The following is a 47,021-nucleotide window of genomic DNA, read 5'->3' on the forward strand; positions in this document are numbered from 1 at the left end:
ACCACCGCCCGCCCGGCCGCCACTCCTCCACCCCCTCTCTCGTCACCGTCCGTACAAGGAAACGGAGAACAACGATGAGCACCGATGCCCGGCCGACGGCGCGACGGCGCTGCGACGGCCCGGACACCGGCCCGGCGTCCCGGCGCGCGGCACTGCCGCCCACCCCGCGGCGGAACCGCACGGGCTTGTCCGAAGTCGGCCCGCGTCGCCGGTACCTGGGTGGCCGGCGGCGCCCGATCCTGTCGGCCCGACCCGGGGACGTCGTCCCCTCCGTGGGCCGTTGACCGCCCCGGTACCGGGCTCGGCCCGAGCACCCGGACCCGCCCCGGACGCTCCCGCGCTGGCCGAACGGGCGGTGGAGCTTCCCGCTCAGGCATGGGACGCCCTGGTGGGAGCGGACGACTTCTACCTGACCTCCCGTTGGCTGCGGGTCATCGAGGAGACCTCCGGAGCCGCCATGGGCTACCTCACGGCGGGGCCGCCACACCTTCCCCGCGCTGCCCTCGCGACCGCCCACGCACAGACGTCCGCGCCCTGGCTCTCCGGTCGCCCCGACACCCTTCTGCAACGCTGCGTCAAAGAGGAGCAGCCCGGCGCGGCCGAGTTCGCGGCCACCCTGACCGGCGACGCCACCGAGGCGCTCATGCCCGCCCTGGTCTGCGGCGGACGCCATCTGGGCCGCAACCGCGTACTGGTTCCGGCGGGCCACGTCGGGGAGCAGGACGCGGCCCGTCTGGTGCGCGCGGCCGAGGACCGTGCCCGCACGCTCGGCGCGCGCAGCGTCGCCTTCCTGTACGTCGACGAACGTGACACCGCGCTGCGGGAGCTGCTGGCGACCCGCGGCTACCGCTGCTTCCGGTCCGGCCGGTACAGCTGGCTCCCGCTGCCCGAGGGCGGGCTGGACGGCTATCTGGCGACACTGTCGGGTCATCGGCGCCGCCGCATCCTGGCCGAGCGCAGGCAACTGCGGGCCGTCGACGTCCGGGTGGAGATCGAGCCGCTGCACAGCGGGTCCATTGCGCGGTTGGCCGCGCTGGAGGCGGAACTGCTGACCAAGTACGGCATGCGCTGGCTGCCGCGGCAGTCCGAGGAGATCTTCGGCCAGGTGCTGACCCACGTCGGTGAGCACGCCCAGGTCTCCGTCGCCCGCCGGGACGGCGACGTACTCGGCTTCGCCCTGCTGCTGCGCCACCGGGACCAGTGGTTCGCCCACCGCGCCGGGTTCGACTACGAGGCCCAGGGCAACCTCCCGGTCTACTTCGAGACCCTGTTCTACCGTCCGGCCGAACTCGCGGCGGAGTTCGGGGTGACCGCCGTCCACTACGGGACCGGCAGCGTCGCGGCCAAGCAGTCACGCGGCTGCGCGGCGGTGGACCAGCACGCTTTCGTCCTGCCACTCGAGGACACACCCGCGCAGGCGGGGCCGCGGTCGCAGGGGGCAGGCGGATGAGCCGCGCGGACGGGCGGCGGGCCGGCACTTCGGCCGCCGCGCGGACGCCGTCGGCGCCGGTACGCCGGATGTGGCTGCCGCGTGGGCGCGGTGTCGGCTGGTTCGCGACCGCCGGGCTGGTCAACGCGCTCGGCACCGGCTTCTTCTACCCCTACCAACTGCTGTTCTTCCCGGCCGTCACCGGGCTGCCGCTCACCACCGTCGGCACCTGTCTGACACTGGCCGTACTCGCCGTGCTGCCGCTGGTCTTCCAGACCGGCCGCCTGGTCGACCGCTTCGGCACCCGCCCCGTCCTGGTCGCGGCCGCACTGCTGCGCGCCGGAGCGTTCGTCGGCTACCTGCAGGTGCATGACGCGGTGACCTTCACCGCGCTGGCGATGCTCGTCGCGCTGTGCCAGCGCGCCGAACAGACGTCGATGCCCGTCCTGGCTGCCGGCGTGGCGCCCGAGGAGCAGGTCGGCCGCTGGCTCGCGCTCACCAAGGTGACCTTCAACGCGGGCATCGGCCTGGGCGGACTGGCCGCGGGAGCCGTGCTGGCCGGGGTGCACAGCCGCACCGGGTTCGTCGCCGTCGGCCTGGTCAACGCGGCCAGCTTCGCCGTCACCACGCTGCTCTACCTCCCGCTGCCCACATCCCGCAGGGCCGGGGGCCACACGCGGCAGGCCCGCCGCGGACGTCCCTGGCGCGACCGCCTCTTCCTGCGCGCGGTGGTGGCCAACTTCGTCCTGCTCACCGTCATCGTCTCCGTCGAGGCGGCCCTGCCCGTCTACCTCACCGTCACCCTGCACGCCCGGTCCTGGCTGATCGGAGTGCTCTTCGCTGTCAACACCACAATGATCGTGCTGCTGCAACTACCGGTCGCGGCCCGGATCCAGGGACGTTCCCCGCTCCCGGTGATCGCCGTCGGTGTCGCGCTGCACACCGCGCTGCTGGTCGCCCTCGGTATCGCGGGACACCTGCCACGCGGACCCCAACTGGCCCTCCTCATAGCCGGCATGGCGGTCTACACCTTCGGTGAACTGCTGGCGACGCAGTGCCTCGCCGTTGTCATCCTCGCCCTGTCTCCCCAGTCCGAACGCGGCGCCTACCAGGCGTTCAACCAGGTCCTCGCGGGTTCGTCCCTCGCCCTGGTGCCGGCCCTCGCCGCGTTCTTCCTCGCCCATGCCCCGCAGGCGCTGTGGTGGGTGCTCACCGCGGTGACCGTGTTCGTGGCCGCCGACATGCTCACGCTCCACCGCCGCAGCGGAGCGGCGATCAACCAGGCCCTCACCTGACCGGAAGGCGACAACGTGACCGACGAGCGGTTCAACGCGGCCTGCGCCCGGGTCGTCCGGCCCTCGACCCGCCAAGGCGGCGTCCTGCGCCTGGTGACCTCGGCGGACGTCGACTCCCTCGACCCCGCCCGCACCTACTACGTGTGGTGCTGGCTGCTGCAGCGCGCCCTCCAGCGCACCGTGATGGCCTTCGCCGCCGCCCCCGGGCCCGAGGGCCGCCGCGCGGTCCCCGATCTCGCCCTGGCGCCCGGCCGTCCCGGCGACGGCGGCCGTACCTGGACCTACCGGCTGCGCCGCGGCGTGCGCTTCGAGGACGGCACTCCCGTCACCGCCCGCGAGGTCAAGTACGCCGTCCAGCGTGCCTTCGCCCAGGACGTCCTCCCCGGCGGACCCACGTACCTGGTGAGCCTGCTCGACGACCCCGCCGAACCGTACCCGGGCCCGTACCGCGACACCCATCCGGAACGGCTCGGTCTGCGCGCCGTCGAGACGCCCGACCCCTACACCCTCGTCTTCCGGCTGCAACGGCCCTTCGCCGACTTCGACTACCTCATGGCCCAGCCAGGCACGGCCCCCGTGCCACCTCAGGCCGACACCGGCCCCGGCTACGGTCGCCGCCCACTGGCCAGCGGTCCCTACCGGATCGCCGACCACCAGCCGGGCAAACGTCTGCTGCTCGTGCGCAATCCGGCCTGGGACCGGGCCACCGACCCGATCCGCGCCGCGCTGCCCGACACCCTCGACGTGACCATCGGGGTGCCGCCGCACGAGGTCGACGACCGGGTTCTGTCCGGCGAGTTCGACATCAACCTCGAAGGACGCGGCGTCCAGCTCGCGGCCCAGCAGCGCATCGCAGGCGATCCCGCACTGCTCGCCCGCTGCGACAACCCGGTCACCAACTTCCTGCAGTACATCGCGATCCAGCCGCAGGTCCCACCGTTCGACAACATCCACTGCCGCCGCGCCGTGCACTACGCCGCCGACCGCAAGGCACTGCTGGAGGCCCGCGGCGGCACGCTCGGCGGTGAGCAGGCGACCGGCCTCCTCGTCCCCGGCATGCCCGGCCACCGCCCCCACCGCAGGTACGGTGCGGGATCCGACGGGCACGGCGACCTCGACCTCGCACGCAAGGAGCTGGCAGCCGCCGGACTGCCCGACGGCTTCGACACCGTCATCGCCACCCAGCGCGGCAAGTTCCGCGTGGTCGCCGACACGCTCGCGGCCTCGCTGTCCCGCGTCGGCATCCGCGCCCGGGTGGCCGAACTGGACGTGGCCAGTTACTACCGCACCGGGCTCGGTCTGCCCGCCACCGTCCGGGCCCAGGGCCTGGGGCTGGCCGTCACCGACTGGGGGGCCGACTACCCCACCCCCTACGGATTTCTCGCCCCCCTCGTGGACGGACGCATGATCAAACGCGAAGGCGGCAACCACAACTTCGCCGAACTCGACGACCCGCGCGTCAACGCACTGATCGACGCCGCCCAGGAGTCCACCGACCCCGAGACCGTGTCCGACCTGTGGGCCCGGATCGACGACGCGGTCATGGAACACGCCGTGATCCTGCCGATGGTCTACGACCGCACGCTGCACATCCGCAACCCCCGGGTGACCAATGTCTTCGTCCACCCGGCGTTCGGCCTCTACGACATCCAGGCGATGGGAGTTGCCCCGTGACCCAGTCCGAGCCCGGCGGTACCGTCGGCGGCTTCAACGCCGCGCTGACCTCCACCGTGAACCCCGCCCGGGAAACCGGCGGAACCCTCAGGTTCGCCCGTACCTCCGGCTTCGACTCCCTCGACGCGGGCAACACCTACTACGCCTTCGCCTGGAACTTCCTTCGGCTGTACGGCCGCAGCCTGGTCACCTTCGACCTCGCACCCGGCCGCGCAGGCCAGCGCCTGGTCCCCGACCTCGCGCAGACGCTCGGCGTCACCGACGACGGCGGCCGCACCTGGACCTACCGGCTGCGCCGCGACGTGCGCTTCGAGGACGGCACTCCCGTCACCGCCTATGACGTACGCCACGCGATCGAGCGCAGCAACTTCCGGCCCGACGTCCTCGGCAAGGGGCCGACCTATTTCCACCACCACCTGCGGACCATCGACGCCGTCACGACGCCGGACCCGTACACCCTGGTGTTCCGGCCGGCGGAGCCCTTCGCCGCCTTCGACCACCTGGCCACCCTGCCCAGCACCGTCCCCGTTCCGCGCCACCGCGACACCGGTGCCGACTACCACCTCCGCCCCGTCGCGACGGGCCCCTACCGGGTCGCCGACTACGTCCCCGGCGAACGGCTCGTGCTGCTCCCCAACCCCTGCTGGGACCCGGCCACCGATCCGGTCCGCTCCCGGCGAGCGGCACGCATCGAGGTCGCCCTCGGCGTCGACGGCCAGACCGTCGACGACCTGCTGCTGTCCGGCGAGACCGACATCGACCTGGCCGGGGTGGGCGTGCAGCCCGCCACCCTGGAGAAGATCATGGCCGACCCGGTGCTGCGCGGCCGGGCCGACAACCCCCACATGGGGTTCACCTGGATGTACGCCATCAACCCCAACGTCCAGCCGTTCGACAACATCCATTGCCGCCGCGCCGTGCAGTACGGCACCGACAAGGCCGCCATGCAGCAGGCCTACGGGGGTCCCCTGGCCGGCGACATCGCGGGCACCGTCCTGCCCCCCACCCTCGCGGGTCACGAGCCCTCCGACCGCTACCCGTGCGGTCCGGACCACCACGGCGACTTCGCCCGGGCCCGCGCCGAACTGGCGGCCGCCGGGCGCCCGGACGGCTTCCGCACCCGCATCGCGGCGCGGGTCGACCGGCTCAAGGAGTACGCCGCCGCCCAGGCACTGAGCACGTCCCTGGCCCGCGTCGGCATCGATGCGGAGGTCGTGCCCTTCCAGTCCGGCGACTACTTCGAGAAGTACGCGGGAGTCCCCGCCTACGTGCACGAACAGGGCCTGGGCATCATCATGTTCGGCTGGGGAGCGGACTTCCCCGACGGCTTCGGCTTCTTCGACCAGATCCTCCACGGCCGCTCGATCAAGCAGTCCGGCAACCACAACTTCGCCGAACTCGACCTGCCCGAGATCAACGCCCTCCTGGAATCCGGAGCGCGTACCACCGACGGCGAGGCCCGTACCCGCACCTGGACCGCGGTCGACCGCGCCGTCATGGAGACCGCGACGATCTGCCCCTACCTGCACGCGCGTTCCCTGCTCTACCGAGGGCCCCGGGCAACACACGCACACGTCAGCGGCGCCTACGGCATGTACGACTACGCGGCTCTGGGAGCCCTTCCGGAACCCGCGGCCCCGAAGGACCGGCCGGTACCCGGACGACCGCGGCCTACCGGGCCGTCACTATGACGTAACCCTGCTTCTTCACACGGCCGTGATGGGCTGAAATGACCACCGGGTAGCGGCCCGGCCGGACATCGGCACGGATGGTCGCCGTGTTGAAGTAGCGCGGGTCGTCGCCGTCCCCGGACTTGCTGTCGTCCCGGTGGAGGCGCAGGACGTGGGTGAACGCGGGGGAGGAGGCGGTCAGCCGGGTCTCCTCGCCCGGGTCGGGGTGGACGTCGTGCCACATGACACCGACCTGCCCTCCGGCGCGAACCCGGAGGACGTGCCCGTGAGAGCTGTCGGCGTAGCCGATGCGCGGGTCGTAGAGGGCGGGGCCGTACGCCTTGCCGAGGTAGTCGGGGTCTCCCGGGCGGGACGCGCGGACGTTCAGATGCTTCCTTGCGATGTGGTGGCCCTGCGGACCGTACAGGTCGAAGGTGTACGTGCCGTCCGCCAGGCCGGGGCGCAGCGCCGGCTGGGCCAGGAACGCCCGGGGGTTGTAGAAGTCGTACTGTGCGTCGTGGACGAGACGCGCGGGCCGGGGCAGCGCCGCGGACCGCACCGTGAAGTCGGTGCCCCGCTCGCCGGGGTACAGGTCGTCGAAGTTCAGCCACACCGGCTCTCCGGGGCGGGCCACGTCCGACGACACGGTGAAGGACGGTCGTTTGGAACGTACGACCTGGATCCTGTCGTGCGCCACGACGTGTCCTGCGACGGTGACCGAGAGCGGGAACGAGCCGGGCTTGTCCGTCATCGCCAGGGGCGCCACGGCCTCGTAGGCGCCGGAGTCCCGCTGCCAGCGCAGCCGCACCGGCGCGCTGAACGCCGCCGACTGGGCGGTCACCGCGTCATGCCCCAGGGACTGGCCGACGCCGTACAGGAGGATGGAGACGAGCTGCCCGGGGCGGGCTCCGAGCTGTCCGTTCAGGATCAGCTGGGGCTTGGCGGGCGCGGGGCCGGCGGTGCTCGTGGTGGTGGGTGTGCTCGTGGCCTTGTGCCCGGACGTGCTCGGGCTCGGCGCGGCTCCGGGCGTTTTCGCCGAGGTGGAGCACCCACACAGCACGAGTCCGGCCACCGCCACGCTCAGAGGCCTGGACCAATTCATCGTAATCCCCCAGTTGTTGGTCATACCTAAAGATGCCGGGACGGGGGCATTGGTTGTCTGCGGGGCAGCGGGAGATGACGGGCCGGGTCGGTTCACACGCCCGGAGCCGTCGACATGGAGCACCAACGGTCACCGAATGCGACCTGATCCTACACAGGGTCACTGGCGTCGCTCGGACTCCCCCTCCTCGGGGAATCGGACCGGCGTGCGCGGACGTTCTACCACCATGACCGAACAATCCGGAAAGCGGGGTTTCTCCGCTGCGGACCGTGACCTTCTGCGCGAGCTCCTGGAACGCGACCGCATCTCCACGCTGGCGCAGATCGCGGCGCTGGGCCGGGAGTACGACGGGATCGTGGCGGCGAACGCGCTTGTCGCGGTCGACGACGAGCACGACCCGGAGGGGTCGAGCACGGCCTTCGAGCGCGCACACGTCGGCGCCCTGCTGGCGCAGACGCGTGAGCACCTGGCCGACCTCGACCGGGCACTGGAGCGCTGGGAACGGGGTGACTACGGGCAGTGCACGGTGTGTGGTGAGCCGATCCCGAGCGAGCGCCTCGAAGTCCGCCCGGCGGCGACCACGTGCGTGCGCTGCGCCTCGGCGACGTCCCGTCGAACGTGACCGATCAGGCCCGGCGAGTTTCAACAACGCTCGTGATCAATACGTCCGGTATCCGCTAGTATCCGCTGCCCGAGGACGAGGTGCCGCCTCCGCCCGCACCGCCGACGTTGATCTCCGTCTTCATCCCCAGGGACTTGTGACTGTCCACCGGGCAGTACAGCTCGTAGGAGCCGTTCTTGAGCGTGACCTTGAGCTGCGCCGACTGGCCCGGCTGAAGGGCGTGGGGCAGCCGTGCCTCGGTGCCCTTGCCCTCGATCTCCAGCGAGTGCAGAGTGTGACCGTCGTTCTTCACGGCGAAGGTGTAGGCGCCGGCCTTGAACGTCTTCGACGACAGAGCCAGCTGGTACTCGGTCATCTTCACGGTCACGGTCTGGCCTCCCTTCGACGAAGTGGACGCCGCCGCCCCGCCGGTGCCGCTCGAGGCCGGGTTTCCGCACGCCGTGAGCACGGCGGCCAACGCCACCGCGCCCGCTCCCACCATCGCCCCGCCACGACTGAACCTTCGACTCATGGCCGGTCCTCCTCGCCGCATCGCCCCACTCACGAATACGGCCCAGGACGGGCGATGGATTGCCTCAGCGCCCTGCCGAAGTCCGCAGCTCGTCCACCGGCCAGGGGTCGCCCTGGATCCGTGCGTGCAGATGCTCGTCGTGCCAGCCGTCGGCGTGCAGCAGCGCGCTGCGCATGGTCCCCTCCAGAGCGAACCCCGCCTTCTCGGCGACCCGGCACGAGGCGGTGTTGGCCACGGAATGCGTGATGCGCAGCCGGTGCAGGCCCAGCTCCTCCAGAGCCCACCGGCTCACCCGGACCGTCGCGTCGACCATGGCCCCGCTGCCGCGACCGCCGGGGAGCAACCAGTACACCAACTCGCCGCTGCCGCCCGCGAGGTCGATGTCACCGACGCCGATCATGCCCATGGGCCGCTGCTCCGTGAATCGGTGGATGGCCCATACGGCCGCCTCTTCACTCTGCCAGCGCCCGCGCCAGCGCGCGATCCGCGCCCGCGCCTCCTCGACGGACAGACGCCCTGGCCGGTTCCAGCGCTGGATGGCCGGATCGAGGCAGGAGTCCGCGAGCACCTGGGCATCCTCCGGTTCCCACGGCCGCAGGAGCAGGCCCGGTCCGCCGGCCGGCCGGAACACCGGCTGCTCATCCTGACTCATCCGCCCGGCAGGCACCACGGGAGGTATCGGAACGATCATCTGCGCAGGATGACAGATTCCCGCCGTGCGGCGCGGGGGGCGGGGGCGGTTCAGGGTGCGACGAACAGGGTGGGAAAGCGGGGCGCGAGCCAGGGCTTGCGTCCCCAGGTGAGCACCCGTCCCTGGGCGATGGACCGCCACGGACCGCGACGGCCCAGCGCTGTCAGGAGGAACGTGACGGGCTCGATGAGGATGGTGCAGTCCGAACGGTCCAAAGACCCCTGGGTCACGCCGACCGCGCCGTCGGCCACGAAGACACCGAACGCCGGGCCGCCCCGCAGCCGGATGGTGTACCTGGCCGTCAGGCCGGCCATGGCCGCCGGGTCGGCGACGCGGGGCATGACCGAGAGCAGGAACGGCATGCACAGCAGCACACGGTCGCGGTCGATCATGTGTGGGCGGCGCAGCGCGCGAGCGAGGTCGTAACCGTGGCCCAGCATGTGGGTGAGCAGGTAAGACGCGAGTACATCCCTGTTCATGGACCCGAGCGGCGTGACAAGTGCCCGGGCTGCGGCTTCGTCGGCCGGTGCCTGGGCCGCGGCGGCCAGGAACGCGTCGGCCTGCTCCACGATCATGGCTGCAAGCGGCTCCGCCCGGCGCTCGCCGAACGCGTCGAGGGCCTGTGCATTCGCCGCGGCCAGAGCCTGCGGTGTGCCGTCCCCGTACTGGCGTTCCTGCCCACGGGCAAGGTCGGCCATCAGCTCGTTGGCCAGCGCCAGATGGGCGGCCGCCTCGCCGACCGACCACTCGGAGTCCGGTACGGGAAAAGCAGTGTCGGGCAGGCCGTGCAACAACGCGGCGATGTCAGCGGCGGTTTCACCTATCGCCGGTCCCAGTCCCTCGGGCAGAACCCCGCTGATGTGCTCCTGCACCGTCGGATCCACGCCGCCCGCTCCCCTTCCGCGCCCGCGCCGATTGCGCGGGTGACCAGCGGTACCCAACCAGAATCGGAGGCGGACGCCAAGCCCTCCCGCACCCGCCGCCCCTTTCCGGCAGGCTTGGAGGTCCCGCGTCACGCGGCGGGGCTCGGCCGGAACCCGGGCCGCGGCCGCTGCGTTGCGGTGACCGTCAGGTGGCGGTGAGCACCAGTGCGGCCCGGTCGTCGACGGTGGCCGTGCCTGCGAACGCGATGACCGCGGCGGTCACGGACTCGAGGAGATCGGCTGCGGTGGGCAGCGGGGTGTCGACGGCGGCGACCGCGTCGGCCAGGCGCTCGTCGCCGAAGAACTCGCCGTCGGCCGAACGTGCCTCGGTGACGCCGTCGGTGACCAGGACAAGGCTGTCACCGGAGTACAGGTCGGTGCCGTACGGGCAGCATTCGGGGTGGGGGGCGATGCCCAGCAGGAGACCCGGCTGGGCGAGTTCTTCGACGGTGCCGCCGACCCGGCGGACGAGGGGCGGCACATGGCCTGCGCGGATCAGGTCGAGCGTGAGGCGGGAGCGGGTGTGCCGCAGCTCGCCGTAGGCGAGCGAGACGAACTGGTCCTCGTAGACGGCGCTCTCCAGCAGCGCGTCGTTGATGGCGGTGACCACTGCCGCCGGGTCGTTCAGGAGACGGGCGGCGGCGCGCGTGGTGTGCCGCACCATACCGGTGGTCGTCGCGGCCAGCGCTCCGCGTCCGGACACGTCGCCGATGATGAACGCCCACCGTTCGCCGGGCAGCGGAAAGACGTCGTAGAAGTCGCCGCCGACGTCGAGCCCTTCACCGGCCGGGTGGTAGGACGCCGCCAAGGTGGCGCCGGGAATCCTGGGCAGCCGGGGAGGCAGCAGGCCCGCCTGCAGATCGCGCGCCAGCTGGACGCGGTCGGTGAACTGGCGGGCGTTGTCCGCGCTCGAAGCGGCCCGGCGGGCGAGTTCCTCGGCGAGGGCGATCGTGTGGCCGTCCAGGGCAAGATCGGTGGCCAGGAGGGTCAGCGCTCCGAAGGTACGGCCCCGGGCGGTCAGCGGCACGCACACGTACCCGGTGACCCCCAGGTGGGCGCCGAGGCTTCCCCCGTGGGCGGTCTCGGTGGTGCCCGAGGCCAGTACGCGCGACACGGCCGGCTCCACCTGGTCGCGCACGGCGGGGGAGTCCAGGAGCTCCTGCCCGGCCGGGGAGGAGGCGGCCACGGCGACGCGCTGGGTGCGGCCGCCCTCGAACACATGGACGGCGCACAGCGGCGCCAGGGCCGGCACGGTCAGCCGGGCCATGCACTGCAGACAGTCGGAGTAGTGCGGTTCGCAGGTGATGGTGGTACTGGCTTCCAGCACGAAGGCCAGGTCGTCGTGGGCCGTCTTCTCGCGTTTCTGGGCAGACCGGCTCGCCTGTACCGTCCGGTCGCGTTCGATGGCCAGCGCGGCTATGCGGGCGAAGGCGGCGCTGAGCGCCAGGTCCGTCTCCTCGGGAGCCTTCGGGGTGCGGTGGTACATCGCGAAGGTGCCCAGAAGACGGCCCTCCGCGTCCTGGATCGGCGTGGACCAGCACGCCGCCACCCCGGCCCGCCGGGCCATGTCGCGGTAGTGCGTCCAGACCGGGTCGGTGGCGATGTCGGTGACGATCACCGGTTCACACCGGTAGGCGGCCGTACCGCATGAGCCGACGCCCTCGCCGATGGGTAGCCCGTCGACCGCCTCGTTGTAGAAATGGGGCAGACTCGGGGCGGTGCCGTGCCGGAGATGCCGTCCGTCGGCATCGGCCAGCAGCACCGAGACGATCAGGTCCGGGGAGAGCTCCTCGATGGCCCTGGCCATGCCGTACAGGATGTCGTCCAGCGGTGCGTCACGCGCGATCTGCTCCAGCAGCGCGCGCTGCTCGGCGGCCAGGAGATGCGCGTGGTGGTACGCGGTGGTCTCGACCGCGATGACCACGACCCCGTCCACCTGGCCGGCCGCGTCGCGGCGGGGCTCGTAGGTGAAGTCGAAGAATCCCTCCCGCTGCCTGCCCGGACCGCCGAGCAACACCCGTCGGTCCCGGGCCCGGTAGGCGCTGCCGGTGTGGTACACCGTGTCGAGCCAGTCGAGGACGCCCTGGGCGGCCAGCTCCGGGATCAGCTCACCGAGCGGCTTGCCCAGGTGTACCCGGTCGGTTCCGACGGCGTCGAAGAACGCCGAGTTCGCCGCCTGCAGCAGGTGTTCGGGGCCGCTCAGCGCAGCGAAGATGGCCGGGGCCTGCCGGAACAGGCTCTCGTACTCCTCGTTCCGCCGGTCGGCGGAGAGGGAAGGGGCCGCGCCCGGGCTGTGATGATCGAAATGTCTGGGCATGACAGGCCGCCTCTCCTGCCTCCCGTTCGCCGTGCGTTGCGACTCCACTGTGACACACGTCTCCGTCATTCCAAGCCAATCCGTTACAACGTGACTTTCTGGAATAAGTCATGAAAAGTGATGCCATCAAAAGACTTGACCGGTTTCAGCAAGTGGGTAGCCTCGTAGGAAGGACAAGAAAAACCGTCCCCAAGGCGGGGGATACGAGCCCGGCCCCCTCGGCAGGAGCGTGTGGTTCGAGCTCAGCACGGACGTGGACGACAGGGAGAGCCAGGCGGCATGACGGCCCGGGCATCCGAGGAAGAACCCATGGCGCTGGCCGCGGCACAGCTGCGCGAGGCGAGCATGCGAGTCACCGCCCCGCGCATGGCCATGCTGGTGGCCGTCGCCCACTCGCCCGGCCACCTGGACGCCGAAGCCCTGCGTGAGCGCGCCCAGCGCATCACCGGCCGCCTCTCCCTGCAGGCCACCTACAACGTGCTACGCGCTCTCACGGACGCCGGTCTGGTCCGCTGCACCCAGATTCCCGGCCACCCGGCTCGCTACGAGATCGAGCGCCACGACAACCACCATCACTTCGTGTGCCGCCGCTGCGCTGCCGTCCGTGATGTCGAGTGCATGATCGGTGCGGCTCCCTGCATGGAGCCGGGGCTGCCGGAGGAGTACGACACCCAGGAGGCGGCGGTGACCTTCTGGGGCCTGTGTCCCGGCTGCCGGACCGGGGCAGCCCCGGCGCCCTGACGGCGCCGACCGACCGCCGGACGATCACCGGCGATTGTCGCGATCACCCGTGTCGATGTCGTCCCGCTCGCCCTCCGCCTGGGACGGCTGGCTCCTGAGGACGTCCGGGTGCTCCTCCATCGCCGCGCGCTCGCTCACCTCGTCGCGCTCGCCTTCGGCCTGCGACGGCGTCTGTGAGTACCACATGTCGTAATCCGAGGCTCCGGATTTCATGACGGGCCTCCTTCGTCGCTCACTTCCATACTCCACTCCCACGGGCGGCACGGCGAGAGCGGTGGCCGGGACGAGAGCGGTGGCCGGGATCCGGTGCCGTCCCCGGCCGGCGAACGGCACACGGCCGGTCCCGTCGCCGGCGCCGGGCTCATTCCACCGGCCACGTGTGGGCCGGGGCGTTGAGGTGCATGTAGTCGATGTACAGCTGCGTCATCCGCCGCGCCGCCTCGTGACGGCCGGCATGGGCGGAGGCGTCGATGTGGTGGAACATCTCCTTCTGCCACAGCGCTCCGTTGCGGCCGGCCACACACCGCTGCTCGATGATGCCGAGCAGCGGCTCCCGCCAGGCCTCGTCCATGCCGGAGCGCTCCAGCCCCCGGTGCGCCAGCGGCAGCAGACGCCGCAGGACGAGTTCGGACGCCGGTACCTCGCCCACACCGGGCCAGTAGAGCCGTGCCTCGATGCCGTGCCGTGCCGCAGTGTGCAGGTTCTCCTCGGCGGCCGAGAAGGACATCCGGGACCACACCGGCCGGTCCTCCTCCGCCAGGGCACGGGTGAGCCCGTAGTAGAAGGCGCCGTTGGCGAGGGTGTCGGCCACGGTCGGACCCGCGGGCAGCACACGGTTCTCCACCCTCACATGCGGCTTGTCGTGGGCGATGGCGTAAACCGGCCGGTTCCAGCGGTAGATGGTGCCGTTGTGCAGGGTGAGCTCGGACAGCCCGGGGATGTCGCCGCGGTCCAGCATCTCCGCGGGGTCCTGCTCGTCGCACAGGGGCAGCAGCGCCGGGAAGTAGCGCAGGTTCTCCTCGAAGAGGTCGAAGACACTGTTGATCCACCGTTCTCCGAACCACACCCGGGGACGCACCCCCTGCACCTTGATCTCCTCCGGGCGGGTGTCGGTGGCCTGTTCGAACAGGGGGATCCGGGTCTCGTGCCACAGTTCCTTGCCGAACAGGAAGGGCGAATTCGCCGCCAGCGCCACCTGGACCCCCGCGATCGCCTGCGCCGCGTTCCAGTAGTCGGCGAATTCCTCCGGGGACACCTGGAGGTGGAACTGGGTGCTGGTGCACGCGGCCTCCGGAGTGATCGTGTCCGCGTAGGTCCGCAGCCGGTCGACGCCGTCGATCTCGATGCGCAGGTCCTCGCCCCGGGCCGCGAAGACCTGGTCGTTGAGCAGCCGGTAGCGCGGGTTCTCCGACAGCGCCCCCTCGCCGATCTCCTCCTCCCGCAGCGTGGGAAGGATGCCGATCATGATCAGGTGTACGCCGACCGACCTGGCGCGCTGCTCCGCGTGGTTCAGCGCGGCACGGATCTCGGACTCCCAGGCGTCGGGACCACCTTCCGTCAGACGACGGGGGGGAATGTTGATCTCAAGGTTGAACCGGCCCAGCTCGGTGGACCAGGCGGGATCAGCGATCGCCTCGAGCACGTCGCTGTTGCGCATCGCCGGCTCTGCCTCGTCGTCCACCAGGTTCAGTTCGATCTCCAGCCCCACCTGGGGCCGCTCGGACTCGAACCGTGACTCGCGCAGCATCTGCGCGAACGTGTCGAGGCACTTCTGCATCTTGATCCGGTACCGGCGGCGGTCCTCGCGGGTGAAGACCAGCGCCGGGACGTCCCGTCCCATCGGCCCTCCCGGCTTCCCCCCTCGGACACCTCTCCACCCCAGCGTCGCACCGCCGGGCGACGCTGACCAGGCGGGACGCGGGGGACTCCGCCGCGACCGCTCCGGCTCCGGCCGCCCACGGCGGGAGCCGCCGCCGACGCCCGCCCGGCCGACGTACCGCACGCACGACCCGAGCGCCGGGCTGCACCGCGAAACCGCCGGCTTCCCCTGGTCGTCGGGCTGTTGGAGGTGGTGCGTGGAGCCGGCCACCTGGTAGTGATGGGGCGTGCGCTTCGAGATGGTTCCCATGCCGCGGGCTGTTGAGGCCAGACCCCGCGACACCCGCGGCTACCCCGTTCCGGCAATCACTCCCTGGGAGGGCGAGCAGCCGCAGTTCGCCCTCACCGACTACCACCGCAGCGCCGAGTGCGCCCGCAAGCGGCTCTGCTCGGTGTGCAACGAGGCGATGCCGCAGGGACCGGTCTGGCGCGTGGTGGGGGCGGCCGAGAGCTCCGCGATCGGCGAGGCGCTGGCCGCCGGTCGCCCCTACCGCAATCTCGCGCCGACCCTGGAGGGGCCGGGGCACCGCGCGTGCATGCTCTACGCCTCGATGGTGTGCCCGTACCTGGCCCGTCCCAACGCGCGGCGCGGCCTGGCGGCGGCACAGCCGGACGAGATGACGGAGCATGTCGTCCGGGGCGCCGTCCGCGGGGCGATGGGCGCGGTGGTGGGATTCGGGGAGTACGAGTTCGCGATCACCAAGAGCCAGGTCATGTTCCGCTTCCTGGACGTGGTCGAGTTCCTCCCGCACGACACCGCCGACGCACACCTGGAGGAGCTGCGGGCCGAGCTCGCGCGGGCCGGGCGGTGACAACGCCACCAGGGTGAGCCCGGCGTCCCGACGGAGTCAGGGACGGTAGGCGGCCAGGCCGACTACGGAGGTGACCTTGGCCGGACGGCCCGAGCCGTTGGCCGGCATGGTCACGGTGCCCGCGGGGGTCCGCACCGCGAGGGTGGTGCCGTCAGGGGACCAGGCGGGCTCGGTGTAGTCGGTGGTGGCGTGCGGGGTGAGGTCCTTGACCCGGCGAGAGCTGAAGTCCTCCACCAGGACGTGGTCGTGGCCGGCGACGGAACGCACGAACACGACCTCCTCCTCGTTGGGCGACAGAGCCGGCTGCGAGCCCTTGGTCAGCGCATCGCCCTGCTGCCGGATGTAGTCGTCACGGATGTAGACTTCGCCGCTGTTGGTGTTCGCGTAGACCGAAGTGCCGTGTCGGCCCGCCGCGTTGGGCCACACATTGCCGGTCTTCGGCAGCGCCGGTACGCCCGGACCGGCCTCGCTCGCGAGAGACAGCGTCCGCGGAGTGCCGTGAACCGCGGTGGCGGCCACGTACTCCAGCCTGGACACGCCCTGGGCGCGGGCGGCGAAGATCAGGTTGTTCTTCGCGGGGATGCCGTACCGGGTGTCGGCCCTGGCCACCTGCCAGGTGGGGTGGGACCAGTTCTGGTTGCCGGGGTTCCTGGCGGCGACGACGCGATGGCTGCCGTCGGCGTTGGCGACGTCCAGGTTCCCCGCGCCGTCGATGAACGCGGCCTTGGCGCCGTTCGGGGACCAGGCGAGGTCCCTGACGGCCACCCCGAAGTCCACCCGGTGGCCGTTGACCCAGACGTACTTGGTGCCGTTGCTGATCGTCAGGGTTCCGTGCGAGCTGCCCTGCGCGGCCGGGGCGGCGGCGAGAGCGGAGCCGCCTCCGAGGAGCACTGCGGTGCCGGTGACGGCGGCGGCGAGAGCGATGGCGGCAGCGGTGCTGCGGATACGGGCGGACATGCCTGATTCCCCCAGGGGCGTCGACAGATGGTCATACTGCGGCGAGTCGGCGTCAGAGCAGCGCCGTCGTCCCGGGTTGTTCGTCCCTCGACCGCCTGCCGCTCTGTTCGATGGGAGAAGCGTGCCCGCGGGCTGTCCTTGAACAGTTCTCCCTCTGTCACAGTGCTGCAACAAGGGCCCGAAGGGGCCCGTGATGCCGGCCGGGACGGACGGGGCGTGGTGAGCACCCACGCCGCTGCCGGAACGGACCGACGTCCTCGCCTCGGTGCCATCGGTCGAGGCGCGGGGCAGGCGGGTGGCTTCGCGTACCGGGCGGGTTCGAAGATCCCGCTGCGGGGCAGGCGCATGGACAGGCTCCCGTAGGCAGCCGGCCAGGCATCGGAGGAGGACCGATCACGTGACCACCTACATCATCACCATTCCGGGTACCTTCCGCAGCGGACTGGACGACGATGCGCGGGCCGACCTGGCACGGCGGCTGCGGTCGGCCGACCCGCACCGCACGGCCCTCGGCCGGGAGGAGGATCTCGACCTGCTCACCGTGAACGACGACAACACCTTCAGCATCCGCCTGGAAGTGACGGCCGGAGACCGCGCCACCGCCGAACGCAAGGCCAAGCAGACGGCCGCTTCCGCACTGCGCGAAGCGGGGTTCGGCGACGACGACGTGCCGCTCGGCCCGACCACGGTCACCGGCATCGACAACCCGTCCTGACGGAGCCCGGCACATCTCCTGTCCGGGTGACCGGAACGATTCGCCCGCCAGGCGGTGGAGGTTAAGGTCGACGGACGGTCGGGCGCTGATCCGGAAGGGGGCGGACCCGTGCGGAGGCACGGACTCATGGCGTCCGGCGAGGAGTTGGCCGGCAGCGCCCGTCCTCGCGCCGGGACTGTCGCCCCTACCAGTGAGGTGGTAGCCGCATGAGCATCGTCGACCTGGCAGCGCTCGGTGAGTCCTTCACCCGCGATCCCTACCCCGTGTACGCCCGCCTACGGTCCCAAGGCCCGGTACACCGCATCCGGATGCCGGAAGGCGGCGCGGAGGCCTGGCTCGTCGTCGGATACGAGGCCGGGCGTGCAACGCTCGCGGACACGAGGCTCTCCAAGGACTGGAGCAAGGCATCCCCGTCCCTGCCGCTGGGTTCCGTCTCCGCCGGCCCGCACATGCTCAGGTCCGACCCGCCGAACCACACGCGGCTGCGCAAACTGGTCGCACGCGAGTTCACCGCGCGCCGGGTGGAGGCACTCGCCCCGCGCATCCAGAAGACCACCGACGCGCTCCTGGACCGGATGCTCACCGCCCCCGACGGGCGCGCCGACCTCGTCGAGGCGCTGTCCTTCCCGCTGCCCATCTCCGTGATCTGCGAGCTCCTCGGCGTTCCCGATCTGGACCGCGAGTCCTTCAGAACCTGGTCGAACAGCGCGCTCGGGGCCACCGACCCCGAGGACCGCAGCCTTGCGGCCGCCTCGATGGCGCGGTACCTGCGCGAGTTGCTGGAGGACAAGCGCCGGCGGCCCGGTGAGGACCTCATGAGCGCACTCATCCACGGCTCGGACGAGGACGGCGACAGACTCTCCCACGAGGAACTCGTCGGCATGGCCTGGCTGCTGCTCGTCGCCGGCCACGAGACCACCGTGAATCTCATCTCCAACGGCGTTCTGGCCCTGCTCAACCATCCGGAGCAGTTGGCCGCCCTGCGCGCGGACCTCTCCCTCATCGACGACGCGGTCGAGGAGATGCTGCGCTACGACGGTCCCGTGGAGACCCCCACGTTCCGCTTCACCACCGAGCCGGTGACCATCGGTGACACGCTCATCCCCGGCGGCGGCGAACTCGTCCTCGTCGCCATGGCCGACGCCCATCGTGACTCCGCGCGTTTCCCCTCGCCCGACCGCTTCGACATCGCGCGTGGCGCCCGCGGCCATGTGGCGTTCGGCCACGGCATCCACTACTGCCTGGGCGCGCCACTGGCCCGCCTGGAGGCCCGCATCGCGATCAGGACGCTCCTGGAACGCTGCACCGACCTGGTTCTGGACGTCCACCCGGCAGCGATCGCCTGGCGCCCGGGGATGATGATCCGCGGTCCGCGGAGCCTGCCCGTACGGTTCACCCGGTAGACCGGCGACAGGCACACGAATCCCGTGGGTTCACAGCGGGCACCCGCAGCACACCGTGCGCATCGGGCGCTCGCGACCCAGCAGGATGTCGGACGGCTTGACGTCCCGGTGCGCAACTGAGCAGGCGTGTACGGCAGCCAGTGCAGCAGCGAGTTCGCCCGTTCCACCGCCCGGCGCCGACCCCGTGCCATCCCGCAGACGCTTGCCGCGCACCCCGTGGATCGTCGGCGCCGCGGTCGCCGCCGCCGCGCCGGCGGTGGCGCTGTGCGCCCGTTGGGCGGCGGCCACGGCGACGAGGCGGGAGCGGGCAAGGGTGGGGGTACGAGGACCTCGCCGTCCGCCTCCTCTACGGCCGGCACCCTCTCGAAGAAGTGGGCGGGGGTCTGGACCGGGACGGGCCCGGGCAATCCCGGGGCCGACGGGCAACCACAGCCCCGCACCGACTCCTTCAAGGTCACCCTGACCCTGCACACAGCCGCCCCGGGAGAGCTCGCCGGCAAACAGGTCAGCAATGTCACCGAGGTCGGAACCCGACGCGAGGTGGGTTGCACCGAAGCGCTCGAACTGCGGGGAGTCCGCGGAGCCGCGGCAACCTTCGAGGCGGTCACCAGCCATCCCCACCGACCGTTCGGCTCCCTCACTGACCTGCGAGAAGGGCCATATATACGTGGTGGAGCTGACGGACGACGACACCATCGCGCTCGGCGAGGAGGGCGCTCAGTCCGCCGGTGCGCCCTCCCGTCTGCACCGCGGCCCGGGCGGGGTCTCATGACGTCCTCCGCCGCGGCGTCCGCACCACTTCGGTGATGCGGTGGGGGCTCGGGCTAGTAAATGGTGAAGGACGTTCCGGTCACCAAGGAGCCGTTGAACGTGATGTAGGTGTTCGGACCGAACCGGTTCTGGCTGCATGCGCCTACCCAGCACGCCGAGGCCGTGTACCCGCCCGTGTCCCACGCGGACCGGTAGGGCCATGAGCCGCTGGCGGTGCCCGCGCTGCCGTAGAAACCCTGGTTCGCGTAGGGGATTCGGCCCGAGTAGTAGCAGCCGTCCCCGGAATTGCAGATGTTGTGCACGGAAATGGCCGGACGTACTATCCCGGCCGATACGGATAACACCGCACCGTTGGCCGGGTCCATGACCACTGTCTTGGGCTGACTGGACTGCAGGCCAGGCGCCTGCGGCGCCATGGCGGCCTTCGCGTCGGCTCCCAGAAACGTCAGACAGGACAGTGCCACGGAGGCCGCGAGCACCACAGCATTTCTGGCCACTGAGCGCATCGAATTCATCTCACTCCTCTACAGGTTGACTTCGGTCGGAAATTACCGGAGCTGCCCGTGCACTGCCGACGCCCGTTTCGGCCACTCCTGCGGAGCCGACCGATCAGGACACCGGACCTGCGGGCGGGGCGCCGGTGATCGCGGCGAGGTAGAGCGCCCGGGTGGCGGCGCCGAAGTAGGCGCTGTAGGAGACCTGGGGAGTGTTGCCGCCGGTGTGGTAGCCGCCGATCACCCCGATCACCGCCCAGCCGCCCAGCCACGGCACCAGCATGGGCCCGCCGCTGGTCCCGCCCACGAAGGCGTCACAGGCGATGCGCGGGAAGGTACCCGGGTCCGCCGGGTCGTCGCTGGCCCACTTGGTGGTCCAGCTCCAGCACTCCAGCGGCTTTTCGGCCCCCGACGGATAGCCGATCATCCGCACCGGGGCGTGGTAGTACCCCGTCCCCGTGAGCAACTGCACCCCTCCGACCGCGTCCTGGAGCAGCGTCCCGTCCTGGTTGGGCTCGGTGACCCCGAAGGCGAAGTCGTACTCGGCCCCCGCATGCTCGCCCAGGTCGTAGTACTGCTGCGAGACGTAGACGCCGTTGTTCCGGACCGGGAAGAGGCCGAAGGGCTTCATCCCGTCGTGGTACTGCGGTACGAAGCCCAGATTGCGCTTGGGAGAGGTGCCGGAATAGCCCTTCAGGCAGTGCCCGGCGCTGAGCACCAGGTCGCGACCGGGGCTGCGCACCACGGAACCGCTGCAGGTGCGCCCGGTGCCGTGGGCGTCGGTCCAGAAGAAGGTGCCGGCCTGCGGCATGCCGTCGAAGCTTCTGCTCGGCGGGATGTACTCGCCCGGCTGCGGTCCGTCCACCGCGGGGGAGACGGCTGAGGCCCCGGCCTCGGCCACCTTGCCGTCGTCGCCGGGCAGGGCGGCGGCCATCCGGGCGGGGGTCCAGTAGGCGTTGAGCTCGACGGCCGTCGGGTTGGGCCGGACCGGGGCGCCGTCGGCGGAAGCAGCCGGGGCGAGCCCGGCGGAGAGCAGCAGGGCCGCCGCACACGCGGCGGCGCACTGGCCGATCCTCGTCCTACGCACCATCAGTTCCCCTCTGTCGCACAGGAATGTGACGGCTCACCATAAGTCAGTGACGGGCCGACGGCGACGAGGCCGGCAGCTCGGTCCGAAGGGTGGCGGCCCTCGCCGGTGTGAACGCCGACTACTACGCGCGACGGGAACAGGGCGCCGGCGCCACCCCTCGTCCCAGGTCCTCGACGCCCTGGGCCGGGCTCCGCGGCTCGGCACCGACGCCCGACCACCTGCACCGCTTGGCCGGTGCCGTGCCGAACAACCAGAGCGTCCCGGCCATGGACATGGTCAGCCCGGCCCTGCGGCAGCCGCTCGACGGTTACCCGCTCGGCGTCGCGTTCGTCGTCAACCGTGCGCTGGACATCCTCGCCTGTGATGTCCTGACCGAGGCCCTGTACGTCCCAAGGAACGCCTGGCTCGTACGACACCCGGCGGCCGCGCTGCCGGCCGGGGCCTCCGGTGTCGGCGACCCTGGCTCAGTTTCCGTTCCGGTGCTGGTGAAGTTCGGCTCGCAGGGAGTGGGCGACCCGGTCCGCCTGGTCGGTTGTCACTCGCTCCCGCTCCGGGCGTCGGAGCAGCCCGAAGACGCCCGGTCCACGGTGTTCCGCGGGCAGGTCCGCCATGCGCGGCACGATGTGGAAGTGCACGTGGGCGAAGCCTTCGGCTTCGGCGAACTGCACCACATAGGTCTTCCGGCAACCGGTGACAGCGTGCAGAGCCCGGGAGAGTTCGACCTGCCATGCTCCAAGGCCGGCGGTTTCGGCGTCGGTGAGTTCATGGACGGCCGTGACGTGGCGTCGAGGCAGCAGCACCAGCCAGCCGGGGACCGCGGTGTTGAAGTCGTGGGCCACGCGCCAGTGTTCGTCGTACGCGACGCGCTCGCGCGGTGGCAGTGCGTCGAACTCCGCTTCCTTGCTGCACGCGTAGCAGTCGGGGGTCGTCATGAACGGAGATCGTGGCATCCTCATCCACCCGATGTGCAAGCGTTTCTGGTCATCTTCGTGCGACCGTCGGCCGCTTGGTCAATGCAGCGCGTCCTTCAGGTGAACGAAGTGGTGTCCGCGAGCCAGGAGGCGGGGGACGGCGGCGATGATGCCTCGCGCGGTACCGCCCCGGGGATGGTTCATGTGACACAGGACGATGGACCCGGCTTGGGCGGATGCGACGGTGCTGCGCACCTGTTCCGGAGTGAAGGTGGCGCCGCCGTCGCCGTTGACGGAGAAGCTGACGAAACGCTCTCCCAGGTCGGTGACGATCCGTGCCGCGACGTCGTCGCAGAAGGCGGTGCCGGAGCGGAAGAAGCGCGGCGCAACGCCCAGTGACCGAGTCAGCTTGGCGTGGTTGCCCGCTATCTCGTCGTACACCTCGGCCGCGCTGCGGGTGCCGGGGATGCCGTAGGCGGAGCGGCCGGTGACCGACAGCGGGCGGTGGTTGGTGCCGTGGTTGGCGATCTCGAACAGCGGCTCGGCGGCGAGTCGGCGGAAGGACGCGGGATTGGCGGCGATCCAGCGGGAGTTGAGGAAGAGGGTTGCCGGTATGTCCCGTTTCCTGAGGAAGTTGATCAGCGCGCTGTCGTATCCGCTGCCGCCGGGGCCGCCGCAGGCGTCGAAGGTGAGCGCGATGTCGCGGTCTGTGGCGGGCAGCTTGTGTATCACTCCGGGAGCGTCGAAGCCCCAGGTGCGCGGTACGGCGTGCGCGTAGCGGGCCACGATCTCCGCGCGGGTGACCGCGACGGCCGGGTCGGCTGCGACGGTCGACGGGGCCGCGGTCGAGGTGCCGGCGTCGGACGTGGCGGGTACGGATGCCGAGGGGGATGCGGCCGTACGGCCCCTGTCCGGTGCCGTGCAGCCGGCCAGCAGGGCTCCCGCTGTGGCAGCCAGCACCGCGCGGCGAGTGGGTATCACGCATTCCCTCCGGGAAGGACTCTCGGCGGTCCGACTGCCGCCTGGCCCGGCAACCCTATGGGAGGGGAGTTCAGAGCCGGGAAGGAGTTGGTAAGGGGAGGCCAAGGATCCCTTGCCGACGCGGTCGGCGCGCGCGTCACCGCCGCCCCCTGACCAAACTTGTATGAATTTGACCGCGGTTCTTCCGCGTAACAGCGGCGACCGGTACCTGTGTCCCGTTCCTGGCGCACAGCCAGGGCGTGAACGCCATTCCCCTCACGGCACCCTCACCAACGGGACGAGGTACACGAATGCAACTGCGCTGGAGATCCCTCGGCGGACTGTTTCCCCTCCTCGGCGCACTGATCGTCTGTGCTCCCGCCCCCGCCCAGGCGGCGGGGAGCAGTGGCAACCCGATCGTCAACGGCGACGCGGAGGTCGCACCGCCCGCGTCGAAGGTGCCCGGCTACGACCACGCGTTCATGGTCATGATGGAGAACACCGACTACTCCGAGGTCATGAACGATCCGTACGAACAGGGAATGGGCACGCCCTGCAACACCAACACGAACCACGACAAGTACTACGAGCCCGACGACGCACCGTTCATCAACTACACCGACATCAGCGGCAACGCGTCCCGCTGCGCCGCACGCCTGTTCGGCACCTCGCAGCTGACCACCGACCTGCAGTCGGCCGCGACCACCCCGAACTTCTCCTGGATCGCCGCCGACGACTACTACGACGGCGAAGCCTCCGGCAACGGCAACCCCACCAGCCTCAAGACGCAGGACGGCTGGCTGAAGCAGACCCTCGCCCCGGTGCTGGCCTCCCCGGCCTGGACCCAGCAGCGGTCGCTGCTCATCCTGACCTGGGACGAGAGTGACAAGGAGGCGTACGCCCACGTGGGCACCGTGGTCCTCGGCTCGCAGGGCACCGTCCCCGGCGGGACCAGCAGCCCGAGCCACTACGACCACTACGGCATCGCCCGCACCATCGAGTCGGCTCACGGCCTGCCCGGTCTGACGGCCAACGACACCTATGCGACGCCTCTGAACGCCGCCTTCGCGCCGTCCACCGCGACGACGCCGACACTCACCCGGCGGCCTCAACGCGGTCACGAGCGGCGGCAACGTCACCTTCCGCTACACGGTGCCGTCCGCCGCGCAGGTGAGTGCGAAGAACTGGATCGGCATCTACCCGGCGGGCGTCACCCCGGGCCGGCAGTCCTCGCTGACCTGGGCTGACCTGGAGCTATGCCCCCAATGCCAGCGGGGCGCCGACCTTCTCGACCGGCAAGCTGGGCGGCGCGGGCACCTATGACGTGTACTACCTCGCCAACGACGGCTACTCGGTGCTGGCCGGGCCGATCTCACTGACCGTCGGCTGATCCGCCGGGACCGGTTGCGGGTCCGCCTGCTTCGGTCCATTCCACGAGCCCCCGAGGACTGGCGCCTTGGGGGCTCGTCCACGACGACCACATGTTCGTCCGTCTCGGCCCGCGCCCACCCGTCGCCGAATCTTGCAATTCCGCTCCAATCTGCTCCAATTCCGGTCCAAGGTGAGGTCTGGATCAGTCGCTGGACGGCGGGAAAGTGGCATCAAAAGAAACCTTGGTGCAGTCGGGTGAATTCCGCTCATCCCCCGTGCTAGCGTCGCAGCGCGAGTCGGCGTTCGGGGGGAAAGTTGTTGCGCCACGGAATAACTCTTGCTTTGGCGTGTGTCGCCGTTCTGATTTTCCCGTCGAGTGTCGCTCTGACCGCCCTCCTTCTTCTCACCGTACTCCTTTGCGGCATGGGCATGACGATAGAGCGCTTGGACGTCGGGCGGATCAAGGAAGTTCTGGCAGTCGAGGGGATGAAGGACTCGGCCGTCGTGTCGGCCGCCGACAACCGTGCTTCTTCCTCCGCCCAACCGGGCTCAGCCGCCTACCACGTGGTCCCCGCACGAGCCGTCGCCCCGTCCGAGAGCGACGCGGCGGCACCCCGCCACCGCCCAGCCAGGACCATCGCCCTGCCCGCGGAGCACACCGCCCGCCTGCGGCCCGAACAGCGCCGTAGCGAGCCGCCGCACCACGAGCCCGCGTACGAGCATCCGCGGCCACCCGTGTTCGGAGGACGCCATACCGCCGCCTACCGCAGCCCCTGGAAACTCCCGGCACGACCGGTCCAGACGGCGGTGGCGGCGGACGACGCCAACCTCGGCGACCTCGGCGTGCTCGCCGCCTCCGTGGTCGGTACCGGTCACCGTTGCGCGGAACCCGCGGAACCCCGCCAGGACGCCTACCGGATAGCCCGCGACGAGGCCGGACGCCACCTCGTCGTCGCGGTGGCCGACGGCATCTCCGCCTGCCGTTTCTCGGACCTGGGCGCGCAGGTGGCGGCGACCACCGCGGTGAACGCCGTGCGCAGCGCGCTGGGAGACCTGGGCCCGCGGGATCCACTGGAACTCCTGGACGCCCGGCACATCTTCCAGCAAGTGGCGCAGCAGATGCAGGCGACGGCCAAGCAGCGCGGTGTGTCGATCAGAGACGTGGGTGTCGTGCTGATCACCGCCGTGGTCCCCACCCAGGGCACCGCCGCCGACGGCTCCCGGGCCGTGTGGGTGGCGCGCGTGGGGGACGTCTCCGCGTGGCACCTGCAGAACAAGCTCTGGCAGCCGTTCGTCGGAGGGCACAAGAGGCAGCACGGAGGTGTGGAGTCCGGCGAGGTGGACGCCGCGCTGCCCTGGGCGCCGCAGGCGGTCGAGGCACGCTCCTACACCGTCACCGCCGGCAGCACGCTGGCCTTCGTCACGGACGGCATCGGAGACGCGCTGCACGACAACCCGGCCCTCAACAGTCATTTCGCCCAGCACTGGGCCGGGAAGCCACCGGTCACCTCCTTCCTGACCGACATGCACTTCGATGCGCCGAGCTGCCAGGACGACCGGACGGCGGTCGTCGTCTGGACCGACCGGTAGCCATCACCCTGGAACGGGAAACCTCATGACTTCTCCAGTGGGGGACTGGCCGCTGCCCTCGGTTGTCCCGCTCGGCACTCTGGGACCGCTCGGCACCCCGCTGAGCAAGGGGGACGGACAGTCGAAGTCGGTCAGTCCGCTGACACAGCATCAGGGCTGGCTCGCCAAGCTCTACAACGGCCCGCTGGACACCGCTGCCACCACCCGGCTGGACACCCTGGTCGCGCTGCCGGGTGCCGCGTCGGACACGGACTGCGCGCTGCTGCGCTCGAGCACGTCGTGGCCGGTGGCGCGGATCACCGACCAGGGCGCCACCGTCGGCTGCGTCATTCCCACGGCGCCACCCAACTTCCGCGTCACCATTCAGGCCTCGGCCACCAGCAGCCTGGACAAGCACCTGGAGATCGACTGGCTCGCCATGCCCGACGCCACGCTCGTCGGACGCGGTGTGCGGGCACCGTCACCGCAGGAGCGGCTGAAGGTGTGCCGTTCGGTGGTGGCGGTGGCCGCGTGCCTGGAGCGCCACCGGATCGTCTACTCGGACTGGTCGTACTCCAACGCGTTCTGGGATCCGCTGACCCACGCGGCCTACGTCATCGACGTCGACGGCTGTGGGCAGGGCACCATGCCCAACATCTTCCAGCCCAACTGGGAGGACCCACTGACGCCCCGCGGCACCGCGGCCGACGGCGGTGCGGACCGTTTCCGGGTCGCGCTGCTCACCGCCCGGTGCCTGACCGGTGTGCGTGAGGCGTGGGACGCCGTGCACGTGCTGCCCACCGCCTGCGACCGCGCCGGTGCCCCCGGCCTGAGCGATGTCCTGCTCGACATGTTGCTCGCGGCCGACCGCCGCCACCGCCCGACCCTGGACACGCTGCACTCGGTGATGCTCGGACGGCCCTACTTCCGGCTCAAGGTCGACCGGGTGTCCGTCGCGTCACCCGCCGCGGCACCGCCGCAGGCGGACGCCGCCCCGGCCCACCAGAACGCGGCCGCCGGCCCGCCCGTGACCGTTCCTCCCACCTCAGGCGTCCCCGCGGCCCAGCCGACCGGCACCGCGCACTCGCCCTCTGCCCCCGCGGGCGGGCAGCAACCCACGACCGGCGGTCCGGGCGGGTCCCCCGCGGGCACCGCGACCGTCGTCGCCCTCCTGCTCCTGGTGCTCTTCGTCGTCGTCTTCATCACGTTGACCTGACGGCGACGCGCCCCGTCCCACGTCACGAAAGGACGAGTAACACCGTGTCCGACGCATGGTTCTCCACCGGCGGCAACGGCCCCGACCACGACATGAACTTCCGTCAGAAGTGCCTCCCCACCTACCTGGTGGTCGACGTCTCGTCGTCGATGTCGCCGTACCAGGACACCTTGAACCGCACCCTGGAGGACCTTCACCTCACCCTGTCCACCAACCCCCGGGTTTCCGAGTTCGCCCACATGTCGGTCCTGGTCTTCTCGCACGAGCCGATCCTGGTTCTGGAGATGACCGATCTCGCCTACGTGCCCTCGATGCCCACCGTGGTCTGCGGTGGTGGCACCCACTACGGGAAGGTCTTCGACCTGGTCCGGCAGCGCATCGACCTCGATGTGCCGGCGCTCAGCGCACAGCGCAAGGCCGTGCTGCGGCCCGCCGTGTTCTTCCTGACCGACGGCGAGCCCATGGACTCCGGCTGGGAACGCAACTTCCAGGCTCTGGTCGCCCCGGGATCCAGACGCCACCCGCACGTCATCACCTACGGCTTCGGCTCGGCCGACCCCAACGTCCTCAGCAAGGTCGCCACGAAGGCCGCGTTCATAGCCACCGGGAACAGCGACCAGAACGAAGCCCTCTCGAAAGCGATCAGCAGCCTGGTCAACACCCTCGTGGCATCCGCGGCGTCAGCCGAAATGCGCATCCCCGCAGAGGCCGAGGGCTACCGCTCCATTCCCGTCGAGTACGTCGACTGAACCGGGAACCCCATGTCGCAACGACAACTGACGCACCGCCGCCGTGCCAACCTGCTCTGGGCCGCCGGCATCGTGTCCGTGGCCTGCGCCTGGTCGGTGGGCCTCGGCTCCTCCTGGGGCCGTACCGACGACGCGAACACCTCCCGCGACGACGCGGGACCCCTGTTCGGTGTCCGTCATTCCACGGTTCACTACTCGGACCGGCAGATCGGCCTCAGCAGTACGGTCACGGTCACGCCCCTCGGCAAGAGCCGAGGACTCACCACGGCCGACGCCCAGATCACCTTCAACCTGGTGCCGGGCAGCGCCGGCGGGCAGAACTGGTCCTGCTCTGCCGTCCCGGAGCGATCCGGGGCTGCACAGTGCCAGATCAACACCCAAGTGGCGAACTCCGGACGCGCGTTGGAGGACTACCGGCTCAAGGTCGTCGCGGGTCCGGCGCCGCAGGCCGTCGAGGATCTGGCCGTCGGTCCGGTGCTGTCCGGGCTCCCTCCCGAACAGACATCGCCCGAGCCTCCCGGGGGCGGTGGCCGGAATCCGGCCGACGGCCGCACCGGCCGCACCGGCGACGACCGCGCCGGACAAGGCACCTCGGCCGTCACCAACGGCAAGAGACGGAACTGACCTGCGGGCCGGCCCACGCCGTCAGGGGTGCAGACTCTGCCCGGGGCCGGCCCCGCTGGCGGCGTCCAGCGCGTAGAGGTGCTTGTCCTGGCTGGTGGTGAAGACATACCCGGCGGCCACCGTTGGCGAGGTCGTCAGCCAACTGCCGGTGCGGTAGCGCCAGTGCAACGCACCAGTGACGGCGTCCAGCGCGTAGAGATGCCCGTCCAGGCTCCCCGCGTACAGCACTCCGCCGGTGATCGCCGCGGTGCAGCGGATGGCCCCGCCGGTGCGATAGCGCCAGCGGACCCCGCCCTGCGCCGCATCCAGTGCGTACACCCCGCCGTCGGTGCTGCCCACATAGACGGTGTCGTGAGACACGGTCGGCGCGGACCTGACCGGCCCGCCGGTGTGGTGCTGCCACAGCGGTGTGCCGGTGCGCCCGTCGACCGCGTGGACACACGCGTCCCCGCTGCCCGCGAAGACGACGCCGTCGGCCACCGCGGGCGACGCTTCCACGGCGCCGCCCAGGGTGATCCGCCACAGCCGCTCGCCGGTCGCGGCCCGCAGCGCGTGCAGCCGACCGGACTGGTCGCCCAGGAACAGCATTCCCGCGGCGGCGCAGCACTCCGAGGCGGTTCCGCCGCCGGTGTCGTAGCACCACCGGGATTCGCCGGTCCTGGCGTCCAGCCGCACCACTCGGCCGTCCCGGCCACTGACCAGCACGGCGTCACCGGTGACGGTGGGCCGGGCCGAGACGGGCTGTCTCGTCGTCGACCGCCAGAGCACGTCCCCACGGGCCGCGCCCAGTGCTGTCACCGAGTCCCGCCCGCCGACCACGACCAGGCCCGGGCGGCCGCCGGGCGGCGACACCGCTCCGCGGCCCACGCTGCGGCGCCAGGTCTCCCTGCCGGTCGCGAGGTCGTGTGCGTACAGCTTGCCGCCACTGTCCGACACGTACACCGTGCGGTCGAGCACCAGCGGAGAGGTCGGCAGCAGACCGAGTGCGCCGCTGCGCCAGGGACGGCCGAGCCGCCGGGTGGGCATCGCGTGCGGCATCCGACGGGTGCCGTTCGGCCCGAAGTGCGCGGCGGGGGACGGTGTCACCGCGCGTGCGTAACGGTTGATGTACGCCAATGCCGGGTCCGGGAGGACCCGCCGGGCGGCGCGCGACGGGTCCGAGCCCGCGGGACCGTGTGCCGTGCGGCGCGCGGTGCCCAGCACCTGCGCGGCGGACAACCGGCTCCCGGGCGCCGGCAGCAGGCACCGGCGGACCAGGTCGCCGAACTCCGCGGGCAGCCCGGTCAGATCAGGGGCCGCGTGACTGATCAGCTTTCTGAACACCTGGTGCCAGGACGTGCCGGTGTACGGCGCGTGCCCGGTGGCCGCGTACAGCAGTGTGGCGGCCAGCGCGTACACGTCGCCGGGGGCTTCCACCGCCCCCAGGTCGACCTGTTCGGGCGGCATGAAACCCGGCGTTCCGGCGGAGATTCCGGTCCGGGTGAAACGGCCACCGTCCATGATCTTGGCGATACCGAAGTCGATCACCCGTACACCGTCGGCTTCGATCAGCACATTGCCCGGCTTCAGGTCCCGGTGCAGCAGGCCCGCGCGATGGATGGAGACCAGCGCCTCGGCGATGCCGCGCGTGACCCACCACACCGCCGACGGCGGCAGCGGACCGCAGACGGCGACCAGATCGTGGAGTGTCGGTGCCGGGACGAATTCGGTGGCCAGCCACGGTTGCGGAGTTTCGGTGTCCGCGGCGATCAGAGCGGCGGTGAACCAGCCGCTGACCCGGCGAATGGCCGCCACCTCACGGCGAAACCGCTCCCGGAAATCCCGGTCCTGCCCATGGTGTCCGTGGGCGACCTTCACCGCCGCCAGTGAACCCGCGGGACTGCGACCGAGGAATACCCGCCCGAATCCGCCCTGCCCGAGACAACCGAGCAGTTCGAATTCTCCTGCTTTCCTGGGATCGTTGTTCCCCAGCTCTTGCACCTGTATCCCCCCGAACGTGCTGCTGGTGCGTCAGCCAGGAGAACAAGATATGCGACGAAAATGCCGCGCGGGCGCGAGTCGGAAGAACTCGGCAGAGACTGCCACTGCGGGTCCCGCCGCTCTGCTGTGCCGCAGGCTTTCCCGAGGGCGGTTTGCGGGCGGTGCGGCCTGGCCTGACCGCCCCGAGGTGTACGGTCCGTGTCCTGGCACGACAATGGACGTGTGGCACGTGAGGCCGGCTCCCGGAGCCCTCAGGGATCCGAGGGCCCCGGACGTTACGGCGAGCGGGTGTTCCGCCCGCAGGACGAGGGTGAGGCGGAGCGGATCGACCTTGCGGCGCTCGTGTACGACGCCACGACGATCGCGCGGCTGCGGCAGCTGGGTGCCGGTCCGGGCTGGCGTTGTCTGGACGTGGGCGCCGGAACCGGGACGGTGGCACGCCTGCTGCTGCGCGAAGCGGGCGTCGCCGAGGTCGTCGCCGCGGACCGGGACATCCGGTTCCTCAGGTCCGAGCCCGTCGCGGGACTGACCGCCCTCGAGACCGATGTGACCTCCGACCGCTTCGCGCCCGGTCTTTTCGATCTCGTCCACGCCAGGTTCGTGCTGATGCATCTGCCGGACCCCGCTCGGATGGTGCGGCAACTGGCCCGGCTGCTCGTGCCGGGAGGTGTACTCGTGCTGAGTGACGCGGTGGACGTGACGACCGACGACGCCCCGGACACGCCGTACATCCTCGCCATGCGGGCGATGTGGCGGGGACTGCGCGAGACGATCGGCACCGACATCTCGTGGGTGCCGCACTGTCCTCGGCTGATGCTCGCGGCGGGGCTGGCACCCGTGGCTGCCGAAATCCATGTGCCGCCCCTGGAGCCGGGCAGCCCCATCAGCCGCTTCTGGGCGGGAACTTGGGCCCGGGCACGTGTCGCGATGGTGGGGACGGGCCTGGTGGACGACGCCGGGATCGACGAAGCCGTGATCTGGCTGGACTCGCCCACATGCGCCGGACTGTCGCCCGGCATGCTGACCGCTTGGGGGTGGAAACCGGCGGGGACGGGGTGAACGGGCCATCGGACGGGCGACGATGTCTGACGCCCTCCCATGGGCTCGGCGCCGGTTACCGGATGATCAACGGGAATCCTGCGGGGACGCGAACCGGGCGAGGCGTTGCGCGAAGTCGGATACGAGGTCCCGTAGTTGGCTCGGCTGCTCGATGACGAACGGGCGGTCCAGCGCCGCGAGCAGAGGCGGGATCCAGTCGAGCCGCTCGGCGCGCAGGCGGACGCGGACCCAGCTCTCCCGCGGCGCCGGCTCGGCACCGTCCTCTGGTCGCACGGGCGTGTGCGACGCCGGAGGGGTGTCGTCGAGGACGGCGATTCCTTCGGGGAACTGTGAGCGGATGCGGGCGCGCGTTGCTTGAACGCGCAGTCTCACGTCGTACGTCCACGGATTCCGAGCGAGACCGTCCAGGACCTGCGCTCGGGCGTCGAAGCCGGCCGGCTCGTCGAAGGAACCGGGCAGTACCTCCAGGTGATCGATGCGGTCCGCCCGGAACGTGCGGATCTCCCCGCCGGCCGTGTCCGCGCCGGTGACGTACCACCGGCCCGAGTGGGCCACGAGACCGTAGGGGTGGAGAACCCGTTGGCTGCGTCTGCCGTCACGGGTGCAGTAGTGGATGCGGACCTGGTGCCGGTCCCAGGCGGCTTCCGCGAGGCTCAGCAGGATGCGGCCACCCGGCCCGGTGCCGGCGTCCTCGCTCGCCGTGGTGAACTCCGTCATCGCCAGCAGCGCTTCGAGGCGTCGGCCGAGCGGTCGAGGCAGCACCCGACGGAGCTTGGCGGCCGCGATGTCGGCGGCCGTGGCGGGCGTGGCGGCGAGCCCGGCCCGCCGCACGGTCATCAAGCCGAGCAACGTGGCCAGTGCTTCGTCGTCGGTCAGCATCAGCGGGGGAATCCGGTACCCGCGGGCGAGACGATAGCCCCCGTACCGTCCCCGCACCGACTCGACCGGCACATCGAGGTCGGCGAGGTGGTCGACGTACCGGCGGACCGTACGCGCATCCACGCCCAGCCGTTCGGCGATGTCGGCAACGGGGTGGACACCGCCGGCCTGGAGGATTTCCAGCAGGGCGAGCACCCGAGCAGTAGGACGACTCATGTCGGCAACTCTCCTCTGAATACCGGGCGGTTTCTGTCCGGTATCGGCCATACAGTCTGCCGCACGGCACATCACATCTCACGGGAGGTTGCCATGCGGTTTGCTTCGATCCGCGTCATCACGGAGGACGTCGGCCGACTGGTCGAGTTCTACGAGAGCGCCACGGGTCTGGCGGCGAAGAGGTCCACGGACGACTTCGCGGAGATCATCACGGCCGGCGGGACCCTCGCCCTTGCCGGCACCCGCACGGTGCAGGGGCTCGGTGCGCAGGCACCCCGGCCGGCCGCCAACCAGAGCGTGATCGTCGAGTTCCGCGTGGCCGATGTGGACCGCGCCTACGAAAGCCTCAGGAACCGCAACGACTTGGGTGCGGAGATCGTGAGCGGGCCGACCACGCAGCCGTGGGGCAACCGTTCACTGCTGTTCAGGGACCCGGACGGCAACCTGGTCAACTTCTTCGCGCCCGTCACCCCGGAGGCCGTCGGGCGATACGAGCAGCAGGAGCAGTAAGTGCTCGATCGAGACGGGCGGGGGCGGCAACGGGGCTGTGCGCACCTGGTTCCCCTAGCTTTGCTAGCCAATCGAGCGGCGTTCGGCCAGCATTGAATCAGATGCTAGCAGCGCTGGATGGCGTGTCGAGCCTCGGAGGGGAACATGCAGGACGCACTGGCCGTCGTCACGGTCGTGGTCGTCGGCCTGCTGGTGGGCGTGGAGTTCGCGGTGGCGGTCTTCGTCAATCCGATCCTCGACCGGCTGCCGAACGACGGCGGCCTCGCGGCTCGCAGCGACGGAGCCCGGGTTCTGGGCAGGGTGATGCCGTTCTGGTACATCGGCTCAGTGGTGCTCGGCATCCTCTGGGCGGTCGTGGCGTGGGGCGATACGGGGGCGGGACTCGTCGTCGCGGCCACCGCCCTGCTCGTCGTGAGCGTGCTGATGTCGATCGCCCTGCTCGTCCCGATCAACTCACGCGTGGCCCGGTGGACGCGGGACAGTGTCCCGGCGGACTGGAGGCAGCAGGTCGGCCGCTGGGACCGGTTCCATTATGTGCGCGTCGGCCTCATCGTCACGGCATTCGTCCTGCTGGTCGTCGGCAAAGCGTGACGCCCGGCGCCCTTGGAGTCGAGGCTCAACTCGCACCGGCGCGAGCGTCGTGGACGGCTGGGCTTCGGCGGACGGATCCGCCCCGGCGGACGCCATGCGCGGTCTCACGGCCACGCATGTGCCGTCCGCCGGGGCGAAGGCCGCCTTACAGGGTGGCGACGGTGTCCTGGTTGGCGTAGCTGAACCCGTCGTTGTCGAAGTAGAAGACTGTGACCTTGACCTTGTCCCCCTTTTCGAACTGCGAGCCGACGGCCGTGCGCATCGTGATCTGCGCGACGTGGTCGTTGTAGTCGCAGACGAGCTTGTCCTTCTTGATGGTGCCCGCTGCGATCGCCTGGAGGTGGGTGTTCTTCCTGAGCGTGGTCGCGTTGGCCACGAGCTCGTGGTCCATGCCCGGGTCGCAGGAGTAGGTGACCTGCACCTGCACGCTCGGGGCGTGGAACGACACCTTGTCGATGGCGATCAGGTTGGCCTTGGCCGCCGCCGAAGGCGCGGTCGCCAGGACCCCCGCACCGGCCAGAAGAGCAGCGGCCGCGGCACCGGCGAGACCTCGCCGCAGGCTGGATGACTTCATCGGTTTCTTCCTTCCCCCTGAGCCGTCACCCTTGGTCAAGGTGTGGAGGTTTCTCCAACTAAGCGGGTGACTGCAACAGTTGATCGATTTTCGATAGGGATCGTACGTGATCTTCGAAGATTTCGGGAACGAACACCGAGCGATGTGTGCCGCGCCCGTCGGCCGGTGAACGGCGTGGGGGAGACCTGGCTGGTGGTGGCGACACCAGGCTCGGCACACACTGCCAGGGCCGCACCACGCCTGCAAAGATCACAGCCATGAACCAACGCACGACTCTGATCACCGGAGCGACCCAGGGACTGGGCCGAGGTATCGCACTCGACCTGGCCGCACGCGGCGACACCGTGCTGCTGCACGGCCGCGACCGCACCCGCCTCGACGCGGTGGCGGACGAGATCCGCGCCACCGCCCCGGCCGCCACGGTCCGTACCTATCTCGCGGACCTGGCCGACCTCGACCAGGTACACGCGATGGCCGCCCAGGTGCGTGCGGCGGAGCCCCGGCTCGACGCGCTGGTCAACAACGCGGTTGCCGGTGGCGGTTCCGAGCCCTTGAGGCGGGAGCTGAGCAGACAGGGGTACGAGCTGCGGTTCGCCGTCAACCACCTCGCCCCGTACGCCCTCATCCGCGACCTGCTGCCGCTGCTCACCGCATCGGCCCCGGCCCGCGTGGTGAACGTGGCCTCGATCGGCCAGGACGCCATCGACTTCGACGACGTCATGCTGGAGCACGACTACGAGGGGCTGCGCGCCTACTGCCGGAGCAAGCTCGCGATGATCATGGCGACGTTCGAGCTGGCCGCGGAACTGGACGGCACCGGCGTCACCGTGAACACCCTCCACCCGGCCCATCTGATGGACACCAGAGGCGTACGCGAATACGGCCTCACCCCGGCGACGAGCATCGACGAGGGCGTACGGCCGACCGTGCGGCTGATCACCGACCCGGATCTGGAATCCACCACCGGCCGCTACTTCGACCAGTTCACGGAGGCTCGCGCGCACGAGCAGGCGTACGACGGCGAGGCACGCCGACGCCTCATGGAGCTGACGCACCGTCTGATCGGGCAGTACGGGGGCTGAGACTGCTCAGCCGAGGCACCTCTGGGCCGCCGCGGTGGCCACACGTTGCACGGTCGCCTGCCAGTGGTCCACCCCGGGCACACGCAGACCGACGACTCTGTGCCGCGTCATCGGCGCGGCGCAGAGCCACCGCCGCCGCGAAGTCGGGGTCGGCCTCGAACGCGGCGACCTCCTCCGGTGTCATGGCTCCGCCCTGGCGGCCGAGGGTGCGTGCGCTCTCCGGTTGGAGCTCCTCGTCGTCCGGGTGCCGCTCGGCGGTGCGGACGGTACGCCGATGATGCGGCCGGACATCCTGGTGGACACCGCGATCGCCGAGGTCTTGGAAACCCACCGGATCAATCTGCTCAGTGAGGAGCTGGGCGGCATCGACAACGGCTCCGCGGTGACACTCGTCACCGACCCGGTGGACGGCACGGCGAATGCCGTCTCGGGCGTCCCGCTGCCCGCCTTCGCGGGCGTGGCCGCGGTGGACGGCGTGCCGACGGAGGCGTTGACCTGCTGGCTGGACACCGGGCGTTGCAGGCACACGGTGGCGGGGCGGCCTTCGTCGTACCGGACCAGTGGCCGAACGGAGCTCGACGGCGCCGCCGTGAGTCTGCTGCGGCCGCAGCCTCACATCGCCGACGCATGGTGGCGGGTGGCGACGCGGGCCTCCAGGATCCGCATCCTGTCGACGAGTTGCCTGGAAGCGATGCTGGTGGCCGAGGGGTCGACGGACGCGTTCGCCGACGCCGGATCCGACACCCACCGGATCGTGGACCTGGCGGCCGCGATGGTGACCGTACCCGCAGCGGGCGGCGCGGTGATCGATGTGCACGGCCGGCCGCTGGAGATCGACCCCGACCTCACCCGCCGCTGGTCGGGCGTGGTCACGGCGAGCCCGCGGCTCGCCGAGGAACTGGCGGGCACCATCCGTGGAACGGAGGGCCGATGACCACTCGTGTTCCCTCGTGACCCCCTCGGGCGCGAGCGGCGCACGAGCGAGCGGTTCACCGGCGAGCACCCCGCGACCCTGTCAATTCTCAGGTTCACACCGTAGCGCCGGTGGTCTTCACTGATCGAGCAAGCTCAGACAACGGGAACCACCTCACGGGGGAACACGTGAACCGAAAGAAGATCCTCACCACCGGACTCGCGACGACGCTCTCCGCCCTGGCCCTGTCTCTCGGCGGCATCGCCCTTCCGGCCCAGGCCGCCCAGGTCGCCCAGGCCGCGCGGGACGGCGTCGACTGCGACGGCTGGGTGCACAACAACGACCCGAACGAGGGCATCGCGGGCTGCACCAACAACACCGGACGCACCATCACCTTCCGCGCCGAAATCGTCTGCGGCTGGGCACCGGACGTCTCCGGCCAGTGGGTGACGCTGGCCCCGGGGCAGTACGGCGAGTCCACGGGCGTGTGCGCGTTCTACAGCACGGGCGTCGGCAGCGTGGGCTGGACCATCCAGTAAGGGCGACGACGGCCGAGCCCGCCAGAGGCCGGGACCTCCACGAGGTCCCGGCCCCGCCGTGCGGCAGGTCCCTGCAGGCAGCGTCACCAGAGCTTGTCGATCTCTCCGGGATACAGCTCGATACGACTGTCCCGGAATGCCTCCTCGGCCTTCTGGCCCTCGGGCGAGAAGAAGTCGGCCATGGTGACCTTGTGGAAGCCGGGCGAGTCGCTGGGAAAGGGATCCTCGGGAGTCCCGCCGATCAGCACGGAACCCGGAAGCACCCGCCAGCCCGCACTCTCGTAGAACGCCCGCAGTGGGCTGTCGCAGGTGAACAACCCCAGATCCAGGTTCAGCGCGATCATCGTCTCCCGGGCCGCCGTCACCAGGTGTCGGCCGTGCCCGCGGCCACGGGCCTCCCGCCGCGTCACCACCGTGCTGAGCCCGCCGGCGGCATAGCGCCCACCTGCGTGGACGATCTCCTTGGACAGGACGTCCAGCGCCGCGAGGACCACTCCGTCGTCCACGAGCAGCAGCGACAAGGGCCGCAGCGCAAGATCGTGGACCGGAGCGTCGGCAGGAACGACCGACCCGGGGGAAGACGGCCACGCCTGCTCCTGGAGCTCCCGCACCTGCGCACGCAACTCGAACGGCGTGGCCTCTTCAGCGAACGACAGAATCTGCACGCGCTGATTCTGGCCACTCTCCGTGAAGGAGCAAAGTGTTTTCCTCGTGCCCGGGATCCGGGAACCTCCCCCGGAAGATGCGCCAGGCCGGGCAACGCGGACCGCCGTTGGACGGGACGGCAGTTGACGCCGCCCGGTCGTGTTTGCCGTCGGCCTGACGGGCAACGCGCTGGACATGAGCGAACCGAACAACAACACCCACCAAAAGACCGAACGCCAGCGCGCGACCGCGGCCAAGGCCCGGCGCACCGCCGACAAGGCGACCGCGCCGGCCACGCGCGCCGCCACGGGCGCCGCGGCGAAGGCCGATGACGCCGCGACAGCGGCCAAGTCCGGCGCCGCCGAGGCCGTCGATGCGGCGAACGGGGTCGTGCACAGTGCGGCGAAGAACGTGGAAGCCGGCCGCCAGGCGATCGTCGCGGCCTCCGGACGCGCTGCGGCCACCGCGAAGACGGCCTGGGCGGTCATCGCCCGGCGCAAGCTCGTCGCCGCCGGACTGGGCGGCGGTCTGGCCGCTCTCAGCGCCGCGTCCTACACGGTGGGCCGCCGTGCGGGTCGCCGCACACAGGGGCCCATCACCCGCTTCACCGGCGGACGTATCTGACGCGGTTTCTCCGGCCGTCGGCCCGCGCGCCGGTCGCTCCCAACGTCCCCGGCCGACCGACGACGAGCCCGCCGATCGAGTCCCTGTCACTGAAAGTCCTGCAGGCGATGGGGGTCGCATTCGAGCCATGCGCGGTCCCACCGTCCACGTTCGGCTGCCGCCTCATAGGTGCTCTGAAGGAATGCGATGAGCACGTCATCCGGGTCACTGGCGGTGCGAACGTCCTCGTACGGCAGGAGGAACTGGCCGTTTTCCCTGCTGTAGAAGGCAGCGGCCGGAGTGACAGGGTGATCGGCGAAGCCGTCGGGCTCCGGGTAGGCATAGGCGTAGAAGGCGCCTTCCTCGCCGCCGCCGGGCCAGAAGCCGCAGCTGCTCAGCTCGCGGGAGTAGCCTTCCACCATCACCCAGTCACCGCAGTGGGGTGCGCCGCCCGGGTGTTGTGGGGCGGAGCGGCCGGAGAACCTCGTGCAGGCCAGGTCCATGGCCCCCCAGAAGTAGTGCACGGGGCTGACCTTGCCCGTGAAGCGTGAGCGGAAATCGCCCATGACGCGACGGGCCTGCATCAGTTGCTGCCAGAAGAGGCGGGCCGCGGCGGCGTCGTAGGAAGCGTGGCGGTCATCCTCGGCGAACGGGATCGCCGGTTCCACTTCGTTCGGATGCGCCTGTATCCGCGCCTCGATCCCCACCTCGCCCAGGGCGCGCATCGTCTCGGCGTAGAACCGGGCCACGGGCTTGGGCTCCAGGGCCACTCTGCGGACGGCGCCATCGCTGGTGCGGATGCACAGCTGGTGGTCGATGAAGTCGAACTCGATATCGAAGGCTCCGGATCCGTACGGGATGACCGAAGTGGTCAGCCCGCGTGGACTGACGTACAGCGTGACCTGCCACCAGTGGTTTATCAGTGGTGCGTGGGCCAGGCGCACTTTGCCGACGATCTGGGTCCACATGTGCAGGGTGTCTCTGGTTTCGACCCAGTCGGCCACCCGGAGCCGCGGCCATGCCGCACTCGTGTGCGTTGTCTGCTGTGTCACCGTTGTGCCTTCCGGATGGGCGTCATCGGTGTTCGGGGCGGGCCCGGCCGGTGGGAAGGGCCGAGCCGCTGCACAGGTTCCCCGGGACAGCTGGGTTCCCAGTGCCGGCCGGGGGCGGGTTCCTCCTTAAGCAGGTTCGCTTCCGCGCGCCGCATGGGCAACTCGAACGGGTGCAGGCCACCGGTGTCGGACGACTCGGAAGATTTCGGTGGCCAAGGCCCTGGCGGCTGCCCTATGTCCGGCCGACCATGGCGGCGGGTTTGACGATGCGGTCGAAGTCCTTGGCACTGATGTAGCCGGAGGCCACCGCTGCCGCGCGCAGGGTGGTGTCCTCGTCGTTGGCCTTGTGGGCGATCGCGGAGGCCCTGTCGTAGCCGATCACGGGCGAGAGGGCGGTGACCAGCATGAGGGACCGGTCGACGTAGGCGTCGATCTGGTCCCGGTTGAGCTGGGCGCCGTCGATGCAGTATTCGCGCATCTTGGTACAGGCGTCGGCGAGGATGGTCGCTGCGTGCAGAAAGTTGTTGATGATGACCGGACGCATGGCGTTGAGTTCGAAGTTGCCCTGTGTGCCGGCGAAGGCGATGGCCTCGTCCTCGGACAGCACCTGGATGCAGACCATGACCATCGCCTCGCACTGGGTCGGGTTGACCTTGCCGGGCATGATCGAGGAGCCGGGCTCGTTCGCCGGGAGGATGAGTTCGTCGAGGCCGCAGCGGGGCCCGGAGGCCAGCCAGCGGATGTCGTTGGCGATCTTCATCAGGGGCACGGCCAGGGCCCGCAGCCCCGCGGAGGCGCCGGCCATGGCGTCCAGGCCGCCCTGGGCGGCGAATTTGTTCTGCGCGGTGGTGAACGGGTAACCCGTCGCCTCGGCGATCTCCGCCGCGACCTGCTTACCGAATCCGGGTGGTGCGTTGAGTCCCGTCCCCACCGCGGTGCCGCCCATGGCGAGCTCGTAGAGCCCCTCGGCGGCGCTGGTCACCCGGTCGATGGCTTGTTGCAGTTGGTGGGCGTAGCCGGACCATTCCTGCCCCACGGTGAGGGGAACGGCGTCCTCCAGGTGGGTGCGGCCGATCTTCACCACGTCGTGCCACTGCCGAGCCTTGTTCTCGATGGCGTGCTGCAGTGCCTGCACGCTGGGCAACAGGTGCTCGTGGATCTCCTTGACCGCGGCGATGTGCATGGCGGTGGGGAAGGTGTCGTTGGAAGACTGCCCCATGTTGACGTGGTCGTTGGGATGGACCGGGGACTTGCTGCCCAGTTCCCCGCCGGCCAGTTGGATGGCGCGGTTGCTGATCACCTCGTTGGTATTCATGTTGGACTGCGTCCCGGAGCCCGTCTGCCACACGTACAGCGGGAAGTGATCGTCCAGTTCACCCGCGATGACTTCGTCGGCCACTCGTTGGATCAGGTCGGCCTTCCAGTGGGGGAGACGTCCGGCGCGCCCGTTGACGATGGCGGCGGCCTTCTTGACGTAGCCGTAGGCGTGGTAGACCGCCTTGGGCATCCGGTCGTCCCCGATGGAGAAGTGGATCAGGGAGCGTTGGGTCTGGGCGCCCCAGTAGCGGTCCGCGGGGACGTCGATGGCCCCCATGGAGTCGGTCTCCCGCCGGGTGCCGGTCGCGTGAACTCCGATGGGGATGTCGCGGATCTTCGGGGCTTCGTCCCGGCCGGACGACCCGGACCGGTCGGCAGCGGAGTGTTGGGTGTTCATGCTGCGGCTCCCTCGGTGTAGACCGGCTGCCACATGGCCTCCCTGACGGCCTCTGCGGTGTCGACCGGCTTGGAGGTGGCCACGCCGTCGTCGAGCGCCGCCTTGACTACGGCGGTCGCAGTGATCGCGGACGACTCCCGGAGGTTGTCCACAGGCGGCAGCAGGGAGGCGCCCGGCCCCGATGGGTCGACCTGGTTCGCGACGGCCTGCGCGGCCGCCAGCAGCATGCCCGCGGTCACCTGGGACGCCTCGGAGACGATCGTGCCCAGACCCAGTCCCGGATACAGCAGCGCGTTGTTGGCCTGTCCGATCTGGTAGGTCACGCCGTCGTACTCCACGGGCGCGACGGGGATGCCGGTCGCGACGAGCGCCTTGCCCCTGGACCAGACGAGGACGTCGGCGGGCATGGCCTCGATCCTGGAGGTGGGGTTGGAGATCGGGAAGATGATCGGCCGCTCGGTCCCCTCGGACATGGCCTCGACGACCTCGCGGGTGAACGCGCCGTGCACCGTGGAAGTGCCCAGCAGGATCGTCGGCTTGACCCTGCGAACCGCTTCCAGCAGTGAGATCGCGCCATCGCTCCGGGCCCAGTCCGCGACCTCCGACGGTTCGCGCGCGTAGGTCTGCTGGAAGTCGCGCAGATCGGTCATGTCACGGGTGAGCAGGCCCTGTTTGTCGATCAGCCATACCTGGGCGGCGGCCTGCTCCGGATCCGCGCCGTCGCGGATCATCGCGTCCCGCAGCTGGTCGGCGATGCCCACCCCGGCGGTTCCGGCGCCGAAGACGACCAGCTTCTGGTCCCGCATCCGCACGCCACTGACCCTGACGGCGGACAGGGCGGCGGCCAGCGTGATGGCTCCGGTGCCCTGCATGTCGTCGTTGAAGATCCGGTACCGGCCGCCGTACTGCTCCAGGATCCGCCGTGCGTTGCTGGGACCGAAGTCCTCGAAGTGCAGCAGCGCATTGGGAAACGTGGACGATGCCGTCTCCAGGTACTTCTCGATGAACGCGTCGTAGTCGGCGCCGTGGACGCGAGGGTGCCGGTTGCCCAGATACAGCGGGTCCTCCAGCAGCGATGTGCGGTCCGTGCCCACATCCAGCGACACAGCAACGACGCGGCGAGGGTCGATGCCGGCGGCGGCCGTGTACACCGCGAGCTTCCCGACCGAGATCTGGATCCCTCCCACGCCCCAGTCGCCGATGCCCAGGATCTCCTCCGCGTCGGTGCACACGATCAAGTCCACGTTCTCGGGCCCGAGTTGCAGCGTGGCAAAGGCCTTTTCCATGTCGTCGGGCCGGTCGATGGACAGGAAAATGCCCCGTGGGCGCCGGTACTCGTGTGAGTACTTCTCGATCGCCTCTCCCACAGTGGGGTCGTACACGATCGGCAACAGCTCGGCGAGGTGGTCGCCGAGTACCTTGAAGTACAGGGTTTCGTTGCGATCATGCAGCTGTTCCAGATACACGTTCTTGGCGAGATCGCTGTCCTGAACCTGCATCTGCTGGTAGGCACGTTGTGCCTGCCGCTCGAGCGTGAGCACTCCAGAGGGCAGGCGCCCGGTGAGGCCGAGCGCGTCCCTCTCCTCGGGCGTGAAGGCCACGCCACGATTGCGAAGCGGATCGACGAGGATGCTCGGCGTCGCCGGGGTCTGCGCGTGGCTCTCGGTCATGGGAATCTCCCTGTGTGCGCATGCCGAGTCGGTTCTGACCGGGGTGACTGCGTGGACACACTCCATGCCACGGCCACCGGCGGGTCGAAGGGGAGCCGGGGACGCGGACGTGCGATGCCCGTCACCCAGACAGCAGGTGCGGCCATCGCCGCGAAAGTCGGGCGAGAGCGTGCCTCGATCGGAACCAGCGGAGGCCTGCGTGGCTCCGGGGCCCGGCGGAATATGGAGGTCTGAGGCTGGTGTCCCCACGCGGGCGGCGCTGGCACCTACGCCGCCCGGCGGGCCAGCCACGCACATCGCGATGGACGCCTCGTCGGTGCCACGGTCTGAGTTCAGGCTAACTACCGGCTGACGGGCTGCGCGACCTCACTTGGCGACGCGGCGGATGACCAGCACGGCTATGTCGTCGAGGTGATCCACCGCGACCGCGGCGCCAAGGATGCGGTCTGCGGTTGCCTCTGCGTTCAGCCCGTCCTGAAGAGCAGCGTCGGCCGCGCGGGTCGACGTGCAGCATGGCGCAGCCGGCGAAGCGCATGCTGACGGTGAACCTGCAGGGCCTGCTGCATGTCACCCACGCGGCGCTGCCGCATCTGCTGCGCGCCGCCGAGGACTCCCCCCGCCGCGTCGCGGACCTGGTCAACATCAGATCGACCGCCGGGCGTGTGGCCCGGCCGGGCACGGCGGTCCACAGCATGACGAAGTTCGGCGTGAACGGGTTCACCGAGGCCCTGCGCCAGGAGGTCATGCGACAGCGAGTGCGCGTGAGCGTGGTCGAACCGGGGACGGTGAACACCGAGTTCGTCACACACTCGCGGGACGAGATCAGGGCGTCACCGGACCAGCAACTGGCCGGGATGGAGATGCTGCGTCCCGAGGACATCGCCGACGCGGTTGCCTTCGTCGTCACGCGCGACCGCCGGGTGTCGTCAACGAGGTCCTCGTCCGCGCCGCCGATCAGACCTGGTGAAACCCGTTACGGCACAGACCCGCCGGCGGCAGATCTCCATCGGCGTGCCCGCGATCGCCGCGACAGCCGTCTGACGGCGCCCCCCACCGAAGCACCCGGTGACCTGCCGCCCTGAGGAGATCGGGACGGCCCGCCGGAAGGAGCACGCAGACATATGGAACAGCAATTCGGAGGCGCTACGGCACTGGTCACCGGCGGCGGCACCGGCATCGGCCGGGCCTGCGCACTGGCCCTGGCCACAGCCGGCTGCACCGTGACCGTCGCAGGACGTACCGAGGACGTACCGTGGCGACACTCGAAGTAACCCGTACGCAGGATCAACGAGCCGGCGGTGCGGCCCGCTATGTCCAGTGCGACGTCGACGAGGATTCGGTCGCACACGCCGTCCAAGTGGCCGCACCGCTGATCGCCGAGGGCCGATCACCGGACGTGATGGCGGCCGGGGTGGCGGCACACCCCATCGGCAGGATCGCGGAGGACAAGCGACTTGCCTGTGCGCTCCTTCCACCACATCGCCCTCTCCGTCGCGGATCTCGACCGGCAACGCCACTTCAGGTCAGAATCCATCGACTTCTACGACAGCCTCTGCGAAGGCCTGCGGAGCCTCCTGCGGAACGTTGTGTCCTACGGCCAGGGTCCGGTGTGCGTATTTTCCCGTGAATTTCTTACGATAAGCCGATCCGTTTCCCGGCGGGGTGAACGGATCGTGGGCTCCGTCAATGGTGATCGTCGGTACCCCGATGACAGGCGCCGTGGCGAGACGCTTTTCCAGGGCGTCGTACCGGGGCTCACCTTTCGCGAGCCCAAGTCGCCAGCGGTAATTGTCGATCACGATACTGACGTAATCCGGGTTTTGGAAAGCTGCTGCCGTGCGATCGAAGGTGGCTTCGCTGAAATTCCATGTCGGAGAGTTGAACCGCCACACCAGTTTGGCCAAGTCGTGTCGGTACTCCTCGAGGCCAAGCACACCTCTTTCGGTGGCGAAGTAGTATTGATACCACCATGCCCATTCGCTCTTCGGTGGCGACGGCATCTTATTGGCTTCGACATTCACGATCAGATAGCCGGTCACGGAGATCAGCGCCTTGCAGCGCTCCGGCCAGAGAGCCGCTATGATGTCGCCCGTCCGTGATCCCCAGTCGTACCCGGCGAGGATGGCCCTATCAATCCTGAGGGCGTCCATCAGGGCGATGGTGTCAACAGCGAACGCCGACTGTTGGGCATTCCTGGGCGTTTTGCTTGAAAGGAATCGCGTCGTGCCGTGACCTCGCAGATAAGGGACAACCACCCTGTATCCCTTCGCTGCGAGCAAAGGCGCGACCGCGACGTAGCTGTGAATGTCGTAGGGCCAGCCATGCAGAAGTACAACCGGCTGCCCGTGCACAGGTCCGGCCTCGACATACCCTACGCTCAGATCGCCGGCTTTGATCTGTTTCACGGGACCAAAGGATGTGCGTGTCACAGGGTTGTCTGCGGGGTAAGCCACAGGTTCTTCCGGCTTGTACTGCACACTACCGGCCATTCCGAACTGGGCCGTCGCCGCAGCAGCGGCGGCTGCGGCGCCGAGGAAGTGACGACGACTGTGCGTGAGCCGGGGTATTTCCATCGACGCATCTCCTTGTTGAGACGGCACTGGCGGTCCACGGATGCCGTGACATTGAATGAGGGAGTCGGGAATCACATTCGCCTGATATTCGCGCCGGGGTCTTCATGACTGCACCCTCGTACTGACGCTTCCTCCCTGCCATGCAACACCCGTCAGAGTGGTGGCGCCTCGCGCATTGCTCCGCCTGAGTGATTCGAGCACCCGGCCCGTTTTCTCGCACAGGCGGCCGTGCTGACCGTTGCGACCTGCCTTCTCGCGGCCAATGCGGTCGAGTAGGGGAAACGATGGCCGTGCGAGCACCGCCGGCCGCTTGTTCCCCGATCGAGCGGGGAACCCGGGCTCAGCCGGTCCCGGCACGTGGTGGGCCCGGTGTACGGCCTGGCTCCGCACCCGCACGAGAAGGGGCACGGCGATGACGACTCCTGGCGATCTGCCCACACCCGAGCAGGGGCTTGTTCTCACTCATTTCCTGACCGTGCGCGACGTCGCGAGATCGAGTCGCTTCTACGCCGAGATCTTCGGCGGTGAGGTCGTGCTGAAGGAGAACCCGGCCATCGTGAAGGTGGCCAACAGCTGGATCATCATGAACCCCGGAGGGGGACCCACCCCGGACAAGCCCGGTGTGACCCTGGCACCGCCGGGGACCGCAGACACCGTTTCCAGCTTCCTGAACGTCCGTGTCGCCGACATCGGCGCCTTCTACGCCGACGCCGTGGCCAAGGGTGCCGAGTTCCTCACGGAGCCTCTTGACCGGAAGGCCGAGCTGCGCTGCTACCTGCGCGACCCCGACGGCTACCTCATCGAGGTCGGCCAGGCCACCGGCATGCTCCACGGCGTGTTCGCCGATCCCTCTGCCGGATCGGGTCGCTAGTGCCCCCACAGGCAATGTTCGCCCCGGGGCACTGGTCCGGCGGCAGGGGGCAGGATCCGTGTGCAACTCTCGGGTTGCGTGTCGGGGATCCGCGTGCAACTCTAGAGTTGCACATCCGATGGCGGAAACGAAGGAGTCCCCTCATGAGCGAGGACCGGATCGAACGCGAAACCCTGATCGAGGCGCCCTTGGAACGGGTCTGGTCACTGGTGGCCCAGCCCGGGTTCTGGGTCGCCGACAAGGCGAGCCTGCCCGGCACCGTGGCCAAGGAAGGCGAGTCGATGGTGGCGCGGAACCCCGAGCACGGCGACTTCCCGGTGCGCGTGGAGAAGGTCCAGCCGCCTACGTACCTGGCCTACCGCTGGACCAGCGCATTCCCCGGCGAAGAGCTGCGCGAGGACAACAGCACCCTCGTGGAGTTCACACTGACCCAGGAAGGGGACCGGACGCGCCTGCGTGTCGTGGAAAGCGGGTTCGCGGCGCTGGCCGGCTCCGAGGAACTGCGCAGTCAGAACCTGAAGGACCACAGCGAAGGCTGGCCTCTGGAACTCGACGCGCTCAAGGCGCGCGCCGAACAGCCCTCCACGTGACGGAAGACCGACCTGGCGCCACCGAGATCGTCGACAGCGTCCTCGGCGCGCTCGCCGACCCGACGCGACGCCGGCTGCTCGATCTGCTCGCCGCTCAGGGCGAGGCCACCGCGACGACGCTCGCCGAACGGCTTCCCGTTTCGCGGCAGGCGGTGGTCAAGCACCTCGCCGTCCTGGACGCCGCCGGGCTGGTTTCCGGCAGCCGGGTCGGACGCGAGGTTCGGTACGAGGTCCGGCCCGCGGCACTGGACGCGACGGCGCGGTGGATGGCCTCGCTCGCGGCCGACTGGGATCGGCGCCTGGCCAACATCAAACGCGTCGCCGAGGCAGCGGAACGGGATGTCGCCGAGGCGGCGGACCGGGATACGGGCTAGTGCCCCGGCAGGCAATGTTCGCCCCGTCGCGACGCCCGGCACGCACTCTCGCCGCACCGGCCGAAAGCCCAAGTACGTCCAGTACGAGGAC

47 protein-coding genes are annotated in these 47,021 nt (G+C 70.1%); 26 read left to right on the plus strand and 21 right to left on the minus strand.

Translation table 11 applies throughout. The features are described from left to right. The first annotated feature begins 280 nt into the window (after window positions 1-280). Genes AB0A61_RS19280 through AB0A61_RS19295 form a run of 4 tightly spaced genes read left to right on the plus strand, consistent with a single transcriptional unit; the run spans window position 281 to window position 6,089 of the window. The gene (locus AB0A61_RS19280; RefSeq protein ID WP_361293157.1) at window positions 281-1,450 is read left to right on the plus strand and encodes a GNAT family N-acetyltransferase; all 1,170 of its coding nucleotides are present in this window, start codon (window positions 281-283) and stop codon (window positions 1,448-1,450) included. After that, on the plus strand, window positions 1,447-2,724 hold the full coding sequence (locus AB0A61_RS19285) for an MFS transporter (protein WP_361293159.1): 1,278 nt from the start codon (window positions 1,447-1,449) through the stop codon (window positions 2,722-2,724). The genes AB0A61_RS19280 and AB0A61_RS19285 overlap by 4 nt, the downstream gene beginning before the upstream one ends. 15 nt (window positions 2,725-2,739) lie before the next feature. Beyond that, on the plus strand, window positions 2,740-4,398 hold the full coding sequence (locus tag AB0A61_RS19290; protein WP_361293161.1) for an ABC transporter substrate-binding protein: 1,659 nt from the start codon (window positions 2,740-2,742) through the stop codon (window positions 4,396-4,398). Continuing rightward, complete coding sequence (locus AB0A61_RS19295) at window positions 4,395-6,089, plus strand: ABC transporter substrate-binding protein (protein WP_361293163.1); 1,695 nt, start codon at window positions 4,395-4,397, stop codon at window positions 6,087-6,089. Before AB0A61_RS19290 ends, AB0A61_RS19295 begins: the two co-directional genes overlap by 4 nt. On the opposite strand, the gene AB0A61_RS19300 is transcribed toward AB0A61_RS19295, so the two are convergent. Next, window positions 6,070-7,146, minus strand: a complete 1,077-nt coding sequence (locus tag AB0A61_RS19300) for a hypothetical protein (RefSeq protein WP_361293165.1) — start codon at window positions 7,144-7,146, stop codon at window positions 6,070-6,072. The genes AB0A61_RS19295 and AB0A61_RS19300 overlap by 20 nt on opposite strands. A gap of 250 nt (window positions 7,147-7,396) precedes the next feature. On the opposite strand from AB0A61_RS19300, the gene AB0A61_RS19305 reads away from it, so the two are divergent. Further along, complete coding sequence (locus tag AB0A61_RS19305; RefSeq protein WP_361293167.1) at window positions 7,397-7,792, plus strand: TraR/DksA C4-type zinc finger protein; 396 nt, start codon at window positions 7,397-7,399, stop codon at window positions 7,790-7,792. A 55-nt stretch (window positions 7,793-7,847) separates the two neighbouring features. Here the strand turns inward: AB0A61_RS19305 and AB0A61_RS19310 are convergent, their stop codons facing one another. The 4 genes from AB0A61_RS19310 to AB0A61_RS19325 all read right to left on the minus strand — a co-directional run bounded on the left by AB0A61_RS19310 (window position 7,848) and on the right by AB0A61_RS19325 (window position 12,234). Continuing rightward, the gene (locus AB0A61_RS19310; protein WP_361293169.1) at window positions 7,848-8,303 is read right to left on the minus strand and encodes a cupredoxin domain-containing protein; all 456 of its coding nucleotides are present in this window, start codon (window positions 8,301-8,303) and stop codon (window positions 7,848-7,850) included. A gap of 64 nt (window positions 8,304-8,367) precedes the next feature. Further along, window positions 8,368-8,955 (minus strand): GNAT family N-acetyltransferase, encoded by a 588-nt coding sequence (locus AB0A61_RS19315; protein ID WP_361293171.1) that lies wholly within the window; start codon window positions 8,953-8,955, stop codon window positions 8,368-8,370. A gap of 89 nt (window positions 8,956-9,044) precedes the next feature. Next, window positions 9,045-9,878: a maleylpyruvate isomerase family mycothiol-dependent enzyme gene (locus AB0A61_RS19320; RefSeq protein ID WP_361293173.1), complete on the minus strand. Its 834-nt coding sequence runs from the start codon at window positions 9,876-9,878 to the stop codon at window positions 9,045-9,047. A gap of 184 nt (window positions 9,879-10,062) precedes the next feature. After that, window positions 10,063-12,234, minus strand: a complete 2,172-nt coding sequence (locus AB0A61_RS19325; RefSeq protein WP_361293175.1) for a SpoIIE family protein phosphatase — start codon at window positions 12,232-12,234, stop codon at window positions 10,063-10,065. A 279-nt stretch (window positions 12,235-12,513) separates the two neighbouring features. Here AB0A61_RS19325 and AB0A61_RS19330 point away from each other — a divergent pair, with 279 nt between their 5' ends. Next, window positions 12,514-12,975, plus strand: coding sequence for a Fur family transcriptional regulator (locus AB0A61_RS19330; RefSeq protein WP_361293177.1), 462 nt, complete (start codon window positions 12,514-12,516; stop codon window positions 12,973-12,975). A 24-nt stretch (window positions 12,976-12,999) separates the two neighbouring features. Here AB0A61_RS19330 and AB0A61_RS19335 read toward each other — a convergent pair whose 3' ends face one another. Both AB0A61_RS19335 and AB0A61_RS19340 read right to left on the minus strand, forming a co-directional pair. Beyond that, window positions 13,000-13,188 (minus strand): hypothetical protein, encoded by a 189-nt coding sequence (locus tag AB0A61_RS19335; RefSeq protein WP_361293179.1) that lies wholly within the window; start codon window positions 13,186-13,188, stop codon window positions 13,000-13,002. A 148-nt stretch (window positions 13,189-13,336) separates the two neighbouring features. Beyond that, the gene (locus tag AB0A61_RS19340) at window positions 13,337-14,815 is read right to left on the minus strand and encodes a glutamate-cysteine ligase family protein (protein WP_361293181.1); all 1,479 of its coding nucleotides are present in this window, start codon (window positions 14,813-14,815) and stop codon (window positions 13,337-13,339) included. A 286-nt stretch (window positions 14,816-15,101) separates the two neighbouring features. Here AB0A61_RS19340 and AB0A61_RS19345 point away from each other — a divergent pair, with 286 nt between their 5' ends. Then, window positions 15,102-15,665, plus strand: coding sequence for a hypothetical protein (locus AB0A61_RS19345; RefSeq protein WP_361293183.1), 564 nt, complete (start codon window positions 15,102-15,104; stop codon window positions 15,663-15,665). 36 nt (window positions 15,666-15,701) lie between these two features. Here the strand turns inward: AB0A61_RS19345 and AB0A61_RS19350 are convergent, their stop codons facing one another. Further along, entirely contained in the window at window positions 15,702-16,622 is a 921-nt protein-coding gene (locus AB0A61_RS19350; protein WP_361293185.1) for a hypothetical protein, read from the minus strand. A 397-nt stretch (window positions 16,623-17,019) separates the two neighbouring features. On the opposite strand from AB0A61_RS19350, the gene AB0A61_RS19355 reads away from it, so the two are divergent. Next, the gene (locus tag AB0A61_RS19355) at window positions 17,020-17,337 is read left to right on the plus strand and encodes a DUF6204 family protein (RefSeq protein WP_361293187.1); all 318 of its coding nucleotides are present in this window, start codon (window positions 17,020-17,022) and stop codon (window positions 17,335-17,337) included. A 206-nt stretch (window positions 17,338-17,543) separates the two neighbouring features. Continuing rightward, window positions 17,544-18,740 (plus strand): cytochrome P450, encoded by a 1,197-nt coding sequence (locus AB0A61_RS19360; RefSeq protein WP_361293188.1) that lies wholly within the window; start codon window positions 17,544-17,546, stop codon window positions 18,738-18,740. 30 nt (window positions 18,741-18,770) lie between these two features. Here AB0A61_RS19360 and AB0A61_RS19365 read toward each other — a convergent pair whose 3' ends face one another. The 5 genes from AB0A61_RS19365 to AB0A61_RS19385 all read right to left on the minus strand — a co-directional run bounded on the left by AB0A61_RS19365 (window position 18,771) and on the right by AB0A61_RS19385 (window position 22,987). Continuing rightward, the gene (locus AB0A61_RS19365) at window positions 18,771-19,028 is read right to left on the minus strand and encodes a hypothetical protein (protein ID WP_361293190.1); all 258 of its coding nucleotides are present in this window, start codon (window positions 19,026-19,028) and stop codon (window positions 18,771-18,773) included. Window positions 19,029-19,564: 536 nt separating this feature from the next. After that, entirely contained in the window at window positions 19,565-20,026 is a 462-nt protein-coding gene (locus tag AB0A61_RS19370; protein WP_361293192.1) for a hypothetical protein, read from the minus strand. Window positions 20,027-20,120: 94 nt separating this feature from the next. Further along, window positions 20,121-21,095 (minus strand): hypothetical protein, encoded by a 975-nt coding sequence (locus tag AB0A61_RS19375; RefSeq protein WP_361293194.1) that lies wholly within the window; start codon window positions 21,093-21,095, stop codon window positions 20,121-20,123. A 464-nt stretch (window positions 21,096-21,559) separates the two neighbouring features. Next, window positions 21,560-22,027: an HIT family protein gene (locus AB0A61_RS19380; protein WP_361293196.1), complete on the minus strand. Its 468-nt coding sequence runs from the start codon at window positions 22,025-22,027 to the stop codon at window positions 21,560-21,562. A 78-nt stretch (window positions 22,028-22,105) separates the two neighbouring features. Continuing rightward, complete coding sequence (locus tag AB0A61_RS19385; RefSeq protein WP_361293198.1) at window positions 22,106-22,987, minus strand: polysaccharide deacetylase family protein; 882 nt, start codon at window positions 22,985-22,987, stop codon at window positions 22,106-22,108. 290 nt (window positions 22,988-23,277) lie between these two features. Here AB0A61_RS19385 and AB0A61_RS19390 point away from each other — a divergent pair, with 290 nt between their 5' ends. The 5 genes from AB0A61_RS19390 (at window position 23,278) to AB0A61_RS19410 (ending at window position 28,495) form a co-directional block, all read left to right on the plus strand. Beyond that, complete coding sequence (locus tag AB0A61_RS19390) at window positions 23,278-24,213, plus strand: alkaline phosphatase family protein (protein ID WP_361293200.1); 936 nt, start codon at window positions 23,278-23,280, stop codon at window positions 24,211-24,213. A gap of 547 nt (window positions 24,214-24,760) precedes the next feature. Next, window positions 24,761-25,927 (plus strand): protein phosphatase 2C domain-containing protein, encoded by a 1,167-nt coding sequence (locus AB0A61_RS19395; protein WP_361293202.1) that lies wholly within the window; start codon window positions 24,761-24,763, stop codon window positions 25,925-25,927. A 25-nt stretch (window positions 25,928-25,952) separates the two neighbouring features. Next, window positions 25,953-27,122, plus strand: coding sequence for a hypothetical protein (locus AB0A61_RS19400; protein ID WP_361293204.1), 1,170 nt, complete (start codon window positions 25,953-25,955; stop codon window positions 27,120-27,122). 44 nt (window positions 27,123-27,166) lie between these two features. Next, window positions 27,167-27,871, plus strand: a complete 705-nt coding sequence (locus AB0A61_RS19405) for a hypothetical protein (protein WP_361293206.1) — start codon at window positions 27,167-27,169, stop codon at window positions 27,869-27,871. Window positions 27,872-27,883: 12 nt separating this feature from the next. After that, entirely contained in the window at window positions 27,884-28,495 is a 612-nt protein-coding gene (locus AB0A61_RS19410; protein WP_361293208.1) for a hypothetical protein, read from the plus strand. A 21-nt stretch (window positions 28,496-28,516) separates the two neighbouring features. Here AB0A61_RS19410 and AB0A61_RS19415 read toward each other — a convergent pair whose 3' ends face one another. After that, window positions 28,517-30,475 carry a serine/threonine-protein kinase gene (locus AB0A61_RS19415; RefSeq protein ID WP_361293210.1) on the minus strand — a complete coding sequence of 653 codons (1,959 nt, stop codon included), beginning with the start codon at window positions 30,473-30,475 and terminating at the stop codon, window positions 28,517-28,519. Between the two features lie 222 nt (window positions 30,476-30,697). On the opposite strand from AB0A61_RS19415, the gene AB0A61_RS19420 reads away from it, so the two are divergent. After that, the gene (locus AB0A61_RS19420) at window positions 30,698-31,534 is read left to right on the plus strand and encodes a class I SAM-dependent methyltransferase (RefSeq protein ID WP_361293212.1); all 837 of its coding nucleotides are present in this window, start codon (window positions 30,698-30,700) and stop codon (window positions 31,532-31,534) included. Between the two features lie 66 nt (window positions 31,535-31,600). On the opposite strand, the gene AB0A61_RS19425 is transcribed toward AB0A61_RS19420, so the two are convergent. Continuing rightward, window positions 31,601-32,629 carry a YafY family protein gene (locus AB0A61_RS19425; RefSeq protein ID WP_361293214.1) on the minus strand — a complete coding sequence of 343 codons (1,029 nt, stop codon included), beginning with the start codon at window positions 32,627-32,629 and terminating at the stop codon, window positions 31,601-31,603. Between the two features lie 93 nt (window positions 32,630-32,722). Here AB0A61_RS19425 and AB0A61_RS19430 point away from each other — a divergent pair, with 93 nt between their 5' ends. Beyond that, window positions 32,723-33,139 carry a VOC family protein gene (locus tag AB0A61_RS19430; RefSeq protein ID WP_361293216.1) on the plus strand — a complete coding sequence of 139 codons (417 nt, stop codon included), beginning with the start codon at window positions 32,723-32,725 and terminating at the stop codon, window positions 33,137-33,139. Between the two features lie 144 nt (window positions 33,140-33,283). Next, entirely contained in the window at window positions 33,284-33,730 is a 447-nt protein-coding gene (locus AB0A61_RS19435; protein ID WP_361293218.1) for a DUF1772 domain-containing protein, read from the plus strand. A gap of 145 nt (window positions 33,731-33,875) precedes the next feature. Here AB0A61_RS19435 and AB0A61_RS19440 read toward each other — a convergent pair whose 3' ends face one another. Further along, a complete protein-coding gene (locus AB0A61_RS19440; protein WP_361293220.1) occupies window positions 33,876-34,304 on the minus strand; it encodes a hypothetical protein in 429 nt (142 codons plus the stop codon). 257 nt (window positions 34,305-34,561) lie between these two features. Here AB0A61_RS19440 and AB0A61_RS19445 point away from each other — a divergent pair, with 257 nt between their 5' ends. From AB0A61_RS19445 to AB0A61_RS19455, 3 genes are all read left to right on the plus strand, one after another. Then, window positions 34,562-35,386 carry an SDR family NAD(P)-dependent oxidoreductase gene (locus AB0A61_RS19445; protein WP_361293222.1) on the plus strand — a complete coding sequence of 275 codons (825 nt, stop codon included), beginning with the start codon at window positions 34,562-34,564 and terminating at the stop codon, window positions 35,384-35,386. Between the two features lie 223 nt (window positions 35,387-35,609). Continuing rightward, window positions 35,610-36,320 (plus strand): inositol monophosphatase family protein, encoded by a 711-nt coding sequence (locus tag AB0A61_RS19450; RefSeq protein WP_361293224.1) that lies wholly within the window; start codon window positions 35,610-35,612, stop codon window positions 36,318-36,320. A gap of 167 nt (window positions 36,321-36,487) precedes the next feature. Then, window positions 36,488-36,838 carry a hypothetical protein gene (locus AB0A61_RS19455; protein ID WP_361293226.1) on the plus strand — a complete coding sequence of 117 codons (351 nt, stop codon included), beginning with the start codon at window positions 36,488-36,490 and terminating at the stop codon, window positions 36,836-36,838. 83 nt (window positions 36,839-36,921) lie between these two features. On the opposite strand, the gene AB0A61_RS19460 is transcribed toward AB0A61_RS19455, so the two are convergent. Next, complete coding sequence (locus AB0A61_RS19460) at window positions 36,922-37,503, minus strand: GNAT family N-acetyltransferase (protein WP_361293228.1); 582 nt, start codon at window positions 37,501-37,503, stop codon at window positions 36,922-36,924. A gap of 175 nt (window positions 37,504-37,678) precedes the next feature. Between AB0A61_RS19460 and AB0A61_RS19465 the strand changes: the two genes are divergently transcribed. Then, a complete protein-coding gene (locus AB0A61_RS19465; RefSeq protein WP_361293230.1) occupies window positions 37,679-38,107 on the plus strand; it encodes a hypothetical protein in 429 nt (142 codons plus the stop codon). Between the two features lie 86 nt (window positions 38,108-38,193). Here AB0A61_RS19465 and AB0A61_RS19470 read toward each other — a convergent pair whose 3' ends face one another. The 3 genes from AB0A61_RS19470 to AB0A61_RS19480 form a co-directional block, all read right to left on the minus strand. Beyond that, complete coding sequence (locus tag AB0A61_RS19470; RefSeq protein WP_361293232.1) at window positions 38,194-39,138, minus strand: DUF5996 family protein; 945 nt, start codon at window positions 39,136-39,138, stop codon at window positions 38,194-38,196. A 232-nt stretch (window positions 39,139-39,370) separates the two neighbouring features. Further along, window positions 39,371-40,852: a class II fumarate hydratase gene (fumC, locus tag AB0A61_RS19475; protein ID WP_361293234.1), complete on the minus strand. Its 1,482-nt coding sequence runs from the start codon at window positions 40,850-40,852 to the stop codon at window positions 39,371-39,373. After that, window positions 40,849-42,522, minus strand: coding sequence for an NAD-dependent malic enzyme (locus AB0A61_RS19480; protein ID WP_361293236.1), 1,674 nt, complete (start codon window positions 42,520-42,522; stop codon window positions 40,849-40,851). Before AB0A61_RS19480 ends, fumC begins: the two co-directional genes overlap by 4 nt. A gap of 512 nt (window positions 42,523-43,034) precedes the next feature. Here AB0A61_RS19480 and AB0A61_RS19485 point away from each other — a divergent pair. Then, window positions 43,035-43,604: an SDR family NAD(P)-dependent oxidoreductase gene (locus AB0A61_RS19485; RefSeq protein WP_361293238.1), complete on the plus strand. Its 570-nt coding sequence runs from the start codon at window positions 43,035-43,037 to the stop codon at window positions 43,602-43,604. Between the two features lie 39 nt (window positions 43,605-43,643). Continuing rightward, complete coding sequence (locus tag AB0A61_RS19490) at window positions 43,644-43,793, plus strand: SDR family NAD(P)-dependent oxidoreductase (protein WP_361293240.1); 150 nt, start codon at window positions 43,644-43,646, stop codon at window positions 43,791-43,793. A gap of 252 nt (window positions 43,794-44,045) precedes the next feature. On the opposite strand, the gene AB0A61_RS19495 is transcribed toward AB0A61_RS19490, so the two are convergent. Continuing rightward, entirely contained in the window at window positions 44,046-45,095 is a 1,050-nt protein-coding gene (locus tag AB0A61_RS19495) for an alpha/beta hydrolase (protein WP_361293242.1), read from the minus strand. Window positions 45,096-45,507: 412 nt separating this feature from the next. Here AB0A61_RS19495 and AB0A61_RS19500 point away from each other — a divergent pair, with 412 nt between their 5' ends. The 3 genes from AB0A61_RS19500 to AB0A61_RS19510 all read left to right on the plus strand — a co-directional run bounded on the left by AB0A61_RS19500 (window position 45,508) and on the right by AB0A61_RS19510 (window position 46,930). Continuing rightward, on the plus strand, window positions 45,508-45,966 hold the full coding sequence (locus tag AB0A61_RS19500; RefSeq protein WP_361293244.1) for a VOC family protein: 459 nt from the start codon (window positions 45,508-45,510) through the stop codon (window positions 45,964-45,966). Between the two features lie 143 nt (window positions 45,967-46,109). After that, window positions 46,110-46,556, plus strand: coding sequence for an SRPBCC domain-containing protein (locus tag AB0A61_RS19505; RefSeq protein ID WP_361293246.1), 447 nt, complete (start codon window positions 46,110-46,112; stop codon window positions 46,554-46,556). Beyond that, window positions 46,553-46,930, plus strand: coding sequence for a metalloregulator ArsR/SmtB family transcription factor (locus AB0A61_RS19510; RefSeq protein ID WP_361293248.1), 378 nt, complete (start codon window positions 46,553-46,555; stop codon window positions 46,928-46,930). The genes AB0A61_RS19505 and AB0A61_RS19510 overlap by 4 nt, the downstream gene beginning before the upstream one ends. The last annotated feature ends 91 nt before the right edge of the window (window positions 46,931-47,021 follow it).

The sequence above is a fragment of the Streptomyces sp. NPDC046197 genome, assembly GCF_040646295.1.
In the GTDB taxonomy this organism is placed as follows: domain Bacteria; phylum Actinomycetota; class Actinomycetes; order Streptomycetales; family Streptomycetaceae; genus Streptomyces.

Bases quoted from the DNA above. Each gene is read 5' to 3' on its own strand.
- AB0A61_RS19285 (WP_361293159.1), top strand. From the start codon at position 1,447: ATGAGCCGCGCGGACGGGCGGCGGGCCGGCACTTCGGCCGCCGCGCGG.
- AB0A61_RS19305 (WP_361293167.1), top strand. From the start codon at position 7,397: ATGACCGAACAATCCGGAAAGCGGGGTTTCTCCGCTGCGGACCGTGAC.
- AB0A61_RS19310 (WP_361293169.1), bottom strand. From the start codon at position 8,303: ATGAGTCGAAGGTTCAGTCGTGGCGGGGCGATGGTGGGAGCGGGCGCG.
- AB0A61_RS19315 (WP_361293171.1), bottom strand. From the start codon at position 8,955: ATGAGTCAGGATGAGCAGCCGGTGTTCCGGCCGGCCGGCGGACCGGGC.
- AB0A61_RS19325 (WP_361293175.1), bottom strand. From the start codon at position 12,234: ATGCCCAGACATTTCGATCATCACAGCCCGGGCGCGGCCCCTTCCCTC.
- AB0A61_RS19330 (WP_361293177.1), top strand. From the start codon at position 12,514: ATGACGGCCCGGGCATCCGAGGAAGAACCCATGGCGCTGGCCGCGGCA.
- AB0A61_RS19335 (WP_361293179.1), bottom strand. From the start codon at position 13,188: ATGAAATCCGGAGCCTCGGATTACGACATGTGGTACTCACAGACGCCG.
- AB0A61_RS19340 (WP_361293181.1), bottom strand. From the start codon at position 14,815: ATGGGACGGGACGTCCCGGCGCTGGTCTTCACCCGCGAGGACCGCCGC.
- AB0A61_RS19345 (WP_361293183.1), top strand. From the start codon at position 15,102: ATGCCGCGGGCTGTTGAGGCCAGACCCCGCGACACCCGCGGCTACCCC.
- AB0A61_RS19350 (WP_361293185.1), bottom strand. From the start codon at position 16,622: ATGTCCGCCCGTATCCGCAGCACCGCTGCCGCCATCGCTCTCGCCGCC.
- AB0A61_RS19360 (WP_361293188.1), top strand. From the start codon at position 17,544: ATGAGCATCGTCGACCTGGCAGCGCTCGGTGAGTCCTTCACCCGCGAT.
- AB0A61_RS19370 (WP_361293192.1), bottom strand. From the start codon at position 20,026: ATGAATTCGATGCGCTCAGTGGCCAGAAATGCTGTGGTGCTCGCGGCC.
- AB0A61_RS19375 (WP_361293194.1), bottom strand. From the start codon at position 21,095: ATGGTGCGTAGGACGAGGATCGGCCAGTGCGCCGCCGCGTGTGCGGCG.
- AB0A61_RS19380 (WP_361293196.1), bottom strand. From the start codon at position 22,027: ATGACGACCCCCGACTGCTACGCGTGCAGCAAGGAAGCGGAGTTCGAC.
- AB0A61_RS19390 (WP_361293200.1), top strand. From the start codon at position 23,278: ATGCAACTGCGCTGGAGATCCCTCGGCGGACTGTTTCCCCTCCTCGGC.
- AB0A61_RS19395 (WP_361293202.1), top strand. From the start codon at position 24,761: ATGGGCATGACGATAGAGCGCTTGGACGTCGGGCGGATCAAGGAAGTT.
- AB0A61_RS19400 (WP_361293204.1), top strand. From the start codon at position 25,953: ATGACTTCTCCAGTGGGGGACTGGCCGCTGCCCTCGGTTGTCCCGCTC.
- AB0A61_RS19410 (WP_361293208.1), top strand. From the start codon at position 27,884: ATGTCGCAACGACAACTGACGCACCGCCGCCGTGCCAACCTGCTCTGG.
- AB0A61_RS19425 (WP_361293214.1), bottom strand. From the start codon at position 32,629: ATGAGTCGTCCTACTGCTCGGGTGCTCGCCCTGCTGGAAATCCTCCAG.
- AB0A61_RS19430 (WP_361293216.1), top strand. From the start codon at position 32,723: ATGCGGTTTGCTTCGATCCGCGTCATCACGGAGGACGTCGGCCGACTG.
- AB0A61_RS19435 (WP_361293218.1), top strand. From the start codon at position 33,284: ATGCAGGACGCACTGGCCGTCGTCACGGTCGTGGTCGTCGGCCTGCTG.
- AB0A61_RS19440 (WP_361293220.1), bottom strand. From the start codon at position 34,304: ATGAAGTCATCCAGCCTGCGGCGAGGTCTCGCCGGTGCCGCGGCCGCT.
- AB0A61_RS19445 (WP_361293222.1), top strand. From the start codon at position 34,562: ATGAACCAACGCACGACTCTGATCACCGGAGCGACCCAGGGACTGGGC.
- AB0A61_RS19465 (WP_361293230.1), top strand. From the start codon at position 37,679: ATGAGCGAACCGAACAACAACACCCACCAAAAGACCGAACGCCAGCGC.
- fumC (WP_361293234.1), bottom strand. From the start codon at position 40,852: ATGAACACCCAACACTCCGCTGCCGACCGGTCCGGGTCGTCCGGCCGG.
- AB0A61_RS19480 (WP_361293236.1), bottom strand. From the start codon at position 42,522: ATGACCGAGAGCCACGCGCAGACCCCGGCGACGCCGAGCATCCTCGTC.
- AB0A61_RS19485 (WP_361293238.1), top strand. From the start codon at position 43,035: ATGGCGCAGCCGGCGAAGCGCATGCTGACGGTGAACCTGCAGGGCCTG.
- AB0A61_RS19490 (WP_361293240.1), top strand. From the start codon at position 43,644: ATGGAACAGCAATTCGGAGGCGCTACGGCACTGGTCACCGGCGGCGGC.
- AB0A61_RS19495 (WP_361293242.1), bottom strand. From the start codon at position 45,095: ATGGAAATACCCCGGCTCACGCACAGTCGTCGTCACTTCCTCGGCGCC.
- AB0A61_RS19500 (WP_361293244.1), top strand. From the start codon at position 45,508: ATGACGACTCCTGGCGATCTGCCCACACCCGAGCAGGGGCTTGTTCTC.
- AB0A61_RS19505 (WP_361293246.1), top strand. From the start codon at position 46,110: ATGAGCGAGGACCGGATCGAACGCGAAACCCTGATCGAGGCGCCCTTG.